At 67.7% G+C, this 46,365-nt stretch carries 44 protein-coding genes; 23 read left to right on the forward strand and 21 right to left on the reverse strand.

The window, feature by feature from the left end; genetic code table 11:
* Both ASE28_RS29220 and ppa read right to left on the reverse strand, forming a co-directional pair.
* Nucleotides 1-825: MCP four helix bundle domain-containing protein (locus ASE28_RS29220; protein WP_200964007.1), on the reverse strand; the 825-nt coding region annotated here is incomplete at its 3' end.
* A gap of 185 nt (nucleotides 826-1,010) precedes the next feature.
* On the reverse strand, nucleotides 1,011-1,553 hold the full coding sequence (gene ppa, locus ASE28_RS29225) for an inorganic diphosphatase (RefSeq protein WP_057205776.1): 543 nt from the start codon (nucleotides 1,551-1,553) through the stop codon (nucleotides 1,011-1,013).
* Between the two features lie 276 nt (nucleotides 1,554-1,829).
* Between ppa and ASE28_RS29230 the strand changes: the two genes are divergently transcribed.
* Together ASE28_RS29230 and ASE28_RS29235 are read left to right on the forward strand one after the other, a co-directional pair.
* Nucleotides 1,830-3,905, forward strand: coding sequence for a sodium-translocating pyrophosphatase (locus ASE28_RS29230; protein ID WP_057269561.1), 2,076 nt, complete (start codon nucleotides 1,830-1,832; stop codon nucleotides 3,903-3,905).
* Between the two features lie 58 nt (nucleotides 3,906-3,963).
* On the forward strand, nucleotides 3,964-4,371 hold the full coding sequence (locus tag ASE28_RS29235; protein ID WP_369818316.1) for a VOC family protein: 408 nt from the start codon (nucleotides 3,964-3,966) through the stop codon (nucleotides 4,369-4,371).
* Between the two features lie 7 nt (nucleotides 4,372-4,378).
* On the opposite strand, the gene ASE28_RS29240 is transcribed toward ASE28_RS29235, so the two are convergent.
* Complete coding sequence (locus ASE28_RS29240; protein WP_057269563.1) at nucleotides 4,379-4,990, reverse strand: TetR/AcrR family transcriptional regulator; 612 nt, start codon at nucleotides 4,988-4,990, stop codon at nucleotides 4,379-4,381.
* Between the two features lie 106 nt (nucleotides 4,991-5,096).
* Between ASE28_RS29240 and ASE28_RS29245 the strand changes: the two genes are divergently transcribed.
* From ASE28_RS29245 to ASE28_RS29270, 6 genes are all read left to right on the forward strand, one after another.
* Entirely contained in the window at nucleotides 5,097-5,918 is an 822-nt protein-coding gene (locus ASE28_RS29245; protein WP_057269564.1) for a metal-dependent hydrolase, read from the forward strand.
* A 20-nt stretch (nucleotides 5,919-5,938) separates the two neighbouring features.
* Nucleotides 5,939-7,390, forward strand: coding sequence for a TolC family protein (locus ASE28_RS29250; protein WP_157422175.1), 1,452 nt, complete (start codon nucleotides 5,939-5,941; stop codon nucleotides 7,388-7,390).
* 2 nt (nucleotides 7,391-7,392) lie between these two features.
* Nucleotides 7,393-8,403 carry an HlyD family secretion protein gene (locus ASE28_RS29255; RefSeq protein WP_057269565.1) on the forward strand — a complete coding sequence of 337 codons (1,011 nt, stop codon included), beginning with the start codon at nucleotides 7,393-7,395 and terminating at the stop codon, nucleotides 8,401-8,403.
* Between the two features lie 46 nt (nucleotides 8,404-8,449).
* Nucleotides 8,450-9,625 (forward strand): ABC transporter permease, encoded by a 1,176-nt coding sequence (locus ASE28_RS29260; RefSeq protein WP_057269566.1) that lies wholly within the window; start codon nucleotides 8,450-8,452, stop codon nucleotides 9,623-9,625.
* 20 nt (nucleotides 9,626-9,645) lie between these two features.
* Nucleotides 9,646-10,803, forward strand: a complete 1,158-nt coding sequence (locus ASE28_RS29265) for an ABC transporter permease (RefSeq protein ID WP_057269567.1) — start codon at nucleotides 9,646-9,648, stop codon at nucleotides 10,801-10,803.
* A gap of 65 nt (nucleotides 10,804-10,868) precedes the next feature.
* The gene (locus ASE28_RS29270) at nucleotides 10,869-13,175 is read left to right on the forward strand and encodes a DUF1631 family protein (protein ID WP_057269568.1); all 2,307 of its coding nucleotides are present in this window, start codon (nucleotides 10,869-10,871) and stop codon (nucleotides 13,173-13,175) included.
* On the opposite strand, the gene ASE28_RS29275 is transcribed toward ASE28_RS29270, so the two are convergent.
* A complete protein-coding gene (locus tag ASE28_RS29275) occupies nucleotides 13,170-14,045 on the reverse strand; it encodes a bile acid:sodium symporter family protein (RefSeq protein ID WP_057269569.1) in 876 nt (291 codons plus the stop codon). The two genes, ASE28_RS29270 and ASE28_RS29275, sit on opposite strands and share 6 nt — an antisense overlap.
* 115 nt (nucleotides 14,046-14,160) lie before the next feature.
* A complete protein-coding gene (locus ASE28_RS29280) occupies nucleotides 14,161-14,688 on the reverse strand; it encodes a DUF962 domain-containing protein (protein ID WP_057205755.1) in 528 nt (175 codons plus the stop codon).
* Between the two features lie 100 nt (nucleotides 14,689-14,788).
* Between ASE28_RS29280 and ASE28_RS29285 the strand changes: the two genes are divergently transcribed.
* From ASE28_RS29285 to ASE28_RS29320, 8 genes are all read left to right on the forward strand, one after another.
* Nucleotides 14,789-15,493 carry a Crp/Fnr family transcriptional regulator gene (locus ASE28_RS29285; protein ID WP_057205752.1) on the forward strand — a complete coding sequence of 235 codons (705 nt, stop codon included), beginning with the start codon at nucleotides 14,789-14,791 and terminating at the stop codon, nucleotides 15,491-15,493.
* Nucleotides 15,494-15,585: 92 nt separating this feature from the next.
* Entirely contained in the window at nucleotides 15,586-17,019 is a 1,434-nt protein-coding gene (locus ASE28_RS29290; protein WP_057205750.1) for an aldehyde dehydrogenase family protein, read from the forward strand.
* Nucleotides 17,020-17,070: 51 nt separating this feature from the next.
* The gene (locus ASE28_RS29295) at nucleotides 17,071-17,658 is read left to right on the forward strand and encodes a DUF2889 domain-containing protein (RefSeq protein ID WP_057205747.1); all 588 of its coding nucleotides are present in this window, start codon (nucleotides 17,071-17,073) and stop codon (nucleotides 17,656-17,658) included.
* A gap of 61 nt (nucleotides 17,659-17,719) precedes the next feature.
* Nucleotides 17,720-18,481: an SDR family oxidoreductase gene (locus ASE28_RS29300; protein WP_057269570.1), complete on the forward strand. Its 762-nt coding sequence runs from the start codon at nucleotides 17,720-17,722 to the stop codon at nucleotides 18,479-18,481.
* A 63-nt stretch (nucleotides 18,482-18,544) separates the two neighbouring features.
* On the forward strand, nucleotides 18,545-19,681 hold the full coding sequence (gene moaA / locus ASE28_RS29305) for a GTP 3',8-cyclase MoaA (protein ID WP_057269672.1): 1,137 nt from the start codon (nucleotides 18,545-18,547) through the stop codon (nucleotides 19,679-19,681).
* A 55-nt stretch (nucleotides 19,682-19,736) separates the two neighbouring features.
* Nucleotides 19,737-20,378, forward strand: coding sequence for a molybdenum cofactor guanylyltransferase MobA (mobA, locus tag ASE28_RS29310; protein WP_057269571.1), 642 nt, complete (start codon nucleotides 19,737-19,739; stop codon nucleotides 20,376-20,378).
* A complete protein-coding gene (gene glp, locus ASE28_RS29315; RefSeq protein ID WP_057269572.1) occupies nucleotides 20,375-21,664 on the forward strand; it encodes a gephyrin-like molybdotransferase Glp in 1,290 nt (429 codons plus the stop codon). Before mobA ends, glp begins: the two co-directional genes overlap by 4 nt.
* Before the next feature lie 89 nt (nucleotides 21,665-21,753).
* On the forward strand, nucleotides 21,754-22,080 hold the full coding sequence (locus tag ASE28_RS29320; protein ID WP_057269573.1) for a thioredoxin family protein: 327 nt from the start codon (nucleotides 21,754-21,756) through the stop codon (nucleotides 22,078-22,080).
* 6 nt (nucleotides 22,081-22,086) lie between these two features.
* Here the strand turns inward: ASE28_RS29320 and ubiG are convergent, their stop codons facing one another.
* Both ubiG and ASE28_RS29330 read right to left on the reverse strand, forming a co-directional pair.
* On the reverse strand, nucleotides 22,087-22,794 hold the full coding sequence (gene ubiG, locus ASE28_RS29325) for a bifunctional 2-polyprenyl-6-hydroxyphenol methylase/3-demethylubiquinol 3-O-methyltransferase UbiG (protein ID WP_057269574.1): 708 nt from the start codon (nucleotides 22,792-22,794) through the stop codon (nucleotides 22,087-22,089).
* Nucleotides 22,795-22,841: 47 nt separating this feature from the next.
* Nucleotides 22,842-23,222, reverse strand: a complete 381-nt coding sequence (locus ASE28_RS29330) for a thiol-disulfide oxidoreductase DCC family protein (RefSeq protein WP_057269575.1) — start codon at nucleotides 23,220-23,222, stop codon at nucleotides 22,842-22,844.
* Nucleotides 23,223-23,316: 94 nt separating this feature from the next.
* On the opposite strand from ASE28_RS29330, the gene ASE28_RS29335 reads away from it, so the two are divergent.
* Nucleotides 23,317-23,661 (forward strand): metalloregulator ArsR/SmtB family transcription factor, encoded by a 345-nt coding sequence (locus tag ASE28_RS29335; protein ID WP_057269576.1) that lies wholly within the window; start codon nucleotides 23,317-23,319, stop codon nucleotides 23,659-23,661.
* A 4-nt stretch (nucleotides 23,662-23,665) separates the two neighbouring features.
* Here the strand turns inward: ASE28_RS29335 and ASE28_RS29340 are convergent, their stop codons facing one another.
* From ASE28_RS29340 to ASE28_RS29360, 5 genes are all read right to left on the reverse strand, one after another.
* A complete protein-coding gene (locus tag ASE28_RS29340; protein WP_057269577.1) occupies nucleotides 23,666-24,436 on the reverse strand; it encodes an SDR family oxidoreductase in 771 nt (256 codons plus the stop codon).
* A gap of 44 nt (nucleotides 24,437-24,480) precedes the next feature.
* On the reverse strand, nucleotides 24,481-25,596 hold the full coding sequence (locus ASE28_RS29345; protein WP_200964008.1) for an SMP-30/gluconolactonase/LRE family protein: 1,116 nt from the start codon (nucleotides 25,594-25,596) through the stop codon (nucleotides 24,481-24,483).
* A 67-nt stretch (nucleotides 25,597-25,663) separates the two neighbouring features.
* Complete coding sequence (gene garD, locus ASE28_RS29350) at nucleotides 25,664-27,271, reverse strand: galactarate dehydratase (RefSeq protein ID WP_057269579.1); 1,608 nt, start codon at nucleotides 27,269-27,271, stop codon at nucleotides 25,664-25,666.
* Nucleotides 27,272-27,313: 42 nt separating this feature from the next.
* Nucleotides 27,314-28,465, reverse strand: a complete 1,152-nt coding sequence (locus ASE28_RS29355) for a mandelate racemase/muconate lactonizing enzyme family protein (RefSeq protein ID WP_057269580.1) — start codon at nucleotides 28,463-28,465, stop codon at nucleotides 27,314-27,316.
* Nucleotides 28,466-28,530: 65 nt separating this feature from the next.
* Nucleotides 28,531-29,490, reverse strand: a complete 960-nt coding sequence (locus tag ASE28_RS29360; RefSeq protein WP_057269581.1) for a tripartite tricarboxylate transporter substrate binding protein — start codon at nucleotides 29,488-29,490, stop codon at nucleotides 28,531-28,533.
* A 421-nt stretch (nucleotides 29,491-29,911) separates the two neighbouring features.
* Here ASE28_RS29360 and ASE28_RS29365 point away from each other — a divergent pair, with 421 nt between their 5' ends.
* Nucleotides 29,912-30,925 (forward strand): LacI family DNA-binding transcriptional regulator, encoded by a 1,014-nt coding sequence (locus ASE28_RS29365; protein ID WP_057269582.1) that lies wholly within the window; start codon nucleotides 29,912-29,914, stop codon nucleotides 30,923-30,925.
* On the opposite strand, the gene ASE28_RS29370 is transcribed toward ASE28_RS29365, so the two are convergent.
* Both ASE28_RS29370 and ASE28_RS29375 read right to left on the reverse strand, forming a co-directional pair.
* Entirely contained in the window at nucleotides 30,922-32,172 is a 1,251-nt protein-coding gene (locus ASE28_RS29370; protein ID WP_235516245.1) for an MFS transporter, read from the reverse strand. The two genes, ASE28_RS29365 and ASE28_RS29370, sit on opposite strands and share 4 nt — an antisense overlap.
* Before the next feature lie 197 nt (nucleotides 32,173-32,369).
* Nucleotides 32,370-32,852 (reverse strand): VOC family protein, encoded by a 483-nt coding sequence (locus ASE28_RS29375; RefSeq protein ID WP_200961171.1) that lies wholly within the window; start codon nucleotides 32,850-32,852, stop codon nucleotides 32,370-32,372.
* Nucleotides 32,853-33,095: 243 nt separating this feature from the next.
* On the opposite strand from ASE28_RS29375, the gene ASE28_RS29380 reads away from it, so the two are divergent.
* Genes ASE28_RS29380 through ASE28_RS29390 form a run of 3 tightly spaced genes read left to right on the forward strand, consistent with a single transcriptional unit; the run spans nucleotide 33,096 to nucleotide 35,180 of the window.
* On the forward strand, nucleotides 33,096-33,599 hold the full coding sequence (locus ASE28_RS29380; RefSeq protein ID WP_057205714.1) for a YbhB/YbcL family Raf kinase inhibitor-like protein: 504 nt from the start codon (nucleotides 33,096-33,098) through the stop codon (nucleotides 33,597-33,599).
* Between the two features lie 26 nt (nucleotides 33,600-33,625).
* Nucleotides 33,626-34,504, forward strand: coding sequence for an AraC family transcriptional regulator (locus ASE28_RS29385; RefSeq protein ID WP_057269584.1), 879 nt, complete (start codon nucleotides 33,626-33,628; stop codon nucleotides 34,502-34,504).
* Between the two features lie 34 nt (nucleotides 34,505-34,538).
* A complete protein-coding gene (locus ASE28_RS29390) occupies nucleotides 34,539-35,180 on the forward strand; it encodes a glutathione S-transferase family protein (RefSeq protein ID WP_057269585.1) in 642 nt (213 codons plus the stop codon).
* Nucleotides 35,181-35,239: 59 nt separating this feature from the next.
* On the opposite strand, the gene ASE28_RS32400 is transcribed toward ASE28_RS29390, so the two are convergent.
* From ASE28_RS32400 to ASE28_RS29415, 6 genes are all read right to left on the reverse strand, one after another.
* Entirely contained in the window at nucleotides 35,240-36,364 is a 1,125-nt protein-coding gene (locus ASE28_RS32400; RefSeq protein WP_235516246.1) for a hypothetical protein, read from the reverse strand.
* Nucleotides 36,365-36,558: 194 nt separating this feature from the next.
* Nucleotides 36,559-37,320: an enoyl-CoA hydratase/isomerase family protein gene (locus ASE28_RS29395; protein WP_057269586.1), complete on the reverse strand. Its 762-nt coding sequence runs from the start codon at nucleotides 37,318-37,320 to the stop codon at nucleotides 36,559-36,561.
* A 154-nt stretch (nucleotides 37,321-37,474) separates the two neighbouring features.
* Nucleotides 37,475-40,624 carry an efflux RND transporter permease subunit gene (locus tag ASE28_RS29400; protein WP_057269587.1) on the reverse strand — a complete coding sequence of 1,050 codons (3,150 nt, stop codon included), beginning with the start codon at nucleotides 40,622-40,624 and terminating at the stop codon, nucleotides 37,475-37,477.
* 43 nt (nucleotides 40,625-40,667) lie between these two features.
* Nucleotides 40,668-42,077 carry an efflux RND transporter periplasmic adaptor subunit gene (locus ASE28_RS29405; RefSeq protein ID WP_057269588.1) on the reverse strand — a complete coding sequence of 470 codons (1,410 nt, stop codon included), beginning with the start codon at nucleotides 42,075-42,077 and terminating at the stop codon, nucleotides 40,668-40,670.
* 143 nt (nucleotides 42,078-42,220) lie between these two features.
* A complete protein-coding gene (gene rnhA / locus ASE28_RS29410) occupies nucleotides 42,221-42,670 on the reverse strand; it encodes a ribonuclease HI (protein ID WP_057269589.1) in 450 nt (149 codons plus the stop codon).
* Between the two features lie 34 nt (nucleotides 42,671-42,704).
* Nucleotides 42,705-43,532: a class I SAM-dependent methyltransferase gene (locus tag ASE28_RS29415; RefSeq protein ID WP_057269590.1), complete on the reverse strand. Its 828-nt coding sequence runs from the start codon at nucleotides 43,530-43,532 to the stop codon at nucleotides 42,705-42,707.
* Between ASE28_RS29415 and gloB the strand changes: the two genes are divergently transcribed.
* Nucleotides 43,531-44,307 (forward strand): hydroxyacylglutathione hydrolase, encoded by a 777-nt coding sequence (gene gloB, locus ASE28_RS29420; RefSeq protein ID WP_057269591.1) that lies wholly within the window; start codon nucleotides 43,531-43,533, stop codon nucleotides 44,305-44,307. The two genes, ASE28_RS29415 and gloB, sit on opposite strands and share 2 nt — an antisense overlap.
* Nucleotides 44,304-45,875, forward strand: a complete 1,572-nt coding sequence (locus ASE28_RS29425; RefSeq protein WP_057269592.1) for a transglycosylase SLT domain-containing protein — start codon at nucleotides 44,304-44,306, stop codon at nucleotides 45,873-45,875. Before gloB ends, ASE28_RS29425 begins: the two co-directional genes overlap by 4 nt.
* Nucleotides 45,876-46,031: 156 nt before the next feature.
* Here the strand turns inward: ASE28_RS29425 and ASE28_RS31725 are convergent, their stop codons facing one another.
* Nucleotides 46,032-46,184, reverse strand: coding sequence for a DUF3096 domain-containing protein (locus ASE28_RS31725; protein ID WP_082604393.1), 153 nt, complete (start codon nucleotides 46,182-46,184; stop codon nucleotides 46,032-46,034).
* Between the last annotated feature and the right edge of the window lie 181 nt (nucleotides 46,185-46,365).

Here is a 46,365-nt window from a genome sequence, read left to right on the forward strand (position 1 = left end):
GCCGGTAACCACGCGGGCCAGGTTGGCGCGCATGTCCTCCAACGCCGACAGCAACTGGCCCATTTCATCCTTGCCATGGGCCGGCATGGCCGCCGTGAGATCACCTTCGGCAATGGCGCGCGCAGCGCCCACGGCCTGGCCCGCGGGGCGCGTGACCGAGCGCGTGATGGACACGCCCAGCACGACCGCAAGCGCCACGCAGGCGGCCAGCGTGCCCAGCACCCAGACCCGGGCAGCCTGGAAGACCGATTGCACCTCCTCCTGCTCCTTGTCGGCCATGGCGGAGTTGATCTTCTGCAACTGGCCCAGGGTTTCAGCGGCGGCCACGAAGGCGGTTTCGGATTCACCGGCAAACAGCCCGGACAGGGCGTCGGAGCTCAGTTCCATGGTTTCACTGGAGCTGAAGTCCACCCCCTTGGCGACCTCCACCAGGTTGGCCTGGAGCTTGTAGTAAGCGACCTTGCGCGTGCGAAAGGTCTGGAAGGCCTCACGCTCCTCGCCCGCACTGACCAACGGTTCGTACTGCGCCTCCACACGCTCCAGGTCCTTGGCGCGCGCGTTCATCTGCTCGGCGAAGGCCTGGACTTCAGCCTTGCTGCGTGCGGTGGTCAGGCCGGCCTCGGAGCGCCGCATGCGGTTCATCAACACCCTGAGCTCGCCCGTGTAGCCCACGCTGGGCAGCAGGTTGCTGGCGATCTCCTGCGCGTTGTGGTGGATGCGTGAGAGCTGGAACAGCGAGACCGCGCCCAGCAGGGCCGTGAGCAGCACCAGCGCAAAGAACCCGATCCCCAGCTTGAGCCCGATACGCACGTCGGAAATCTTCATAGCACCCCTTGGCCACGGCCATTCGTGCCAGGGCGGGCGCAGGATTGCGCACCGACACCCTGGCTTTGCGCAGTCTAGCAACGGCCGGGGCACTGCACAGTGCGGGGTTTCCATGAAAAAAGCATGCAGCCCGCGAGGGCATGCATGCTCTTTGGTCAGCGGGGCGCCGGCAAGGCAGCCGGTGCTCAGGCCTGGCTGTTCTTGGCCTTGAAGCTGGCGATGCCGTCCATGATTTCCTTCTTGGCGGCGTCCAGGCCTTCCCAGCCCAGCACCTTGACCCACTTGCCGGCTTCCAGGTCCTTGTAGTGCTCAAAGAAATGGCTGATGGCCTTCAGGCGCATCGGGTTCACGTCTTCCACCTTCTGCCAGTGGGTGTAGATGGGCAGCACCTTGTCGGTGGGCACGGCCAGCACCTTGCCGTCCACGCCGGCTTCGTCTTCCATCATCAGGATGCCGATGGGGCGGCAAGGCACGACCACGCCGGGGAACAGCGGGTAGGGGGTGATCACCAGCACGTCCACCGGGTCGCCGTCGCCCGACAGCGTCTGCGGCACATAGCCGTAGTTGGTGGGGTAGTGCATGGCCGTGGTCATGAAGCGGTCCACGAAGATCGCGCCCGATTCCTTGTCCACTTCGTACTTGATCGGGTCGGCGTTCATCGGGATCTCGATGACGACGTTGAAAGCGTCAGGGGCGTTCTTGCCAGGGGGTACGTGGTTCAGGGACATGTCTGTGGAGTGTGGTTTGAAACGATAACCCGCGAGCCCGGTCAGGACCAAGAGCGTCGGGATTAACCCTGATTTTAGGCGCATGCCCCTTTCTGCCCGCTTGCAAACCGGCGTTTGCCTGTAAATTGGGCCTGTTGGCCAATCGACTCCTTGAGAAGCTGCTCCCGATTTTGAGCAGGTTCTTCCCACAGGAGCACGAGGAAGCAACGCAGCGGAAGCACCACCGACCTGCGTTGTGTTTCCTTCCGTGCAACTGAAAAAACCAAGGAGAAATGCATGGCTGACAACTCAGCGCTGACGTCCCCTCTGATACTGGCAGTGGTTTGCGGATTGATTGCGGTGGCCTACGGCGTGTGGGCCCGTGGGTGGATTCTTGCCAAGGATGCGGGCAACGCGCGCATGCAGGAGATTGCCGCCGCCATACAGGCAGGTGCTGCGGCGTACCTGGCCCGCCAGTACAAGACCATCGCCATCGTCGGCGTGGTGCTGGCGATTCTCATCGGTGCCTTTCTGGACCTGACCTCCGCGCTCGGCTTCGTCCTGGGGGCCTTTCTCTCGGGCGCCTGCGGTTTCATCGGCATGAACGTCTCGGTGCGCGCCAACGTGCGCACGGCGCAGGCGGCCACGCAAGGCATTGGCCCCGCGCTGGACGTCGCGTTTCGCGGCGGCGCCATCACCGGCATGCTGGTGGTGGGCCTGGGCCTCTTGGGCGTCACGGGCTTTTACTGGGCGCTGTCACGGGGCATCACCTCGGGGCCCATGCTGGCCGAGGCCCTCAACCCGCTGATCGGCTTTGCCTTCGGCTCCTCGCTGATCTCGATCTTTGCGCGCCTGGGCGGCGGCATCTTCACCAAGGGCGCCGACGTGGGAGCCGACCTGGTGGGCAAGGTGGAGGCCGGCATCCCTGAAGACGACCCGCGCAACCCCGCCGTGATCGCCGACAACGTGGGCGACAACGTGGGCGACTGCGCCGGCATGGCGGCCGACCTGTTCGAAACCTATGCCGTGACGCTGATCGCTACCATGGTGCTGGGCGCGCTGATGGTGGTGGCCGCGCCGGTCAACGCCGCGGTGTACCCGCTGGCGCTGGGCGCCGTGTCCATCGTGGCGTCCATCATCGGCTGCTTCTTTGTGAAGGCCTCGCCGGGCATGAAGAACGTGATGCCCGCGCTCTACAAGGGCCTGGCGATCGCGGGCATTCTGTCGCTGATCGCGTTCTACTTCGTCACCATGTGGATCATGCCGGACAACGCCATCCGCGCCAGCGGCAGCCAGATGCGCCTGTTCGGCGCCTGCGCCACGGGGCTGGTGCTCACGGCCGCGCTGGTCTGGATCACCGAGTTCTACACCGGCACGCAGTATTCGCCCGTGCAGCACATCGCACAGGCCTCCACCACCGGCCACGGCACCAACATCATCGCCGGCCTCGGGGTCTCGATGCGCTCCACCGCCTGGCCGGTGCTTTTCGTCTGCCTGGCCATTCTCGCGTCCTACCAGCTCGCCGGGCTCTACGGCATTGCCGTGGCGGCCACGTCCATGCTGAGCATGGCGGGCATCGTCGTGGCACTGGACGCCTACGGCCCCATCACTGACAACGCCGGCGGCATTGCCGAGATGGCCGAGCTGCCCAGCAGCGTGCGCGACGTCACCGACCCGCTGGACGCCGTGGGCAACACCACCAAGGCCGTGACCAAGGGCTATGCCATCGGTTCGGCGGGCCTGGCTGCGCTGGTGCTGTTTGCCGACTACACACACAAGCTGGAAAGCTACGGCAAGGCCATCAGTTTCGACCTGTCGGACCCGCTGGTCATCGTTGGCCTGTTCATCGGCGGGCTGATCCCCTACCTGTTCGGCGCCATGGCCATGGAGGCCGTGGGCCGCGCGGCCGGCGCGGTGGTGGTGGAGGTGCGCCGCCAGTTCAGCTCCATCCCCGGCATCATGGACGGCACCGGCAAGCCCGAGTACGGCAAGGCCGTGGACATGCTGACCACCGCCGCCATCAAGGAAATGGTGATCCCCAGCCTGCTGCCCGTGGTGGTGCCCATCGTGGTCGGCCTGCTCCTGGGGCCCAAGGCGCTCGGCGGCCTGCTCATGGGCACCATCGTCACCGGGCTGTTCGTCGCCATCTCCATGTGCACGGGCGGCGGCGCCTGGGACAATGCCAAGAAGTACATCGAGGACGGCCACCACGGCGGCAAGGGCAGCGAGGCGCACAAGGCCGCCGTGACCGGCGACACCGTGGGCGACCCCTACAAGGACACGGCCGGCCCGGCCATCAACCCGCTGATCAAGATCATCAACATCGTGGCGCTGCTGATCGTGCCGCTGGTGGTGCGATTCCACGGGAGCTGATACGCTGCGGCATCCGCCTTGCAGCCACGGCCCGCTTCGGCGGGCCTTTTCTTTTTCCATGCCATCCCACCGCACTGCCATGCCCATCACCGTGCAATCGCTGGACCATGTGGTCCTGACCGTCGCCAGCATCCCGGCCACCATCGCCTTCTACGAACGCGTGCTGGGCATGGTGGCGCGCGAGTTCAAGCCCGGGCGCTACGCACTGCATTTCGGCGACCAGAAGATCAACTTGCACGAGGTGGGCACGGTGGTGGACCCGAACGTACGCCACGCCACGGCGGGCTCGGGTGACCTGTGCTTTCTCACGCGCACTCCGCTCGACGAAGTCCTTGTGCATCTGGCCGCAGAAGGCGTGGCCGTGGTGCAGGGGCCCGTGGGCGCCACGGGCGCACAGCACCGCCTGCGCTCGGTCTATATCTACGATCCGGACGAGAACCTGGTCGAGATCGCCAACGAGGTCTGAGAAGCGCTCAGAACTCCGCCGAGATCGCCGCGCGCAACAGCATCGCGGCCGGCTCCACCAGTTCCTGCAGGTCGTTGGCGCGCCCCTGCTCGATGGACTGCAGCACCATCTCGTTGATGCCGCCCACCACAGCCATGGCCATCATGGGCTTGAGCGGGGCCTTGCGCAGGCGCTCGCCCGGGCGGTTGTTCACCACGTCGAGCATCAGGTCGGCCAGTTGCTGGTTGGCGCGGCGGCGTGCGGCCAGGCCAGGGGCACCCAGGCCCAGCATCTCCACGAAGAGCGTGCGCAGCAGCACCGGATTGCGCTCAAGCACGCCGAAATAGGCACCCATGGCCTGCTCCACCTGGGCCTGCCAATCGCTGTGCGGATCGATGGCGTTGCGCAGCACCGTGATGGCGTTGCCGCTGGCGACCTCGTACAGCGCGATCAGGCATTCGGCCTTGTCGGCGAAGTTCTCGTAGAAGGTGCGGCGCGAGACGCTGGCCTCGCGCACGATGTCGGCGATGGTGGTGTCGGCATAGCCGCGCACGGCCACGGCGTGCGCCATCCCCTCCAGCAGGCGGGAGCGGTGCACGGTGGATGTGGATGGGCTGGCGGCGGTCGTGGCTTCGGTCATGGCGCGGTGAGATTCCGAGAAGGTACTTGACAGTACCACACTCACCACGCATGATACGCGACTGGTACCACGCAGTACCAAAACCTTTCATCCCTTGGAGCCCGCCATGACCGAACTTGTCGTCCGCCGCCTGCTCATCGACCTGGAGGCCCCTTTTGCGCGGCACTGGTGCAGTGGTGACGCCTTTCGCACGGCGCTCTTCAATGCGCTGTCCATGAGCTTCCCCGTGGGCGAGCAGTTCTTCATCGACGCGGTGCGCAATGGCCACAAGGCCCTGCCCGCCGACCGGCAGGCGCTGTACGCAGAAGAGGTGCGCGGCTTCATCGGGCAGGAGGCCACGCACCGGCGCATCCACGCGCTGTTCAACGGCCACCTCGACACGCAGGGCCTGGTCAACACCTGGGGCCCGCGCGCGGCCGAGCGCATGAAGCTCTTCGAGGGCGCCGACCCGCGCCACCCGCTGGCCGTGTCCGCCGCCAACGAGCACTTCACCGCCTTGCTGGCCGAGTGGCTGCTGGGCCACCCAGAGGTCCTCGCGGGCGCCGACCCGCGCCTTGCCACGATGTGGCAATGGCACTGCGCTGAAGAGGCCGAGCACAAGAGCACGGCTTTCGACATCTACCAGGCGCTGGACGGCGACCATGCCTGGCGCATCACCTGGTTCCGGCGCATCACCCTGGTGTTCCTGGGCGACGTGCTGCGCCAGACCGTGGGCAACCTGCGCCGCGATGGCACGCTGTGGCGCTGGCGCACCTGGGCCAGCGCGGCGCGCACCCTGTTCGGCCAAGGAGGCCTGGTGCGCGAGACCTGGCGTCCCTGGCGCGACTACCTGCGGCGCGATTTCCACCCCAGCCAGCAGGGCAGCGACCTCTCCGAGCGCTGGCTGGCAGACCACCGCGAGGCCTACATCCCCGTGGGCGCACGCTGAGCACGAACACCCCTTAGACCATGACCCAGAGCCCCTCTCACCGGCCGCATGCGGCGGCCGGCCAGCCCCTCCCTTGCCTGCGTATTTCTTCACTGCGGGCCGCCGCCCTGCTGGCCGCACTCGCCATGCAGCTGCCGGCCCAGGCTGAGCCCATGGCCTTCCAGGCCGCACTGGAGCAGCTCACGGCACGCTCCGACCAGCTCGCCGCATCGCGCAACGCGGTGGAAAGCGCGCAGCTGCGCCGCCAGGCCCTGGCGCGGCTGGGCGGCCCGGTGGTCTCGCTCAGCGGCGCCGCGTACGCCTACAACGCCAACCTGGACCTCGACCTCAACCCCATGAACCAGGCCCTGCCGGGCGTGCTGCAGCAGCTGCCGCCGCAGCTGGCGGGCTCGCTGGCCCAGTTGCCACACCTGCCGGCCAGCTACACCTTGAACCGCCACAAGACGGACACCAGCACCTCGGTCTCGGGTATCTGGCCGATCTACATGGGCGGTGCCGGTGATGCTGCGCGCGGGCTGGTGGAGGCGCAGGCCGCCGAGGTGCAGGCCGATGCCGACAAGACCGGCCACGAGGTCACCACGGTGCTGGTGCAGCGCTATTTCGGGGCCCAGCTCGCCGAGCATGCCGCCCGCCTGCGCGAATCGGCCCTGGCCACCATCGAGCAGCACGACGCCGCCGCGCAGAAGATGCTGGACGCCGGCGTGATCGCCCGCGTGGAGCGCCTGCAGGCCCGTGCCGCGCTGGAGGAAGCGCGCCGCAACGCGCGCAAGGCCCGCGACGACGCCGACCTGGCCGCCACCGCCCTGACCCGCACGGTGAAGGCCAGCGAGCGCGTAGCGCCCACAAGCCCGCTCTTCGTGGTCGGCCAGCCGGTGGAGCCCCTGCCCCATTTCGTCGATGCCGCGCTGCAGCGCCACCCGGGCCTGGCCAAGGTGGCCGCGAAGAAGGGCCAGGCCGAGCAACTGCATGCGGCGCAGGAGGCTTTGCGCAAGCCGCAGGTCTTCGCCTTCGGCCAGCGTCAGCTCAAGAGCGGCAGGGACGCCGACTGGGTGGCCGGCATCGGCGTGCGCTTCACGCTGTGGGACTCCATCGACCGCGATGCGCTGGCCGCGTCGTCCTCGCGCCAGATCGAGCAGGCCGAGCGCAGCGGCGCCCAGGCGCAGAACGACATTGCCCTACTGGTGGAAAAGCGCTGGCAGGCGCTGGAGCAGGCGCGGCGCGCCTATTTCGGCATGCAGCCCGGGCTGGAGGTGGCCGACGAGGTGCTGCGCCTGCGCACCTCGGGCCTGCGCGCCGGCACCAGCACCACGCTGGACCTGATCGACGCCCAGGTCAACCAGGCCAAGGCGCAGACCGAACGGGCCCAGGCCGCCCACGACTACGTGAAGGCCCTGGCCGAGCTGCTCGAAAGCTGCGGCCTGTCCGATGAATTTGGCAAATACATGGCACGCGCCGATGTGAAGGTGGAATGAACATGAGCGACAGCAACAAGAACAACGGCAAGAGCGGCAAGAAGGCTGCGGTGCTGGGCACCGTGGCCCTGGTAGCGGCCGCCGGCTTTGTGGGTTACGGCCTGTGGAAAGCCTCGCAGCCCGCGCCCGAGGTGTTCCAGGGCCAGATGGAGGCCCGCGAGGCCGACATCGCGCCCAAGGTCACTGCGCGCATCGCGCAGATCCTGGTCAAGGAAGGCGACCAGATCGCCTTGGGCGCCCCGCTGATCCGCATGGACAGCCCCGAGGTGCAGGCCAAGCTGGCGCAAGCCACCGCCGCGCAGGAAGCGGCCCAGGCCGTGGCCGACAAGGCCGCGCACGGCGCGCGTCCGCAGGAGGTGGAGATGGCGCGCCTGGCGTGGCAGCGCGCCGTGACGGCGGCCGACCTGGCCGAATCGTCCTATCGCCGGGTGGACGGCCTGGCCCGCGAAGGCCTGGTGGCCGCACAGAAGCGCGACGAGGCCGAGGCCAACCACAAGGCCGCGCGCGACCAGGCCCTGGCCGCCAAGGCCCAGTACGAGCTGGCCCGTGCCGGCGCCCGGCCCGAGGACCGGTCTGCCGCCAGCGCCCAGGCGCGCCAGGTGGCCGGTGTGGTCGCCGAGGTCAAGGCCGCCCAGGCAGAGACCGAGCTCAAGAGCCCCGTGGCCGGCGAAGTGGCCAAGGTGCTGGCCCGCACGGGCGAGCTGTCGCCCCAGGGCGTGGCCGTGGTCACGGTGGTGGACCTGGCCGACCAGTGGGTGGTGCTGAACGTGCGCGAAGACCGCCTGCAGCGCTTTGCCATCGGCCAGGAGTTCGAGGCCACGCTGCCGGCCCTCGGCAGCGCCGGCAAGCCCGTGCGCTTCAAGGTCTACCACACGGCCGCCCTGCCCGACTTCGCCACCTGGCGCGCCACGCGCGCCGGCCAGGGCTTCGACGTGCGCACCTTCGAAGTGCGCGCACGCCCGGCCACCCCCATCGAAGGCGCCCGCCCCGGCATGACGGTGCTGGTGCAATGAGCGGGCGCGCAACGCCCAACCACCGCCCCGTGACCGCCACCGCGCCATGAGCACCCTGGCCCACAGCTTTCGCCGCGAGGCGCGGCGCCTGCTTGCCAGCCCCTGGGACCTGGCCATGGTCACCTGGGTGCCGCTGCTGGCGGTGCTGCTCATGGGCTGGATCTTCTCGGCCGGCCTGCCGCGCCACTTGCCCGTGGGCGTGCTGGACGACGACCACTCGGCCCTGTCGCGCCAGGTGGTGCGCATGCTCGACGCCACGCCCGGCCTGCAGGTGGTGCAGCACTACACCAACACGGCCGAGGCCGAGCGCGCGCTGCGCAGCGTGGACGTCTACGCCGTCGTCACCATTCCGCGCGACTTTTCGCGCACCGTGAAGCAGGGCCGCACAGCCCAGGTCACGCTGCTGCACGACGCGCAACTGGGCACGCATTCGGGCGTGCTGCAGCGCGACGTGCGCGCCGTGGTGGGCACGCTGTCGGCCGGCATCGAGATGGCCGCGCGCAACAAGCGCGGCGAGCCGGCCCAGGCCGTGCGCGTGAACATGGAGCCCATCCACACGCAATTGCTGGCGCTGTTCAACGTGTCCACCAACTACGAGCAGTTTCTGGGCGCGGCGCTGATCCCGGCGCTGCTGCACATCCTGGCCATGACGGCCGGCGCCTGGGCCGTGGGCCGCGAGCTGCGCGACCGCACGCTGGGCGAATGGCTCGGTGCGGGTGGTGGGGTGCTGCGCACGGGTGCGGCCCTGGTGGGCAAGCTTGCCCTGCCCTGGGCCTCGCTGACACTGGTGGCGCTGCTGGCGCTGATAGGCATCACCTGGGGGCGCGGCTGGCACCCGCCGGGCAACCTGGCCTGGGTGGCTGCGGGGCTGGCGCTGTTGATGGCCGTGTCGCTGGCCGCCGGTGCGGCGCTGGCGGGCATCACGCGCTCGCTGCGCACGGCACTGTCGGGCGCCGGCTTCTTCGCGGCACCGGCGTTTGCATTCAGCGGCGTGGCCTTTCCGCTGGCGGGCATGCCGGCCAGCGCGCGCGCCTGGGCCGAGGCCATGCCCTACACCCACTACATCCGCCTGCAAATCGAGCAGTTGCAGATGGGCGCACCGCTGCGCACCAGTGTTTCCACGATGGTGGCGCTGATGGCAGCGACTGCCGTGCTGCTGCTGGCGTGCACGCTGGCCCTGCAGCTGGCACGGCGCAGTCCCGAGAGCTGGGGAGGAAGGTGATGGAACAAACCACCCATGCAATGACCCCACCCAACGATGAACCCGGCAGTCTCTGGAGCGCCTGGCTCCAGGCCCTGGCCACCATCGGCCGCGACAAGGGCGTGCTGCTGCTGCTCGTGGCCGCGCCGGTGCTTTACGGCTTCTTCTACCCCTGGTTCTATGCCGACGAGGTGCTCACGCGCGTGCCCGTGGCCGTGGTGGACATGGACCGCAGCAGCCTGTCGCGCCAGATCACGCGCTTTGCCGAAGCCGACCCGCGCATCGAGGTGCGCCTGGTGACCGCCAGCGAGCGCGAGGCGCAGGAAGCGCTGTGGCGCGGCGAGGTGGAAGGCTATGCGTTGATACCCGCGAACCTCAAGCGCAGCGTGGTGCGCGGCGAGGAGGCCCTGGTCCGCGTCGAAGGCAACGGCGCCTATGCGCTGCTCAACAAGGCCGTGCAGTACGGCTTTGCGGAGGCCGTGGGCACCGTGTCTGCCGGCATCGAGATGCGCAAGCTGCAGGCTGCGGGCCAGAGCGCGCAGCAGGCCGCGGCCAGCCGCAACCCGGTGCAGCTGCAGATGGTGGCGCTGTTCAACCCCACCGAAGGCTACGGCAGCTTCGTCGTGCCCGCCGTGGCCCTGCTGATCCTGCAGCAGACGCTGCTCATGGGTGCGGCCATGCTCACCGGCACCTGGGTGGAGGCCGGCCGGCACCGCGCCCGCGCCCGCACCTGGCTGGGCCGGCTGCTGGCGCTGTGCACGCTGGGCTGGGTCAGCGGCCTGTTCTACTTCGGCTGGATTTTTGTGCTGCACGACTACCCGCGCGGCGGCAACCCGCTGGGTGCCCTGGCGCTGCTGGCCTGCTACGTGCCCGCCATCGCGGCCCTGGGCGCGCTGATCGGCCTGTGGGTGGGCAACCGCGAGCGCGCACTGCAGGTGCTGCTGTTCACCACCCTGCCGATCGCCTTCGTGGCCGGCTTCTCGTGGCCCGTGGAGGCCCTGCCCGAGCCGCTGCAGTGGCTGCGCTGGCTGCTGCCCAGCACCTCGGGCGTGCAGGCCTCGCTGCGCCTGAACCAGCTGGGCGCGCCCCTCGCGGCGGCCTTGCCCCAGCTGTGTGCGCTGGTGGCGCTATCTGCAGGGTGCACGGTGGCGCTGCTGGCTTGGACAAGGCCCCGGCCAGTACCCGGCCCTTCTGCCTGAGGAACTTCATCACCCGGGCTGCAACCCCGCGTACCATCACAGGCATTCCGGTACTCCCAGAGAAGATGGCCTTGAAACACTCCGCACCGCCTGACCATGCTCCCCGCGATGGCAACGCCTCGCACTACCAGCGCATCGTCGATGGCGTGCTGGCGGATTCCAGGCACCTGATGGAGCGCGTCGCCGAGGCCACGCGCATGTCCCTGCAACTGCGCCAGGACCAGGCCCGCACCCCGGGCGAGCACCAGGGCATGCTCGAAGCGCAGCAGCAGTTGATGCGGCTCACCTCCGTGATGGGCGAGCGCTATCCTGGCGCGCTGCGCAAGGCACTCGAACAGCAGACCGCTGCGCCGGGGGAGGAAAAACCCTCGCGCTCCCTGTTCACCATCCATTTCGACCAGCTCGAACTGATGGACGAGTCGCAGATCACCGAAAGCGTCGAGCGCGCCCGCGCCAGGCAGGTGCTGACTTCTGCCGTGGAGGGGCCGCTGGCCGACCTCGACGCCCTGGTGTGCGCAGCCCAGGGCCTGCCCAGGGTGCAGCCCGAGCACAACCCCCTGCGCCCGGAAGTCTTCCTGCAGGCACTGCAGGCCGTGGTGTCGCAGATGCAGGCCACCGCGCAGGTGCGAAACGACTGGATGGCGCACATGGCCAAGGCCCTGGGCACGGAGCTCAAGGGCCTCTACCTCGCGCAGATCGATCTGCTCAAGCAAGGCGGTGTGCGGCCCGTGGGCTACGCCATGCGCCAGGCCGACGGCGAGTATGTGTACGTTGCCCCAAGCAATGGCGAAACCTCTCCCGGCTTCGGCGCCGAAACGGACATGCTGGTACCGGCAGGCTCCGGCGACCCGCTGCTCACGCTCGACCGGCTGCGCCGCCTGCTGCTCGGCGAGTTCAGTGAGCAACCCGCGCCGCAGCAGTCCCCGGCGGCCGCGCCGGACAATGAACCCTTCGCCGAACGTTTTGCACGCGAGTTCGACAGCCCGGTACAGCTTCCCCAGATCGACCCGCCCGCCACGGATTTCGCCATGACCGTGCCCGCCGCCTTCGAAGCGCTGCAGGAGATGAACCAGGTCGGCCAGATGATGGAGCGCCTGGGCAGCCAGCGCGTCCAGCCGGGCGACGGCCCAGGGCAGCGGCGCGCCGCAGGGCTGGGGGACGCCCTGGGCATGGAGGTGGTCGCGCTGATGGTGGACAACATCGCGCGCGACAGCCGGCTGCTGTGGCCTGTGCAGCAGTTCGTGCGCGCCCTGGAACCCGCCCTGATGCAGCTAACGGTGGCCGACCCCCGATTCTTCAGCAACAAGGAGCACCCCGCGCGCCGCCTGCTGCAGGACATCACCGACCACAGCATGGCCTTCAACGGGGCCGAGGCACCCGGCTTCAAGCGATTCATGCGCTCCCTCATGGACATTGCCGGCCCGCTGGCCTCGGCCACCATCGAAGGGGCAGATGACTTCGAGCAGGTCCGTCAGCAGTTGCACGCGCAATGGGCAGACGGCGAGCAGGTGCGCGAAAAGGAGCGCCTGCGCGCCATCGAGGCGCTGGAGCACGCGGAGCAGCGCCACCTACTGGCGGCCAGGTTGTCCGGCGAGATCCGCTTGCTGCCGCAGATCGACAGCATCCCCGGCGAGATTGCCCACTTCCTGCTCGGCCCCTGGGCCCAGGTCATGGCCCAGGCGCGCCTGACCGACAGGACCGGCAGCGCCGACCCGGGCCGCTACCAGGAGCTGGTGGGAGCCCTGGTCTGGAGCGCGCAGCCCGAACTGACCCGCACGAACACCGGTGAGCTCGCGCGCCTGATCCCCCAACTGCTGCCTCGCCTGCGCGAAGGCCTCGCATTGATCGACTACCCCGCTGACAGGACCGAAGCCGTCTTCGCGCAGTTGATGCAATTGCACCAGCAGGCCTTCCAGGGCGGGCCCAAGCCTGCCGCTTCGCCCGCCGAAACGGAGCCTGCGGAACAAGCAACCCCGACCATGGACGAGGAGCCGTGGCTTGCGCCATCGGAAGCCCAGGATTCCGGCTTCATGGACGATTTGCAACCCTCCCAGCCCGGGACCCTGGAGCCCCCGCCCGAACCCACCCCGGTGGATGGACCCACCCGGCCTGCACTGGCCGTCGGCAGTTGGGTGAACCTGCTGGTGGCAGGCCAGTGGGAGCGCACCCAGCTGTCCTGGGTCGGCTCGCAGGGCACCTTCTTCCTCTTTACCAACGCCTCCGGGCGCACCCAATCGATGACGCTGCGGCTGCTCGACCGGTGCATCCAGCAAGGCAGCCTGCAGGTGCTCAGCCAGCAGCCCGTGGTGGATGTCGCTCTGGACGCCGTGGCGCAGGCCGCCATGCGCAACAGCGTGGAAAGCAGGTTATGAGCCCGGGGTGTTCTGCCCCGGCCTGCGCAGCACCAGCATGCCGAACAGCGGCGCCATGATGTACATGCTGACCGAGTAGATGGCGGCTGGCAGCGCGAGCTGGAAGTTGTTGAGCACCGACAGCGCGATGAAGATCGCCAGCGTGGAGTTGTGGATGCCGATCTCGAAGCCGATGGCCGTGGCCATGGACTTGTCTATGCCCACCGCGCGCGGCAGGAAGTAGCCGGCACCCAGGCTCAGCGCATTGAACAGCAGCACGGCCGGGCCGATGTCGGCAAACGATGCCGACAGCGCCGCCCATTCCTTGGCAATGGCAATCAGCGCGAACGACGCGAGCACCACGGCGCTGAAGATCTTCATCGGCTTTTCCATGCGCGCGCTGAAGGCCGGGGCGCGCCGGTGCACCCACATGCCCACGACCACAGGGATGAGCACGATCACGATCACCTCCAGCACCTTGCCGAACTGCAGCGGCACCACCTGGCCCGTTTTGGCAAAGGTGGCGATGGCCCAGTTGGTGATGAGCGGCAGGCTCACGATGGACAGCACCGTGTTGATGGCCGTGAGCGAGATGTTCATCGCCACGTTGCCGCCGAACAGGTGGCTGAACAGATTGGCCGACACGCCGCCCGGCGATGCCGCCAGCAGCATCAGCCCCACGGCATACAGCGGCGGCACGCCCAGCAGCACGATGAGGCCGTAGCAGGCCGCCGGCAGCACCAGCACCTGCAGCACCAGGGCCAGCAGCACAGCGCGCGGGTACTGCAGCAGGCGCTTGAAGTCCGCCACGGTGAGCGACAGGCCCAGGCCGAACATGACGAGGCCCAGCGCAATGAACAGCAGCGTGGGCAGGATGGAAATGAAACTCATGGTGCGCTCACGCGGCCAGGGGCTGGCCGCGCTCCTGTGGCAAAGCCCACGGCACCGCCATGCGGTGCCGTGGGCAAAAGTCGATGAACGAGGAGAGAGGGGGAGATGCGCCGGTTCAGGCCGCTGCAGTCGGGCCCGTGCGCAGGCGCACCGGGCCGCTGCGCTGCTCGATGGCGTGCTGCACTTCCTTGCGCAGGCCCATCAGAAAGCCCAACTCGGCCACCACGAAGAGCGGCCCCACGATCAGGCCTGCCAGGTCGTCCACGAAGGCGGGCTTGCGGCCCTCGTAGTAGTGGCCCACGAACTGGATCACCCAGCCCACGGCGAACAGGCCCAGGCCCGTGGCCAGCCACAGCGTGGTGCCTTGCAGCGCCAGCCATTGGCCGCCGGCCAGCATGGCGGCCTGCAGCGCGGCCATCACCAGGCCAAAGCGCGTATCGAGCCGGAAGTAGAAGACACTGGCCGCGATGGCCGCCACCAGCGCCGGCCCCACGGGCACGCCACCCAGCAGCCAGACGGGGCGCGAGAGCAGGATCACCACGGCAAACATGATCATCGGCACGCCCACGAAATGGGTGTGGATGTTGCGCGGGTCGCGGTGGTAGTCGGCGTACTGGGCCAGGTGGTCGATCAGGGTTTTCATGGGTGTCTCCTGGTTGTTGTTGTAAGCAGCATCCATACTCGTGCGGCGCCCGCCCCCCGTCTGTCGGGGAGCCGACACAAACCCAGCCTTACCCGACTGCATGACCGACCCCGCCGCCTACCTTCCCGTGCTCCAGTCCGGCCGCTGGTTTGCCCACCTGCCGCCCGACTTCGCCCAGCCCCTGCTGGCCATGGCCCACCTGCGCCAGCTGGCGCCGGGCGAGGTGCTCTTTCTGCGCGGCGATGCGCCCTGCGGGCTGTATGCCGTGGTGCGCGGCGCGATCAGCATTTCGGGCACGGGCGGGCGGGCCGACGAAGCGCGCGCCGCCATGCTCACGCGGCTGGAGCCCCCGCACTGGTTCGGCGAGATCTCGGTGTTCGACAATTCGGCCCGCACGCACGATGCCCACGCGGCCGAAGCCAGCACCCTGCTGCAGATACCGCACGACCCTCTGCAGGCCTGGCTCACCGCCCACCCTCAGCACTGGCATGCGCTGGCCCTCTTGCTCACCGACAAGCTGCGCACCGCCTTCGTGGCCATCGAAGAACTGGCCCTGCTGCCTGCCGGCCAGCGCCTGGCGCGCCGCCTGGTGATGATGGCCGAGGGCTACGGCCAGTGGACGGCCGAGGGCCAGTCGCGCCGGGTGATCGGCATATCCCAGGAGCAGCTGTCGCTGATGCTGGCCATTTCGCGCCAGACCACCAATCAGATCCTCAAGGACCTGGAGGGCCGCGCCCTGGTGCGCGTGCACCGCGGCGAGGTGGAGATCCTGGACCTGGCGGCCCTGCGCGCCACTTGCTACTGAATCAATAGCGCCCAGCACACACGGGTTATCACCCAAGTGCATTTGGGAGCAAAATACTAAGAACACTTTGCATTTCCGGGCAAAATGGCGGCATGCAACTGAACTACATCGCCAACGCCTCTGTTCCGTCCTCGTCGGGCCGCACGCTTGCCGTGATCGACCCGTCCGACGGCCAGCCCTTCGACGAGATCCAGCGCAGCAACGCCGATGACATCGACGCGGCGGTGCATGCGGCGCGCCAGTGCTACAACGCAGTGTGGCAGCGCATGGCACCGGCCGACCGGGGCCGCCTGCTGCAGCGCCTGTCGGCCAAGGTGCTCGAGCATGCCGACGAGCTCACGGCGCTGGAGCAGCGCGACTGCGGCAAGCCCACCAAGCAGGCCCGCGCCGACACGCTGGCGCTGGCGCGCTACTTCGAGTTCTATGCCGGTGCCTGCGACAAGCTGCATGGCGAGACCCTGCCCTACCTGGACGGCTACAGCGTGCTCACCTGGCGCGAGCCGCATGGGGTGACGGGCCATGTGATCCCCTGGAACTACCCGATGCAGATCTTTGGCCGCAGCGTGGGCGGTGCCCTGGCGGCCGGCAACGTCTGCGTGGTCAAGCCGGCCGAGGACGCCTGCCTGTCGCTGATCCGCGTGGCGCAGCTGGCGGCCGAGGTGGGCTTTCCGTCCGGCGCGCTGAACATCGTCACGGGCTACGGCCACGAGGTGGGCGACGCGCTGGCGCGCCACCCGGGCATCGACCACATTAGCTTCACCGGCAGCCCCAAGATCGGCACGCTGATCCAGCAGGTGGCGGCCGAGCGCCACTGCCCGGTGACGCTGGAGCTCGGCGGCAAGAGCCCGCAGATCATCTTTGCCGATGCCGACCTGGATGCCGCCGTGCCCGTGGTGATCAACGCCATCGTGCAGAACGCGGGCCAGACCTGCAGCGCCGGCTCGCGCGTGCTGATCGACTCGCTGATCTACGAACCGCTGCTCGAACGCCTGGGCAAGGCCTTTGAACAGCTGCGCGTGGGCCCCGCGGCCATGGACCTCGATGTGGGCCCGCTGATCCGCCAGACCCAGCAGCAGCGCGTGTGGGACTTTCTGTCTGACGCGCAAGTCGCTGGCATCCCCATGGTGGCCCAGGGCGTGGTGGTGGACGAGTCGCCCGAAGGCGGCTTCTACCAGGCCCCCACGCTGCTGCGGGATGTGCCGGTGCAGCACCGCCTGGCGCAGGAGGAAGTCTTCGGCCCCGTGCTCTCGGCCATGGCCTTCCAGGACGAGGACCATGCGGTGGAGCTGGCCAATGCCACCCAGTTCGGCCTGGTGGCCGGCATCTGGACACGCGACGGCTCGCGCCAGTTCCGCATGGCCAAGCGCGTGCACAGCGGCCAGGTGTTCATCAACAACTACGGCGCCGGCGGCGGCGTGGAGCTGCCCTTCGGCGGCGTGAAGTCCAGCGGCTACGGGCGCGAAAAGGGCTTCGAGGCGCTGTACGGCTTCACCACCCTCAAGACCGTGGCGATCAAGCACGGTTGATTGCGGCGCTCGCCGACCTGGCGGGCACCGATTTGCGCAAGACCTCTTTCCATGCCCCTGAGCCCCCCCGCCCCCCGCACCGCCCGGCATGTCCGGCGCGTGACCTACCAGGGCTATGAACGCGACGATGGCCTGTGGGACATCGAAGGCGAGCTGCACGACAGCAAGGCCTACGATGCCCCCGTGCACCGTGGCGAGGGCGTGCGGCGCGCGGGCGAGCCCATCCACCACATGCTGCTGCGCGTCACGGTGGACCGCCAGCTCGTGGTGCAGGCCATCGACGTGGCGATGGATGCCCACCCGCTCAAGGACTGCCCGCTGGCCCAGGCCGCGCTGCAGCAGATGGTGGGCTGCAGCATGACCCGCGGCTGGCGCCAGGCCATCCAGAAGCACCTGGGTGGCGTGGCCAGCTGCACCCACCTGCGCGAGCTGCTGTTCAACCTGGCCACCGCCGCCTTCCAGTCCGTCACCGCCGTGTTCGCACCGCCTGCCAATGGCGACCCGCCGCGCCACTTGAACCAGTGCACGGGCTGGGCCTTCGACGGCAACGGCGTGAAGGAGCACTTTCCGCAGTTCTACGGCCGCGTGCCCGCTGCAATCAGCAAACCCGACACGGCGGCACCGCCCGCCGAACGCTGACCACAGCAGTTCCACACCTTTTTTTTTACCGCCCCATTTTCCAAAGACAGGGAGACACTCCATGCGTGCACAGAACAAGTCCGTCATCGTCACCGGCGCCGGCAACGGCATTGGCGAGGGCATCGCCAAGCGCCTGGCGGCCGAGGGCGCCAAGCTCATCGTCAACGACATCAACGAAGCCGGCGGCCAGCGCGTGGTGGCCGAGATCACCGCGGCCGGCGGCACGGCCGCCTTCTTCAAGGCCGACGTGACCAATTCGGCCCAGGTCAAGGCCCTGGTGGATGAGGCCGTGCGCCTGTATGGCCAGCTCGACGTGATGGTCAACAACGCCGGCTGGACGCACCGCAACCGCCCCATGCTGGAGGTGAGCGAGGACGAGTTCGACAAGGTCTATGCCATCAACATGAAGAGCATCTACCTCTCGGCCATCCACGCCGTGCCGGTGCTGCGCAAGGTGGGCGGCGGCAGCATCATCAACATTGCCTCCACGGCCGGCCTGCGCCCACGCCCAGGCCTGACCTGGTACAACGGATCCAAGGGCGCCGTGATCATCACCAGCAAGTCCATGGCGGCCGAGCTCGGCCCCGACAACATCCGCGTGAACTGCATCAACCCCGTGTTCAACCCCGACACCGGCCTGGCCGCCGAGTTCGCGGGCGGCCCGGTGGACGATGCGCGCCGCGCCAAGTTCCTGGCCACCATCCCGCTGGGGCGCTTTTCCACCGCGCTCGACGTGGCCAACGCCGCGCTCTACCTTGCCAGTGATGAAGCGTCCTTCATCAATGGCGTGTGCATTGAGGTAGACGGCGGCCGCTGCGTCTAAGCCCCCACAAGGGCAAGTTGGGAGGCCGCATCCCCAATGCAGCAACTGCGGCAAAATGCCCCCATGGCCGAACGTGTGATCCCCCTGGTGGACCAGCGCAGCGCCGCCCTCCGGGCGGTGGTGCCGCTGCATGCACAAGCTCCAACGGGGCATCTGGTGGACACACGCGGGCGTCCCTTGCGCGACCTGCGCATCAGCGTGACGGACCGCTGCAACTTCCGCTGCAGCTACTGCATGCCCAAGGAGGTGTTCGACAAGGACTACCCCTACCTGCCCCACAGCGCGTTGCTCAGCTTCGAGGAGATCACGCGCCTGGCCCGGCTGTTCCTGGCCCACGGCGTGCGCAAGATACGCCTCACGGGGGGCGAGCCCCTGCTGCGCAAGAACCTCGAAGCCCTGGTGGCGCAACTGGCCGCGCTGCGCACGGTGGATGGCACGCCCCCCGACCTCACGCTCACCACCAACGGGTCGCTGCTGGTGCGCAAGGCCCGAGCGCTCAAGGACGCTGGCCTGAACCGCGTGACCGTGAGCCTCGACGGCCTGGACGACACGGTGTTCCGGCGCATGAACGACGTGGACTTTCCGGTGGCCGACGTGCTCGCAGGCATCGAGGCGGCCCATGCGGCGGGCCTGTCGCACATCAAGGTCAACATGGTCGTCAAGCGCGGCACCAACGACCACGAGATCCTGCCCATGGCGCGGCACTTTCGCGGCACGGGCACCACGCTGCGCTTCATCGAGTACATGGATGTGGGGGCCACCAACGGCTGGCGCATGGACGAAGTGCTGCCTTCGGCCGAACTCATCGAGCGCCTGCGCGCCCACCTGCCGCTGGTGCCGCTCGATCCCGCCAGCCCCGGCGAGACCGCCGAGCGCTGGGGCTATGCCGATGCCAGCGGCCGGCACGACCCAGCGCTGGGCGAGATCGGCGTCATCAGCAGCGTGACCCAGGCCTTTTGCCACGACTGCAACCGCGCACGCCTGTCCACCGAAGGCCAGCTGTACCTGTGCCTGTTCGCCACCCAGGGCCATGACCTGCGCAGCTTGCTGCGCGGCGGCGCGAGCGACGAGGCCATCGCCTCGGCCATCGCCCCCATCTGGCAAAACCGCAGCGACCGCTACTCGGAGCTGCGCAGCAGCCTGCCTGCGGATGCCACGCCCGGGCCGCGCCGGGTGGAGATGAGCTATATCGGCGGGTGATGCAGGCGCTGCTGCCCTTTCTTTTTCTTCAACGCACACCGGGCCACCCCTCTCCATGATCGACATCCAGGACATCACCGGCCTCGTGCTGGCCGGGGGCCGCGGCTCCCGCATGGGCGGGGTCGACAAGGGCCTGCAGGGCTTTCGCGGCATGCCGCTGGCGCTGCACACGCTGATGCGGCTGCAGATGCAGACCGGCGCCACCATGGTCAACGCCAACCGCAACCTGGCAGCCTACGAATCATTCGGCGCGCCGGTGTGGCCCGACGTGCTGGCTGACTATGCCGGCCCACTGGCCGGCTTCATGACCGGGCTGGAGCGCTGCGAAACCCCGTGGATGCTGACCGTGCCCTGCGACACCCCCCTGTTCCCGCTGGACCTGGCGGCGCGCCTGGCCGCAGCGGCCGACGAAGCGGGTGCCGACATCGCCATGGCCGCCGCCCCCGAGGACGATGGCAGCGGCCAGCTGGCCGTGCGCCCCCAGCCCGTGTTCTGCCTGCTGCGCGTGGACCTGCTCGAAAGCCTGGTGGCCTTCACCCAGGCCGGCGGCCGCAAGATCGATGCGTGGACCGGCCAGCATGCCTGCGCCATCGTGCCTTTCAACGCGCCGGGCGACGACCCGCAGGCCTTCTTCAACGCCAACACCCTGGCCGAGCTGCACGCGCTGGAGGCCGGCACACCATCCGACCGCCCATGAAGACCCTTGCCCAGATTGCCGCCGAACTGCAGGGCTACGATCCCAAGGCCCTGAGCGTTGCCGATGCCAATGCCTTCCTCGCGCGCCTGGTGCAGCCGGTGCAGGGCACCGAAACCATTGGCATCTTCGATGCGCTGGGGCGCGTGCTGGCCAGCGACGTCGTCTCGCCTGTGAGCGTGCCGCCGCACGACAACTCGGCCATGGATGGCTATGCGCTGGCCGGCACCCAACTCGTGCCGGGCCAGCCGCTCACGCTGCGCCCCGTGGGCACGGCCCTGGCCGGCAAGGCCTGGGCAGGCACGGTGGCCACGGGCGAGTGCGTGAAGATCATGACCGGGGCCATCATGCCGCCGGGCCTCGATACGGTGGTGCCGCAGGAGTTCACCACCACCGGCGCGGACGGCTCCATAACCATCGCCGCCGATGTGCTGCGCCTGGGCGACAACCGCCGCTTCAAAGGTGAGGACCTGATGCAGGGCAGCGTGGCATTGGCGCAGGGCGAGCTGCTCACGCCGGCCGCACTGGGCCTGGTGGCCAGCCTGGGCCTGCCCACCGTCACGGTGCACCGCCGCCTGCGCGTAGCCTACTTTTCCACCGGCGACGAGATCCTGAGCCTGGGCGAGCCCCCGCGCGAAGGGGCGGTGTACGACAGCAACCGCTACACCGTGTTCGGCCTGCTCACGCGCCTGGGCGTGGAGGTGATCGACCTCGGTGTGGTGCGCGACGAGCCCGCCCTGCTGGAGGCGGCCTTTCGCCAGGCGGCGCAGCAGGCCGATGCCATCGTCACCAGCGGCGGCGTGAGCGTGGGCGAGGCCGACCACACGCGCACCATGATGAAACAACTGGGCGACGTGGCCTTCTGGCGCATCGCCATGCGCCCCGGCCGCCCCATGGCCGTGGGGCGTTTGGCCAGTGGTACGCCCGATGGCCGCGGCGCCGTGCTGTTCGGCCTGCCCGGCAACCCGGTGGCGGTGATGGTCACCTTCCTGGCCTTCGTGCGCCCGGCCCTGCTGCGCATGATGGGCAGCACCCATGCGCCCGCCCCCCTCATGCGCGCCACCAGCACCGAGGCCCTGCGCAAGAAACCCGGCCGCACCGAGTACCAGCGCGGCACCGTGAGCACGGCCCCCGATGGCAGCCTGCAGGTCTGCACCACCGGCAACCAGGGCTCGGGCGTGCTCAGCTCCATGGTGCAGGCCAACGGCCTCATCGTGCTGCACCACGGCCAGGGCGACGTGGCCGTGGGCGAACCCGTGGACGTCATGGTCTTTGACGGCGTGATCTGACACGCAGGTGCGGCATGGACTTCCCAACGCCTGCGGCAACGCGGACTACGCTGCACTGAACACCCCCCTCTCATGGAAACGAGATCGCCATGCCTTACGCAGCCCAACACCTTGCACAGCCCCCTTCGCGCGATGAAGTGGACCAATTGGCCGGCGCCACCGTCGTCGAGTTCGGCACGCCCTGGTGCGGCCACTGCCAGCGCGCCCAGCCCCTGATCGAAGGGGCCTTGAAGGACCGTGCCGATGTGGCCCACGTCAAGGTCGAGGACGGCCCCGGCCAGCGCCTGGGCCGCACCTTCGGCGTGAAGCTCTGGCCCACCCTGGTCTTCCTCAAGGACGGCAAGGAAGTGGACCGCCTGGTGCGTCCGCAGCAGGCCGCCGATGTGCAACAGGCGCTGCAGGCCGTTGCAGGTTGACTCCCTTCAACCCTGCTTCTTCGTTGCCAGCAGGTAGCCCACGCGCAGCGCGCGGTGCAGCCTGAACGCCCGGGTGAAGGGGTTGTAGCCCAGCCCGCGCGAGTCCTTGAGCGTGAGGCCCGCCGCCTTCGCATCGGCCACCAGCTCGTGCGGGCGGATGAACTTGCGCCAGTCGTGCGTGCCCACGGGCAACAGCCGCAGCACGCGCTCCGCACCGAACACCGCGATCAGCCACGCAAAGGGCGTGCGGTTGATCGTGGAGAAGAACACCCAGCCACCGGGCTTGACCAGCCGCGCACAGGCCTCGATCACCAGGCGCGGGTCGGGCACGTGCTCCAGCATCTCCATGCAGGTCACCACGTCGTAGCTGCCGGGCTGCTCTGCCGCCAGTTCCTCGGCCGACACGGCGCGGTAGGCCACACTCGCCCCGGTCTTGCGGGCATGCAGCGTGGCCACCTTGAGCGGCTTGTCCGCCAGGTCGATGCCCAGCACATCGGCACCGCGCCGGGCCATGGACTCGGCCAGGATGCCACCGCCGCAGCCCACATCGAGCACACGCTTGCCCTGGAGTGATGACACCGCATCGTCGATCCACTGCAAACGCAGTGGGTTGATCTCGTGCAGCGGGCGGAATTCCGACTCGGGATCCCACCAGCGGTCGGCCAGTTGCTGGAATTTGGCGAGTTCAGCGGCGTCGAAATTGGTGTGGACCATGGTGTTGCTCCTTTGAAAATGGGGAAGATCGATCGGCTCAGCGCCTGTTACCAGTGGCCCTTGGCTCGGTTCCAGCGGTAGAGCCGGCGCGCAAAGGCGTTGTAGAAGAGGTCGGTGATACGGCGCAGGCCCCACCAGCGCAGCGGCGCGGCCAACCAGCCCCAGCGCGGCAAACGCCGCAGGGCGGCGGCCAGGGCATCGGCACCCACCTGCATGCGCCCCTGCCCGTCGGCCAGGTGCAGGCGCTCGCGCACGGCTTCGAGGTCCAGGCCCAGCGCATCGAGCACCTCGGGGTGCTGGTGCACGTCCACCAATTGCACACCCCCATCGGCGGCCAGCCGCTCCCGCATGGCACAGATGCCGGCATCGCACACGGGGCAGGCGCTGTTGTAGTACACGGTGGCAGTGGGGTTCGGGGTGTTGCTCATGGCCGTTTCCTTTGAAGCCATCATAGCAATATTTAGTTAAATACCTAAATATTTAATTAAATAAGTCACGACACGGCTTCGCTAGAATGTGCGCATGGAAAAGATCTTCGAAGCACTTGCGTCCACCCCCCGGCGCAAGATCCTGGCCTACCTGTCCGAGACCGAGTTGTCTGCGGGCGAGATCGCTGCGCGCTTCGAGATGAGCAAGCCCTCGCTCTCGCAGCACTTCAAGGTGCTGGAAAACGCCGGCCTCGTCACCTCGGAAAAGCGCGGCCAGTTCGTCTTCTACAGCCTGCAGCGCGACAACCTGGCACACACCCTCACGGGCTTCATGCAGAGCGTATGCCCCGTGTCCACGGGGCTCAAGAAGGAAAGCCGCGCCCTGGCCCAGAGCAAGGCCAAGGCAGCGGGCGCCAAGCCCAAGCCGGCGGCCGAATAAGGCCTCAACCGCGCCCTGCGAAAGGCATGTTCGATGCCATCACGGTCATGTTGAGCACGTTGGCGGAGAGCGGCAGGCCGGCCATGTAGCTCACAGCCTCGGCCACGTGCTTGACGTCCATCATGGGCTCGGTGGCCATGGTGCCGTTGGCCTGGCGCACGCCCTCGCCCTTGGTCATGCGGGCCGACAGGTCGGTCAGCGCATTGCCGATGTCGATCTGGCAACCCACGATGTTGAAGGGACGCCCGTCGAGTGCCAGGCACTTGGTGAGGCCCAGCACGGCGTGCTTGCTGGCCGTGTAGGGGCTGCTGAAGGGCCGCGGCGTGTGCGCCGAGATCGAGCCGTTGTTGATGATGCGCCCGCCCTGGGGCGACTGGCGGCGCATGAGGCCGAAGGCCGCCCGCGCGCACAGGAACACGCCGGTGATGTTGGTGTCCACCACGTCCAGCCACTTCTCCACGGGCAGCTCGTCCATGGGCACGGCGGGCGCGCCGATGCCGGCATTGTTGAACAGCACATCGAGCCGGCCGCCCTCCTTCTCGACCGCCTGGAACAGCGCATCGACGCTGGCGGGGTCGCGCACGTCGGACGTGACGGCCAGGGCCTTGCCGCCCTGGGCATGCACCTCCGAGACGAGCGAATCGAGCAGCTCGGCACGGCGACCGGTGGCCACGACGAAGAAACCGTCGTGCGCGAGCGCCTTGGCAACGGCACGGCCGATGCCGCTGCCGGCGCCGGTGACGAGAGCGACTTTCTGGGCGGGAAGAGAGGACACGCAAATACTCCTGGTGAGATAGAAACGATGGCGACAGTACGACCTTACACCGCGCCGTGCGACTCCACGTACAAGGCGTACAGCGAATGGCTGCTGGTCATGTACAGCCGGTTGCGCTTGGGCCCGCCGAAGGCCAGGTTGGCGCAGCGCTCGGGCAGGCGGATGAAGCCGATGGGCTTGCCGTCAGGGTTGAAGACCTTCACACCGTCCATCTCGTCGGAGCGACCCGTGGGCAGGTGCGCCTTCATGCCGCCGCCGATGTCGGCAGGCTCGGCCGCCAGCGCGCCGGTATAGCCCCAGCCGCACCACAGGTTGCCGTCGCGGTCCACCTTGAAGCCGTCGAAGGCACCAGGGCCGGCGGCATCGATCAGCTTGGTCTTGTTGGAGACGCTGGCGCCATCGGCCGACACGTCGTAGGCCCAGATGCTGCGGTTGGGCGTGCCGTTCCACTCCACCACGTAGAGCTTCTTCTCGTCGGGTGAGAACGCCAGGCCGTTGGGGTTCACCAGGTCGGTGATCACGGCCGTGAGCTTGCCGTCGGGCGCTATGCGGTAGACGTTGGTCGTGGCCTGCTCAGGCGTGGCGCGCGAGCCCTCCCATTCGCCGCCGATGCCGAAGGTGGGGTCGGTGAACCAGACGCTGTCGTCCGACTTGACGACGATGTCGTTGGGCGCATTCAGGCGCTTGCCCTCGAAGCGGTCGGCCAGCACGGTGATGCGGCCATCCTTCTCGGTGCGGGTCACCCGGCGAGTCACGGAATGCTCGCAGCTGATGAGCCGGCCCTGGCGGTCGCACACATTGCCGTTGGCGTAGTTGACGTTGGTCTTGTGCACCGAGAACTGCCCGGACTTCTCGTCGTACTTCATCAGCCGGTTGTTCGGGATGTCGCTGAGCAGCAGGTAGCCGCCCTCGGGGAAGTAGGCCGGCCCCTCGGCCCAGCGCATGCCCGTGCCCAGCTGCTCCACGGTGCTGCTGTAGATGCGGTACTTGGCAAAGCTCGGGTCCAGGATGAACACCGAGGGATCGGGGTAGCGCTGGTTGGGTTTGAAGTCGAAGGCCTGCGCGCCGGCCAGGCCGCTCAGGGCGGCTACGCCAGTGCCGGCCGCCGTTTTCAGAAATTTGCGGCGAGCGGGCAGCATGCCTTGTGGATGGGTCGTCATCTCTCTTGTCTCCTGTTGTGGTTTTGAATGAAAGAAAGCGGAACGCGGCCGATCCTCGGCCGCGGAATCAGGTGACCGGTGCGGGGTTGAAGAGCACCAGCGCGTTGTGCAGCTTCCACTGCTCGGCCCAGGTCTTCTTGCGGCCGCTGGCCACGTCCAGCATCAGTTGGAACATCTCCCAGCCCACGTCGGCAATCGTCTTCTCGCCGGTGGCAATCGTTCCGGCGTTGATGTCCATCAGGTCGTGCCAGCGCCGCGCCAGGTCGTCGCGCGTGGCCACCTTGATGACGGGCACCTGGGCCAGGCCATAGGGCGTTCCACGGCCGGTGGTGAACACGTGCAGGTTCATGCCCGCAGCCAGTTGCAGGGTGCCGCAAATGAAGTCGCTGGCGGGCGTGGCCGCGTAGATCAGGCCGCGCTGCCGGAGCTTCTCGCCCGGCGCGATCACGCCCGAGATCGGCGAGCTGCCCGACTTGACGATGGAGCCCATGGCCTTTTCCACGATGTTGGACAGGCCGCCCTTCTTGTTGCCTGGCGTGGTGTTGGCGCTGCGGTCCACGCGCCCGCGCTGCAGGTAGGCGTCGTACCAGGCCATCTCGCGGATCATGGCCTCGGCCACCTCGGGTGTAGAGGCACGGGAGGTGAGCTGGTCGATGCCGTCGCGCACCTCGGTCGTTTCGGAGAACATCACCGTGGCGCCCGCGCGCACCAGCAGGTCGGTGCAAAAGCCCACGGCCGGGTTGGCGGTGACGCCCGAGAACGCATCGCTGCCGCCACACTGCACGCCCACCACCAGTTCGCTGGCGGGAACGGTCTCGCGCCGGCGTGCGTTCAGGCGTTCCAGGTGCAGCTCGGCCTGGCGCAGGATGGAATCGACCATGGACATGAAGCCCACGTGCGCATCGTCCTGCAGGCACACCACGTCAAGTGGTGTTTCGGCGCTCGTACCCGTATCGGCCACGTTGCGCTCGTCCACCAGGGGAATGCTGCCGGGCGGCAGCAGGCGCTCGGGCTGCAGCTTCTCGCAGCCCAGGCTGACCACCATCACCTCGCCGCCGAAGTTGGGGTTGAGCGAGATGTTGCGCAGCGTGCGGATGGGGATGATGGCGTCGGGCGCGTCGATGGCCACGCCGCAGCCGTAGCTGTGCTCCAGCGCTACCACGTCGTCCACGTTCGGAAAGCGCGGCAGCAGTTCGGCCTTGATGCGCTGCACGGCAAAGTCGGTCACGCCGGCCACGCACTGCACGGTCTGCGTGATGGCCAGGATGTTGCGCGTGCCCACCGAGCCATCGACATTGCGGTAGCCCTCGAAGGTATAGCCTTCCAGGGGTGGCTGCGGATCGGGCTTGACCGTGGCGATGGGCAGGCCTTCGAGCTCGCGCGCCTCGGGCATGCGCAGCAGGCGCTCGTGTACCCAGCTGCCTGCGGGGATGGGTTTCAGGGCATAGCCGATGGGCACGTTGTAGCGGCGCACCTCGCCGCCTTCGGCAATGTCCACCAGCGCCACCTTGTGCGCCTGCGGCACCTTGTCCACCAGGGTCAGGCCCGAGGGGAATACGGTGCCCGCGGGCAGCCCCCCGTCGTTGGCGACGATGGCGACGTTGTCGCGCTCGTCCATCTTGATGTGCAGGGGTGGCCGCGCCGGGGTCGTGGTGGATGCGGTGCTATTGGTCATGGGTGTTCTCGGTGCTGTTTTTCTCAATCTACCGCAGGCGCATCAGGGGCGCTGTCCGACTTCTGCGGTCTCGCGCGTCCAGGCGCGCGCCTGCTCGCTCAGGCTCAGGCCCAGGCCGGGGCGCGTGGGCACGAGCATGCGGCCTTCCTTGATCTCCAGGCGCTCGTTGAACAGCGGCTCCAGCCAGTCGAAATGCTCCACCCAGGGCTCGGTGGCATACACGGCTGCCAGGTGTACGTGCAACTCCATCGCGAAGTGCGGGCCCAGGCTCAGGCCCGCGTGCTCGGCCTGCGATGCGATCTTGAGGAAGGGCGTGATGCCGCCCACGCGCGGGGCATCGGGCATCAGGTAGTCGGCCGCGCGGTGGCGGATCAGCTCGCCATGCTCGGCGGCACTGGTCAGCATCTCACCCGTGGCAATCGGCGTGTCGAAGGTGGCGGCCAGTGCGGCGTGGCCTTCGAAGTCGTAGGCGTCGAGTGGCTCCTCGATCCATACCAGGTTGAATTCTTCGAAGATGCGGCACATGCGCTGGGCCGTGGGGCGGTCCCACTGCTGGTTGGCGTCCACCATCAGCGGCACCTGCTCGCCCAGGTGCTTGCGCACGGTCTCCACGCGCGTGATGTCCAGCGCCCGGTCGGGCTGGCCGACCTTGAGCTTGATGCCGCCGATGCCGCGCTCGATGGAGGCGCCCGCGTTCACCACCAGTTGGTCGATGGGTGTGTGCAGAAAGCCGCCGGAGGTGTTGTAGCACTGCACCGAGTCGCGCTGCGAACCCAGGAGCTTGGACAGTGACAGCCCCGCACGCCGCGCCTTCAGGTCGTACAGCGCCACGTCGAAGGCACCGATGGCCTGGGTGGACATGCCGCTGCGCCCCACCGAGGCACCGGCCCAGCACAGCTTGGTCCACAGGCGCGAGATGTCGCTCGGGTCCTCCCCTATCAGCGCGGGCGCGATCTCCTTGGCGTGGGCGAACTGCCCCGGCCCGCCCGCGCGCTTGGAATAGCTCAGCCCCAGGCCCTTGTGGCCGTCCCTGGTTTCGATCTCGGCAAACAGCATCGCGATCTCGGTCATCGGCTTCTGGCGGCCGGTCAGCACCTTGGCGTCGCTGATCGGGTTGGCCAGCGGCAGGTAGCACGAGGAAACGCGGACCCAGGCGATGGAGTCGTTGGCGGCGGAGGGGGTGGAGGCAGTCATGGGCAGGAACTGAGGGATAACAGGAAAACAGGAGCCCCAAGGCTGCGCCTTGGGGCGTGGGGACATCAATCAATAGAAATTTTTCCGGTCTCGATCACCGTCTTCCAGCGCGCGTACTCCTTCTTCTGGAAGTCCGCGAACTGGGCCGGGGTGCTAACCACCATCTCAAAGCCGATGCCGACGAACTGGTCCTTCACCTTCGGGTCGTTCAGCGCCTCGGCAAACGCGGCATGGGCCTTTTCGCGCACGGCGGGCGGCAGGCCCTTGGGCGCGACGATGGCCTGCCAGGAGGTGACCTCGACGTTCTTCACGCCGGCTTCGGTCAGGGTGGGCACATCGGGCAGCACGGGCGAGCGCGCGGCGCTGGTGACGGCCAGGGCGCGCATCTTGCCGCCTTTGATGTACTGCACCACCGAGTTGACGTTCTGGAACGAGGCATCCACTTGCCCGCCCATGATGTCGGTGTGCGCCGGGGCGCCACCCTTGTAGGGCACATGGATGGCGGTGGTACCCGTCTGCTGCCAGAACAGCTCGGCCGTCAGGTGGTCGCTGGAGCCGTTGCCCGCCGAGGCAAAGGTCAGCTTGCCGGGGTTGGCCTTGAGGCTGGCGATCACGTCGGCCACCGTCTTGAACGGCGAATTGGTGGGCACGACGAGCACGTTGGGCGACTGCACGGCCACGGTGATCAGGTCGAAATCCTTGAGCGCGTCGTATTGCATGCCCTTGAGCAGGTGTGGCGTGATGACCAGCGGACCGAGCGACGTGACCAGGAAGGTGTAGCCATCAGCCGGAGCACGCTTGACGAAGGTGGCGCCGATGGTGCCCGTGGCCCCGGCCTTGTTCTCCACCAGGAAGGACTGCTTGAACTTGTTGGTGAGCAGCGGGCCCACGGCGCGCGCCACTTGGTCGGTGGAGCCACCGGGCGGGAACGGCACGACCAGCGTCACCGACTTGTCGGGCCAGGTCTGCGCGTGTGATGCCAGGGCCGCCAGGCCGATGCACAGGGCGGTGAGTGTCTTTTTCATGCGTTGTCTCCTTCTTTATGAAAATGGTCCCGATGGCCTGCCCGCGCAGTTGCTGCGGCCTTGGGTGGAACGGTCTGACGGCGCAGTCCAAAATGACAACGTTGTCATTTCACTGCCAGAGCAGCATGGTCAGCGATTTTTGTATGTTGGTTTGTCGCACCCACCAGCTGCTGATTGCCGCAGTCCGGCGCAAATGATATCGTTGTCATTTTGAGCCGTCAACCCGATTCAGACCAGGGTTTGCCCGAAGAAGACAAGCCTGCCAGGGCCACAAACCACCGCCCGCACGCCCCATCGGCTCGGCCAGCGAGAGCCCCTACCCGTCGTCATCGCACTACGCGCCACCTTGCCAGTGCCGGGCATCCCCGGATTTTTGGTAGGGTATGGCCCCACTCACCGCTCCCTTGTCATCGCCCGCCCCATGAACATCCCCTCCCCTCACAAGCCCGTCACCCTGCACGACGTGGCCAAGGTCGCGGGCGTGTCGCTCATCACTGCGTCGCGCGCGCTGGGCAACCCGGGCGTGGTGTCGGACAAGACCATCGCCAAGGTGCGCGAAGCCGTGGAGGCCACGGGCTACATCCCCAACCTGCTGGCGGGGGGACTCAAGTCCAAGCGCAGCCGCATGGTGGCGGCCATCGTGCCGGCGCTGTCGGTATCGCAGTTCTTGCCCACCGTGCAGACCCTCACCTCGGCGCTGGCTGCGGGCGGCTACCAGGTCATCGTGGGGCAGACCAACTACGACGCCGAGCGCGAAGAGGCCGTGCTCAACACCATGATCAGCCGCCAGCCCGACGGCATCGTGATGACCGGCCTGGTGCAGTCGCAAAAGGCACGCGACCGGCTCAGGCGATCCGGCATACCCGTGGTGGAAACCTGGGACCTGAGCGACCGGCCGGTGGACATGGTGATCGGTTTTTCGCACCTCAAGGTGGGTGGTGCCGTGGCCGGCTACTTCCTCTCGCGCGGATGGCACAAGGTGGGCATCGCCACCGGCAGCGACCACCGCGCCATGCTGCGGCGCGAAGGCTTTCTGGCCACCCTGGGACGTGACGACGTACCCACCGCCGTGGTGCCCGCCCCCAGCAGCCTGGCCCTGGGCCGCCGCGCGCTGGCAGAGTTGCTGGACAAGGAACCGGGCCTGCAAGCCGTGTGCTGCAGCTCAGACACCCTGGCCCACGGCGTGCTGGTGGAGGCCCAGGCACGCGGCCTGCGCGTGCCCGAGGATCTGGCCGTGGTGGGCTTCGGCAACGCCGAGTTCGGCGCGCACATGCTGCCGTCGATCAGCACCGTGCATGTGGATGGCCCCGAGATCGGCCGCCTGGCCGCGCAGCTCATCATGGCCCGCTGCAATGGCGAGGCGGTGGCGCAGCCCATCGTGGACCTGGGGTTTCGGCTGATCGAGCGGCGCTCCACGTCGGTGGACGCGGCTTAGCCGCCCGCGCTGCGCCCCAGGCGCACGCCAGCCAGCAAGGCCAGCGCCACGCAGGTGGCTCCCGCCCCCACAAGAAAGGCCGTGCCGATGCCGAACCAGTGCGTCGCCATGCCCACCACCGGCCCCGTCACGCCCAGCGCAATGTCGGCAAAGGCGATGAAGTTGCCCACCGCACGGCCGCGCTGCTCAGGCGGCACCGAGCGCGTGGCCAGCACGCCCATGGCCGGGAACACGAGCGAGAAGCCCAGGCCGGTGAGCGTGGCGCCCAGCACGGCCATGGCAGGGCTGACCGCCTGCCAGATCAACACCTGGCCCACGGCCTCGAAGGCCAGCGAACACACGGCGACAGCCGTGGCACCCAGGCGGTCCGGCAGACCCGAGCCCACCAGGCGCACGAGGATGTAGGCCGCGCTGAAACCCAGCAGCGCCGTGCCCGCATGGGCCCAGCCGTGGGCCGCGTAGTTGAGGGTGAGGAACGCAGCCATGGCTGCATACGGCACGGTGGCCAGCGCCAGCACCAGGCCCGGCCGCCAGATGAGGCCCAGCACGCGGTGGAACGGCACGCGCTGCTGCCCGCCCGAGGCGGGCACGGCCGGCAGCCGCAGCGCAATGGCCCAGGCCAGCAGCGGTGTGATCAGCGCGAGCACGCCCACGCCGGCAAAGCCGAAGGATGGCTGCACCGCCAGCCCCAGCGGTGCGCCCAGGCCGAGCGCGGCATAGATGGCAATGCCCACCCAGGACATGACGGAGCCCGTGCGCGCCGACCCCACGCGCGCAATGCCCCAGCTCATGAGGCCGGTGAGGAACAGGCTTTCACCGAGGCCCGCCACCAGCCGGCCGAGGATCAGCACGGCCAGGCTGGTTGCAGCGCCCAAAGGCAGCACACTGGCCAGCACATACGCCAGCCCCGAGCAGGCCGTGAGCGGCAGGCCCAGCAACACGGCAAAACGCGGCCCGCGCTGGTCGCACAGCGTGCCCGCCTGGTGGCGCGTGAGCAAGGTGGCCAGCGACTGCAGGCCGATGGCCCAGCCCACGGTGGCCGCGCCAAAGCCCAAGTGGTCGCGCACCTCCAGCGCCAGGGCGCCGAGCGGAATGCTGATGGACAGAAAACCGAGGAAGACCGCCAGCACCACCGGTGCCAGCGCCGCGAACAAGGCAGGCGCAGGTGCAGAAACGGACCCGAGCGGGCGAACTACGGAAGAAGCGGAGGGGGATGGAGAAGAAGAATGCGAAATGCGTGACGTCATGGAGAGCGCGCCTTTAAAACGCCGAGACACGCCCTTACTGGGCTCCTCTCGACAAAGGACGCGTTGGATGACGGTAACGCTTACGACAGGCTGGCTGGCAGCTGCGGGGCGGATTATGGCGTGGTGTTTCGCTGCCCGTCAACCGCACCGGAGAAAAATATTTCCCGATGCTCCGGCGGACCTGCACGCGGCCAGGCTCAGCCGCGAACGGCCTTTTCTATCGCTGCGACATCGATCTTTCTCATGGGCATCATGGCCTGGAAGGCACGCTTGGCCACCTCCCCACCCTGGGCCATGGCATCGGTCAGCACACGCGGGGTGATCTGCCAGTTGATGCCCCAGCGGTCCTTGCACCAGCCGCACTGGCTCTCCTGCCCGCCGTTGCCGACGATGGCGTTCCACAGGCGGTCGGTCTCGGCCTGGTCGTCGGTGGCGATCTGGAACGAGAAGGCCTCGCTGTGCTTGAACTGTGGGCCGCCGTTCAGGCCGATGCAGGGGATGCCGGCGACGGTGAATTCCACCGTCAGCACATTGCCCTTCTTGCCGCCGCCCGGGAAATCCGATGGTGCCTGGTGCACAGCGGTCACCTTGCTGTCCGGGAAGGTCTGGGCGTAGAAGTTGGCAGCGGCCTCGGCTTCGCTGTCGTACCAGATGCAGACGGTGTTCTTGGGCATGGGCATGCGGTGTCTCCTGAGATGGATGGGTGTAAGCAGGAACACGAAGCAAAGCAGCCCCTGCGCGGATCGAACGCCGGCCAGTGTGTCGCGTTCGGTGCCAACCCGCAAGGCAGTGCCTGTAGGACGCCACCGCGACACTGCGCGTCTTTGCATTTGATCGGATTGGCACAGAATGCGATTGGCGCCGCACCCTTTGAAAGTACCCCGGAACCTAGACTTTGCGCACACCAACCACCGGGAATCGACATGCCTTTCAACACCGCCACCCCATTCACCGTGCACAGCCCCGACATGGCCGATGGCCGCGTGGCCCGCGCGCAGTTCGCCAGCGCCATGGGCGGCCCGGGAGACAACCTGTCGCCGCAGATCGAATGGCAGGGCGCGCCGGCCAGCGCGCAGAGCTTCATCGTCACCCTGTACGACCCCGACGCACCCACCGGCTCGGGCTGGTGGCACTGGGCCGTGGCCAACCTGCCGGCCAGCACCCGCGCCTTGCCGCGCGGCGCCGGGGTGGCAGGCACCGGCGCCCTGCCCCCAGGCGCCGTGGAAATCAACACCGATATGGGCGTGCCCGGCTATGTGGGGCCCCTGCCCCCGCCCGGCGAAGCGCACCGCTACGTGATCACCGTGACCGCGCTCGACGTGCCGCAGCTGGACCTGCCGCCCACGGCAACCCCGGCGCTGCTGGCCTTCATGGCCGGCGCCCACACGGTGGGCAAGGCCAGCTTCACCGCCATGGGCGCACGCTGATCGCGGTATCGATGAACCACAGCCCCATGCGCACACGCCCCGCTGCACCCGACGGCGCAGCCCCGGCCCGCAGCATCCACGCCTTGCCCGGCGTGGGCATGGCGGCCCACGTGCTGCAGGGGCGCGGGCTGGAGATACTGCGCATGCGCATGGACCAACCCGCGCTGATCCTGGTCGACCAAGGCACCAAGACCGTGCGCGCCGAGCGCGGCGCCACGGCACGCGCCACGCCCGGGCAGGCCATCGTCATCGACGGCCAGCAGACGGTGGACTTCACCAACGCCGTGCCCCGCGGGGTGGACCACTACGAGGCCCGCTGGCTGGTGTTCGACACCGCCTTGCTCGAAGACCCCTACTACCTGGCCCGTGCTGCGCAGGCCGAGCGCTCCGGCACAGCGAGCGCATCGGTGCGCCGGGTGCCCCAGGTGGCACCAACGCTGGCCAACGCGTTCGAACGCGCCGCCCAATCCTTGGCGCCGGACCAAGCCCTGCCCGCCTACGTCGCGCGCCAGCGGGTGCTGGAGGTGCTGCACTGGCTGCTGGAGCAGCACGGCATCGCCGTGCACGCCCCACCAGCGAATCCCGGCGTATCGGTCAGGGTGCGCGCGCTGATCGCGAGCCGGCTCAACGCCGACTGGACCGCCGGCCGCATCGCCAGCGAACTGGCCGTGTCCGAAGCCACGCTGCGCCGCCGCCTGGTCGCCGAAGGCGCATCGCTCACCCAATTGCTCGTGGACGCGCGGATGGCTACCGCGCTCACGCTGCTGCAGGCCACGGCGCAACCGGTATCGTCCATCGCGCTGTCGGTGGGCTATGAATCACCCTCGCGCTTTGCCGTGCGGTTTCGCCAGCGCTTTGGCTTTGCACCCACGGCCGTGCGCGGCCATGAGCGCGGGGCCCACTGATCCCTTTTCCAAACTACCAACCAACCACTACCCCATGCTCAAGATCCACCACCTCGGCCACTCTCAATCCGAACGCATCGTCTGGCTCTGCGAAGAACTGGGCCTGCCCTACGAACTGGTGCACTACACGCGCGACGCCGTCACGCGCCTCTCGCCGCCCGAACTCAAGGCCCTGCACCCGCTGGGCGCCGCGCCGGTCATCGAAGACGGTGGCCTGCTGCTGGCGGAGTCGGCCGCCATCGTCGAATACATCATCGCCAGGCACGGCGGCGGGCGCCTCAAGCTCTCGCCGGAGCATGCCGACTACGCGGCGTTCCTGTACTGGTTCCACTTCTCCAACGGCAACCTGATGCCCGTGCTGGGCCGCATGATGGTGGTCAACCGCGCCCAGTTGCCGGTGGACCACCCGGTGCAGCAGAACGCGCAGGTGCGCCTCGACCGGGTGCTGGCGCTGGTGGAGGCACGCCTGGGCGAAGTGCCCTACCTTGCGGGCCAGGAGTTCACGGCCGCCGATGTAATGAGCGTGTTCTCGCTCACCACCATGCGGCTGTTCCAGCCACTGGACCTTGCGCCGTACCCGAACATCCGCGCCTACCTGCAACGCATCGGTGCGCGGCCTGCGTACCAGCGCGCGATGACGAAGGGGGATCCGGATCTGGTGCCGATGCTGGAGTGAGTTGCCACAAAGACGAGATCGATAGCAGGGTTCGGGGACCCACGCTCTTGCAATCCTGTCTATTGCTTTGTTGGCCTTACATACACAATCGCGTCCAACATAGCGGCGCGCGCCCTCCAGGCTTTTGCATCTGTAGGATCTGCCGGACATTCCTCGTTCCACCACGGTGTTAGCAAGATGGTCTTAACCACCGTGTCCCAATAATCTTCTGGAGAGTCGAGTGCATTTTTCTGCACGCCAAGCTGCCTAGCTAATTTTTCCCGATTGGCACTTGTCACTGGTACGAAGTAGTCCGGCCTTTTCAAACAGGCAAGCCTCGTAGCTCCTCCGATACTGATACCGCCTTTTTCGCCGGCCGCCGCCAAAAGAGCTTTCCAATAGGCAAGCCAATTCTCTCGATTGGGAGGGATATCGCTTGGAATGAAGTCCAAAGCGGCTACTAACTCTTCGGGCGCCTCCTCAACCAGACGCGCATAAGAGTGTCCAAATCGTCTTGCGGCGGTCATCTCGCCGAAGAAGTGCCAGTCGATATCACTCCCTCCCTTTGATCTTTCCATGCTAATGCCCGCGATTCGCTGGCGGTCCTTGAGAAGCAACTTCAAAAAGCCTCCTGGTTGCCGCATTAATTCCTGTACCCGCTCCAACATAGCAAGCCGACGACCACGGCCATGCTCGTCCTCTTCATCAACTTTTTTAAGCCACTGCTCCCATTCCATGTGGATAGGCGCTTCCCTACGATGCTTCTCATCAATTCGGACCGGTTCGTCCATATATAGATCATCGACATTTTTCCGCTGACTCAGAGCCGCCCGATGACTCGCACGGTAGCGACTGATAAACGTATCAGTCGGCACAATGCAAGGGCCCTTGGCCTCTTGAGCAATGAACTCTTGCAATATGCGAATCGCAGGATCTCCCTTGTCAAAGTCTGACGCAGTACTCAACTCAACGTTGCTATTAAAAGCTCCGCGAGTCATGTTATGGCTGCCGATGATGGCCGTGTATCGGTCGTCATGCTCAAACAAGTACAGCTTAGGATGGAACAGCGGACCCTTGGCACTACGAAAAAAAGCCCAGTTCTTGTTGGCCAATTGCTCGATGCAACCAGGAGCCGTGAGCGAGCCATGCGTTCCAATGACAACGCGTTGGAGCTTTTCCTCTTGGCGTAGAAGCTCAGTGAACACTGTATTCTCTGTAGCCCAAGCCACAGCGATCCACACACGCCGGGAGGTTTGAAGCTGATGAACAACGGTTCTGGCCATCGCCCCTGCTTCGCTCAAAACTCTAACTGATTTCACGGTTGCCCCCCTCTCTTCAATATGTCAAGAGAGTGTATCGAGTACCGGTCAAGAGCCGCACAGTCCCGCAGCTCACGAGATCACAACCGCCCCTTCGCAAACACCTCGATCCGCTGTGCCGTATCCGGATCCGCAAAGCACGCATTCGCCGCCTTGCTCTCTGCAAGCAGTGCCTCTTCAATGCGCGGCCCCAGGCCCGATGTGAGCACGCGCTTGAGCCGCGCGGTAGCACCAGCCGACCGCGTCGCCACCTCGGCCGCCAATGCCATCGCAGTGGGCAGCATCTCAGCCGCCGGTACCACGCGGTTGACGAGCCCCAGGGCCTTCAGATCCGCAGCGCTCTGGCGCTCGCCCAGCACGATGAGTTCCATGGTGCGCTGATGGCCCAGGATCTGGGGCAGCAGGTGGGTGACGCCACCGGTGACGAAGTGGCCCAGCGCCATTTCGGGGAAGAAGCAGACCAGCGTGTCGGCCGCCACCACCAGGTCGCAGTTAAGCACCCATTCGAAGCCGCCCCCCACGGCATAGCCGTGCACGGCACCGATGACGAGCTTGGGGCCGAACATGATGTCGCGCGTGATCTGCTGGATGCGCTCGCTGTGCTCGGCGATGGTGGCGGGGCTTTCGGACTGCTCGGCAAACTCCTTGAGGTCGTCGCCTGCGCAGAAGGCGCGGCCGGCGCCCGTGAAGACGATGGCGCGCGTGGCGGGCTCGTTCTGAGCGGCCTGCAGGGCGGTGTGCAAATCGACCAGCAAAGTACCGCTGATGGCGTTGAGGCGCTCGGGGCGCTGCAGGGTGACGATGCTGACGGCGCCTTCAACGGTGTGGGTAGCAAAGCTCATGAGAAGGGGTCTTTCTACGGCAATAGGACTTGGCTGGGGTGCACCGCAGCATGGCATGCGCTTGAATTGAACGCACGCGGTGCCAAGGCGCATACAACATGCGCCAATATGCCAGACGGTGCGCGCCAGCGGCCGTCGCCTCTCCCCCCGGCTACTACTTCGCCACGTAGTCGTGCGCGGTGTGCAACGGCTCGGCGGGTTCTTCGGCCGCCACGGCGGTGTTGGCGCCGGGCACCGCCTTGCGGGCGAACAGGGTGTACATGGTGGGCACGACGAAGATGGTGAGCAGCGTGCCCAGCGACATGCCGCCCACGATCACCCAGCCGATCTGCGAGCGCGTTTCGGCACCGGCGCCCGAGGCCAGGGCCAGCGGGATGGCGCCGAGCACCATGGCGCCCGTGGTCATGAGGATGGGGCGCAGGCGCTGGGCCGAGGCCTTGACGAGCGCGTCCACCATCTCCAGGCCCTGCTCGCGCAGCTGGTTGGTGAACTCCACGATCAGGATGCCGTGCTTGGTGATCAGCCCCACCAGCGTGATCAGGCCGATCTGCGAATACACGTTGAGCGAGCCCCCGCTCCACTTGAGCGCCAGCAGCGCACCGATCATGGACAGCGGCACCGAGACCATGATCACCAGCGGGTCGATGAAGCTCTCGAACTGCGCGGCCAGCACCAGGAAGATGAACACCAGCGCCAGCAGGAAGACGATGCCCAGCGCGCCCTGCGAGCTGCGGAACTCGCGCGAGGTGCCGTTGAGGTCAGTGGTGTAGCCGGCCTTGAGCACCTTGGCGGCCGTGCTGTCCATGAAGGTCAGGGCCTCGCCCAGCGAATACTCGGGCGACAGGTTGGCCGTGATGGTGGCCGAGCGGCGCTGGCCGAAGTGGTTGAGTTCGCGCGGGCTCACGCTTTCCTTGACGTTGACCAGGCTGGAGAGCGGGATCATTGCGTCGTTGCGGCCGCGCACGTAGATGCTGTCGATGTTCTCGGGAGTGGTGCGGCCGCTGGCCTGGGTCTGCACGATCACGTCGTACTGCTCGGAGTCGCGCTTGTAGCGCGTGACGGTGCGCCCGCCCAGCATGGTCTCGATGGCCTTGGCCACCACGTCCACGCTCACGCCCAGGTCGGCGGCGCGGTCGCGGTTGACGGCGATGCGCAGCTCGGGCTTGTTCAGTCGCAGGTCGGCCTCGGGGGAGACGATGCCTGGGTTCTTGGCGATCTCGGCCATCATGGCGTTGGCCACGGCGTTGAGGTTCTCGTAGCTGTCCGAGGTCTGGATCACGTAGGTGAGCGGGCGCGCACGGAACGGCTGGCCCAGCGAGGGCGGCGTGATCAAAAAGGCATTGACGCCCGGCAGGCCGACCACCTTGGGCTGCAGCTCGCGCACCAGGTTGAGCGTGCTGCGCGAGCGGTTCTCCCAGTCCACCGTGCGGTAGATCACGCTGCCCTGCGCCACCGTGGGGTTGCCGATGTTGGCGAAGATGCGGTCGAACTCGGGGTAGTCACGGCCCACCTTTTCGAGCTCCAGCGCATAGCGGTTGGTGTAGTCCAGCGTGGCGCCGTCGGGTGCGGTGACGTTGACCAGGATGGTGCCGCGGTCTTCCAGCGGCGAGAGCTCCTGGCGCATGCCGGGGTAGACCAGCACCAGCGCGGCGCCGCTGACCGCCATGGCCAGGATCACCAGCCAGCGCGCCTGGAACAGCACGCCGCGCACGCCGCCACCCTTGCCGCCCCAGCGTGCGGTGACGATCCAGCGCAGCAGGCGACCATAGGCGTCCGACAGGGCCGTGAGCCAGCGCTCCATGGAGCGGTCGAACCAGTTGGGCTTGGGGTTGTGCTTGAGCAGCAGCGAGCACATCATGGGCGAGAGCGTGAGCGCCACGAAGCCCGAGACCACCACGGCGCCGGCCAGCGCCAGCGCGAACTCGACGAACAGGCGGCCCGTGCGGCCGGGCGTGAAGGCCAGCGGCGCATACACGGCCACCAGGGTCAGCGTCATGGCGACGATGGCAAAGCCGATTTCGCGTGCGCCCTTGATCGCGGCCGAGAACGGATCGAGCCCCTCCTCGATGTGCCGGTAGATGTTCTCCAGCATCACGATGGCGTCGTCCACCACCAGGCCGATGGCCAGCACCAGGGCCAGCAGGGTGAGGGTGTTGATCGAGAAGCCCGCCAGCGACATCAGCGCAAAGCTGCCCACCAGGCTCACCGGGATGGTGACGATGGGGATGATGGAGGCGCGCGCCGTGCGCAGGAAGACGAAGATCACCAGCGCCACCAGCACCACGGCCTCGGCGATGGTGGTGTAGACGCTCTTCACCGAGCGGTCGATGAACAGAGAGTTGTCGTTGGCGATGTCGATAGCGATGTCGGGCGGCAGGTCGGCCTTGAGCGTGGGCAGCATGGCGCGCACGCCGGCCGACAGCTCCAGCGGGTTGGCCGTGGCCTGGCGGATGACGCCCAGGGAGATGGCCTCGCGCCCGTTCAGGCGCACGCGGCTGCGGTCGCTGGCGGCGCCCTCCTCCACCCGCGCCACGTCGCGGATGCGCACCGGAAAGCCGTTGACGGTGCGAATCACCACGTTCGCGAACTGCGCCGGGCTGGCCAGGTCGGTCTGCGAGGTGACGCTGAATTCGCGCTGCTGCGACTCGATGCGGCCGGCGGGCAGCTCCAGGTTGTTGCGGCGGATGGCGTCTTCCACGTCCTGCGTGGTCAGGCGGTAGCCGGCCATGCGCTCGGGGTCCAGCCACACGCGCATGGCGTAGCGGCGCTCGCCGTATATGGGCACGTCGGCCACGCCGGTCACGGTCTGCAGGCGCGGCTTGACGATGCGGTTGAGCAGGTCGTTGATCTCCAGCGGGGTGCGGGTGTCGCTGCTGAAGGCCAGCCACATCACGGGCGAGGCGTCGGCCTCGACCTTGGCGATCACGGGCTCGTCCACCGCGTCGGGCAGGCGGTTGCGCACGCGGGCCGTGCGGTCGCGCACCTCGGCAGCGGCATTGTCGGCGTCTTTCTCCAGGCGAAAGCGCACGCTGATCTGGCTTTGCTCGGCGCGGCTGATGGAGGTGATCACGTCCACCGCGTCGATGCCGGCGATCGAGTCTTCGAGCGGCTTGGTGACTTGCGACTCGATCACCTCGGCCGAGGCCCCCGCGTAGCGCACGCTGACGGTGACCACGGGCTCGTCGATCTTGGGGTATTCACGCACCGACAAGCGTGTGAAGCTCACCGCCCCGACCAGCAGCACCAGGAGCGACAGCACGGTGGCCAGCACCGGCCGGCGGATCGAGAGTTCAGCGAGTTGCATGGCAGTACGTCAGCAGGGAGCGGTGAAGAGGGCTGCAGGCGGCTCAGGCGGGCTTGCCCGGCAGCACGGGTGCCGAGCGGCCCGAAGAGGTGCCCGCCACCTGGCAGGGGTTGGGGCCGGGCAGTGGCTCCACCAGGGCGGCGACCGGCGCCGCAGCGGGTGCCGATGCGGTGACGGGGGCCGCAGTTGCGGCCTTGCCCACGGAAAGTGCGGCGGACGCCGGCGCATCGGCCATGGGGGCAGCCCCCGAAGCCGCACTCGACGTTGCGCGTGCCGGCCCGGCGGCAGCGCCTCTGCCAGCCTCCGGCTGGCCCAGCACCACCACGCGCACGGCGGTGCCGTCGCGCTGGATGCGCTGCTGCCCTGCGGTGACGACCAGGTCGTCGGCGGCCAGGCCGTCCACCACCTCCACCAGGCCAGGGGCGCGCGCCCCCAGCGTCACGGCGGTGCGCTGGGCCACGCGGGTGCCGGGCTCCTTGCCTTCGATCACCTTGTAGACGAAGGCGTTGCTGCCCTCGGGCACGATGGCCTCCTCAGGGACCACCCGGGCGTTCGCGCGTTCGGAGAACACGGTAGTGACACGCGCGAACATGCCGGGGCGCAACTGCAGGCGGCGGTTGTCGATGCAGCCACGCACGGCCACGGCACGGCCGTCGGCGTCGATCTGCGGGTTGATGGCCTGGACCACGGCGGCGTAACGCACGCCGGGCAGCGCATCGAACACCACGCGCGCCGTCTGGCCGGTGCGCACCTTCCCCTGCAGGCGCTCGGGCAGGCGAAAGTCCACGTACACCGCGTCCAGGTCTTCCACGTTGACGATGTCGGCGCCGTCCTTGAGGTAGTCGCCCACGTTCACGCCGCGGATGCCGGCAATGCCGTCGAACGGCGCCAGGATGCGCAGCCGCGAGGCCGTGGCCTGCGACAACGAGAGCTTGGCCTGGGCGACTTCGAGGTTGGCGGCGCTCTCGTCGACCGAGCGCTGGCTGATGAAGCCCTGGGCCACCAGCTCCTGGTTGCGCTTGTGGTTGGCCTGGGCGATGGACAGCTCGGCCTGGCTTTGCTGCACCTGGGCGCGGGGCAGCTGGTCGTCGAACTGCACCAGCACCTGGCCCTGGCGCACGCGCTGGCCGTCGGTGAAATTGAGCTGGGTGATGCGCCCGCTGACCTCGGGGCGCAGCACCACGCTGCGGCGCGAGCGCAGGCTGCCCACGGCCTCGGCATCGTCGCGCAGCGCCATCTGGCGCACGGACGTGGCCTCCACCGCCACAACCCGGCCCGCTCCGCCCTGCCCGCCCGGCCCCCGCGCGCCAGCCGAGGGGCCATTGCCCCCTGCAGGTGTGACTGCGCCGTCCGCCTTGGGCGGCGCCGCAGGGCGCTGAAGCCACCATGCGCCCCCCGATGCGGCAGCGATGCCGGCGACAGCAACAACGATGTAACGGGTTTTGGACGCCATGGATCAGCAGCAGTGAGATCGGTAAAGCCCGGGCGCGGGCAATCCGCCAATGTATCAGTGTGTATCCAAACCTGCAGCCCCCGGCTACTTAAGGGGTGGGGGATTGGAGACATTCAACCGCCGCCCCAGTCTCCCGCGTGGTCTCAGCCGCGGCCCAGCGCCTTGTCCACGCCCTTGTTGGCCAGTTGGTCGGCGCGCTCGTTGCCCGGATCGCCCGAGTGGCCCTTGACCCAGCGCCAGTCGATGCGGTGGCCGCCGTTGGCGACCAGGGCGTCCAGGCGCTGCCACAGCTCCACGTTCTTCACCGGGGCGTTGCTGGCGGTGCGCCAGCCGCGGGCCTTCCAGCCGTGGATCCACTCGGTGATGCCCTTGCGCACGTACTCGCTGTCCAGGTACAGGGTGACGGCGCAGGGGCGCTTCAAGGCGGCAAGCGCCTCGATCACGGCCAGCAGCTCCATGCGGTTGTTGGTGGTGCCCAACTCGCCGCCGAACAGCTCCTTCTCCGATGTGCCTGCGCGCAGCAGCACGCCCCAGCCACCAGGGCCGGGGTTGCCCTTGCAGGCACCGTCGGTGTAAATCACGACCTCGTTCAAAATGGATTCCTGTTCTTCTTCATGTTCATGGTCATCAGCGCCGGTGCGTAGCGCCCGGTGGCGAGGGGGTGCGGTGCGCCACGGGCACGGTGGCTGCGTTGCGCTGGCGCGCGGTGCGCCACGCGGGCTCCAGCAGGCGCATGCCGTGCACGCGCTTGACGGCCACCAGGAAGTACCCGGCGCCGAAAATCGGCCACCACTTCTCGCCCAGCGGGTCCAGCCAGCCAAAGCGCTCGATCCACTGGCTGCTGCGCACCGCAGGACAATAACAGCCAAACCGGGCCGATTCGACCTCGAAGCTCAACAACCGCAACCAGTCGCGCAGGCGGCGGTAGCCGATGAACTCGCCCACGTCGGGCAGGTAGAGCGAGCCGCGGCCGAAGCGGCCGTACAGCCGCGCACGCCGCTGGCGCAGGCCCCACAGGCTCATGGGGTTCAGGCCGCTGATGACCACGCGCCCTTCGGGTACGAGCACGCGCGCCACTTCGCGCAGGGCGGCGTGGGGGTCGATGCTCAGCTCCAGCGTATGGGGCAGCACCACCAGGTCGAGGCTGGCTTCGGCAAATGGCAGGGCCACCGGCTCGGCCAGCAGCGCGATGGCCTGGCGCGGCGTACCATCCTCGCGCAGGCCGGGCTCGGCGGCCAGGCCCCCCTCGCCCACGGCCTCCTGCCCCAGCGCCAGCCATTGGTAGGGCATGCGGTTGGCACGCAGGCCGTCCAGCAGGGGCATGCCCAGCTGCACGGCGTGGTAGCCAAAGAGGTCCGCCACCGCCTCATCCAGGCGGGCTTGCTCCCAGGCCAGCAGGTAACGGCCGGGCGGGGAATCGAACCAGTGGTGCAAACCTATAATTTGATCGCTCATGAACCTGCTACCGCTGCCCGCCTTTGCCGACAACTACATCTGGATGCTGCACGACGCACGCCAGGCCATTGTGGTCGACCCGGGAGATCCCGCACCGGTACAGAAGGCTTTGCACGACCTGGGACTGCGATTGCAGGCCATTCTAGTCACGCACCACCACAACGATCACGTCGGCGGGGTGGACGTGCTGCGCGAGGCCACGGGCGCCACCGTTTACGGCCCGGCCCGCGAGAAAGTCCCCGAGCCGCTGGTGCGCCTGGCCGCTGGCGACAAGGTGGACGTGGCCGGCCTGCACTTCACGGTGCTGGACGTGCCGGGCCACACGGCCGGGCACATCGCCTACTACGGTGCGGACATGGGGGGCACGCCGGTACTGTTCTGCGGCGACACGCTGTTTTCGGGCGGTTGCGGGCGCCTGTTCGAGGGCACACCGGCGCAGATGCTCGACTCGCTCGACCAGCTGGCGGCCCTGCCCGGCAACACCAGGGTGTGTTGTGCGCACGAATACACACTCTCGAACCTTAAATTCGCGCGTGCCGTGGAACCCGGCAACCAGGATCTGGTCCACTACCTCGGCTGGTGCGAAGCACAGCGGGCGCAAGGCCTGCCCACCCTGCCATCGAACATTGCGCAAGAGCGCAGTATCAACCCCTTCCTGCGCGTGCGCGAAGCCGAGGTGCGCGAAGCAGCGCAGCGGTTCGACCTGCAGGCAGATCAACACGACGCAGTGGCCGTACTGGCGGCACTGCGCCAATGGAAAAACGAGTTTCGATGAAAATTGTGCACATCGCGTGCCTGGCCGGCATGCTCTGGCTGACCGGCTGCGCCACCACCGGAACCGACACCACCGTGGCGGGCGGCGCGTCCGACGGCCCTGCCACCCCCACCAACAACAAGGCGCCTGCGCGCCCCGCGCACACGCCGCTCATCCCGAACGGGCCGCTGCAGCCCATCATGGCGGTGAACACCTTCAACGGCGGCGGCGTGGCATCGCTCTCGGCCCCGGCCGACCTGTGGGACCGCATACGGCGCGGCTTTGCCATGCCCGACCTGCAGCACGAGCTGGTGCAGGACCGCGAGCAGTGGTATGCCACGCGGCCAGACTACATCCAGCGCATGACGGAGCGCTCGAGCAAGTACCTGTTCCACATCGTCGAAGAACTGGAACGCCGGGGCATGCCGACCGAGCTGGCGCTGCTGCCCTACATCGAGAGCGCGTTCAACCCCCAGGCGGTGTCGAGCGCCAAGGCGGCGGGCATGTGGCAGTTCATGCCGGCCACGGGCAACTATTTCGACCTCAAGCAGAACGCCTTTCGCGATGACCGGCGCGACGTGCTGGCATCGACCCGCGCAGCGCTCGACTACCTGCAGAAGCTGCACGGCATGTTCGGCGACTGGCACCTGGCCCTGGCCGCCTACAACTGGGGTGAAGGCAGCGTGGGCCGCGCCATTGCGCGCAACCAGAAGGCGGGCCTGGGCACCAGCTACACCGACCTGAACATGCCGGCCGAGACCCGGCTGTATGTGCCCAAGCTGCAGGCGGTGAAGAACATCGTGGCCAACCCCGATGCCTTCAAGGCCGAGCTGCCGCTGATCGAGAACCACCCCTACTTCCAGACGGTGGACATCACCCACGACATTGACGTGGCGCTGGTGGCCACGCTCTCGGGCATCCGCGAGGACGATTTCCGCGCGCTCAACCCCTCGTACAAGCGCCCCGTGATCCTGGCGGCCGGCACACCGCAGATTTTGCTGCCCTGGGACAATGCCAAGGTCTTCCAGCGCAACCTGGAAGCGCGCCGCGAAGGCCAGTACGCCAGCTGGACGGTATGGTCCGTGCCCACCACCATGACGGTGGCCGATGCCGCCCAGCGCACCGGCATGAGCGAGAACGACCTGCGCGCCATGAACAACATCCCGCCGCGCATGCTGATCAAGGCCGGCTCGGCACTGATGGTGCCGCGCTCGGTGACCACGCGCGAGGACGTCTCATCGCACCTGGCGGACAACGGCCAACTGGCATTCGCCCCCGAAATCGTCACCCGCCGCACCACGGTGCGCGCCCGCAAGGGCGAAACCGTGGCCAGCGTGGCCAAGCGCTACAACCTGAGCACCAGCAACGTGGCCGACTGGAACGACGTCAAGGCCAGCGCCGCCTTCAAGCTGGGCCAGCAGATCGTGGTCTACCTGCCGGTGCGCGCCGCGGTGGCAGCTGCCACCCAGGTGCGATCCTCGAACGTGCGCAACGTGGTCCAGGCCCGCGGCAAGCAAAGCGCAGCCAAGGCCCCGGCCTCAGCCCCCGCCAAGCGCGGCGGCACGCCATCGAAGGTCAAGAAGCGCTGAGCTCCAGGGGTTGGGGCTTTTTGCCAGACGGGGCAGCCCCACTCTCACGAGTTGCTGAAAAAGCTTCCTGGCTAGGCGCCTCGTCGCAGACAGTACTGAAAGTACGGCAAGACGAGGCAACGACGCCAGGGAGGTTTTCTCAGCGGCTCACCCCCCTCAGAGCTTGAGGGAATGCATGCCCATCAGTCCTAGTACTCCCATGACGATGAGGTAGATGGCCACAATGGTGCTGAGCAGGCGCGGCATGACGAGGATGAGGATGCCCGCGATCAGGGAGACGAGCGGGCCGATGCTGAGGGAGAATGCCATGGAGAAATCCTTGGTGGGTAGGAAGTTGGTGTGCCGAGCCTACGGCAAACCGGATGCCGGCCAATGTAAGCCATCTTCCCGTCCCGAAAGCGCAGAAGGCGCTTGATGCGCAGGCAGTCTCATACGGATTTGCATTCAATCGTATAACTAGGCGGGAAGCCGCAGACAGTGCTGTAGCACG

It is taken from the genome of Acidovorax sp. Root219 (assembly GCF_001428665.1).
GTDB lineage: Bacteria > Pseudomonadota > Gammaproteobacteria > Burkholderiales > Burkholderiaceae_C > Acidovorax.

Excerpts from the sequence above, each read along its gene's own strand:
- ppa (WP_057205776.1), bottom strand. The coding sequence starts at position 1,553 with ATGTCCCTGAACCACGTACCCCCTGGCAAGAACGCCCCTGACGCTTTC.
- ASE28_RS29230 (WP_057269561.1), top strand. The coding sequence starts at position 1,830 with ATGGCTGACAACTCAGCGCTGACGTCCCCTCTGATACTGGCAGTGGTT.
- ASE28_RS29235 (WP_369818316.1), top strand. The coding sequence starts at position 3,964 with ATGCCATCCCACCGCACTGCCATGCCCATCACCGTGCAATCGCTGGAC.
- ASE28_RS29240 (WP_057269563.1), bottom strand. The coding sequence starts at position 4,990 with ATGACCGAAGCCACGACCGCCGCCAGCCCATCCACATCCACCGTGCAC.
- ASE28_RS29245 (WP_057269564.1), top strand. The coding sequence starts at position 5,097 with ATGACCGAACTTGTCGTCCGCCGCCTGCTCATCGACCTGGAGGCCCCT.
- ASE28_RS29250 (WP_157422175.1), top strand. The coding sequence starts at position 5,939 with ATGACCCAGAGCCCCTCTCACCGGCCGCATGCGGCGGCCGGCCAGCCC.
- ASE28_RS29255 (WP_057269565.1), top strand. The coding sequence starts at position 7,393 with ATGAGCGACAGCAACAAGAACAACGGCAAGAGCGGCAAGAAGGCTGCG.
- ASE28_RS29260 (WP_057269566.1), top strand. The coding sequence starts at position 8,450 with ATGAGCACCCTGGCCCACAGCTTTCGCCGCGAGGCGCGGCGCCTGCTT.
- ASE28_RS29265 (WP_057269567.1), top strand. The coding sequence starts at position 9,646 with ATGACCCCACCCAACGATGAACCCGGCAGTCTCTGGAGCGCCTGGCTC.
- ASE28_RS29270 (WP_057269568.1), top strand. The coding sequence starts at position 10,869 with ATGGCCTTGAAACACTCCGCACCGCCTGACCATGCTCCCCGCGATGGC.
- ASE28_RS29275 (WP_057269569.1), bottom strand. The coding sequence starts at position 14,045 with ATGAGTTTCATTTCCATCCTGCCCACGCTGCTGTTCATTGCGCTGGGC.
- ASE28_RS29280 (WP_057205755.1), bottom strand. The coding sequence starts at position 14,688 with ATGAAAACCCTGATCGACCACCTGGCCCAGTACGCCGACTACCACCGC.
- ASE28_RS29285 (WP_057205752.1), top strand. The coding sequence starts at position 14,789 with ATGACCGACCCCGCCGCCTACCTTCCCGTGCTCCAGTCCGGCCGCTGG.
- ASE28_RS29290 (WP_057205750.1), top strand. The coding sequence starts at position 15,586 with ATGCAACTGAACTACATCGCCAACGCCTCTGTTCCGTCCTCGTCGGGC.
- ASE28_RS29295 (WP_057205747.1), top strand. The coding sequence starts at position 17,071 with ATGCCCCTGAGCCCCCCCGCCCCCCGCACCGCCCGGCATGTCCGGCGC.
- ASE28_RS29300 (WP_057269570.1), top strand. The coding sequence starts at position 17,720 with ATGCGTGCACAGAACAAGTCCGTCATCGTCACCGGCGCCGGCAACGGC.
- moaA (WP_057269672.1), top strand. The coding sequence starts at position 18,545 with ATGGCCGAACGTGTGATCCCCCTGGTGGACCAGCGCAGCGCCGCCCTC.
- mobA (WP_057269571.1), top strand. The coding sequence starts at position 19,737 with ATGATCGACATCCAGGACATCACCGGCCTCGTGCTGGCCGGGGGCCGC.
- glp (WP_057269572.1), top strand. The coding sequence starts at position 20,375 with ATGAAGACCCTTGCCCAGATTGCCGCCGAACTGCAGGGCTACGATCCC.
- ASE28_RS29320 (WP_057269573.1), top strand. The coding sequence starts at position 21,754 with ATGCCTTACGCAGCCCAACACCTTGCACAGCCCCCTTCGCGCGATGAA.
- ubiG (WP_057269574.1), bottom strand. The coding sequence starts at position 22,794 with ATGGTCCACACCAATTTCGACGCCGCTGAACTCGCCAAATTCCAGCAA.
- ASE28_RS29330 (WP_057269575.1), bottom strand. The coding sequence starts at position 23,222 with ATGAGCAACACCCCGAACCCCACTGCCACCGTGTACTACAACAGCGCC.
- ASE28_RS29335 (WP_057269576.1), top strand. The coding sequence starts at position 23,317 with ATGGAAAAGATCTTCGAAGCACTTGCGTCCACCCCCCGGCGCAAGATC.
- ASE28_RS29345 (WP_200964008.1), bottom strand. The coding sequence starts at position 25,596 with ATGACGACCCATCCACAAGGCATGCTGCCCGCTCGCCGCAAATTTCTG.
- garD (WP_057269579.1), bottom strand. The coding sequence starts at position 27,271 with ATGACCAATAGCACCGCATCCACCACGACCCCGGCGCGGCCACCCCTG.
- ASE28_RS29355 (WP_057269580.1), bottom strand. The coding sequence starts at position 28,465 with ATGACTGCCTCCACCCCCTCCGCCGCCAACGACTCCATCGCCTGGGTC.
- ASE28_RS29360 (WP_057269581.1), bottom strand. The coding sequence starts at position 29,490 with ATGAAAAAGACACTCACCGCCCTGTGCATCGGCCTGGCGGCCCTGGCA.
- ASE28_RS29365 (WP_057269582.1), top strand. The coding sequence starts at position 29,912 with ATGAACATCCCCTCCCCTCACAAGCCCGTCACCCTGCACGACGTGGCC.
- ASE28_RS29370 (WP_235516245.1), bottom strand. The coding sequence starts at position 32,172 with ATGACGTCACGCATTTCGCATTCTTCTTCTCCATCCCCCTCCGCTTCT.
- ASE28_RS29375 (WP_200961171.1), bottom strand. The coding sequence starts at position 32,852 with ATGCCCATGCCCAAGAACACCGTCTGCATCTGGTACGACAGCGAAGCC.
- ASE28_RS29380 (WP_057205714.1), top strand. The coding sequence starts at position 33,096 with ATGCCTTTCAACACCGCCACCCCATTCACCGTGCACAGCCCCGACATG.
- ASE28_RS29385 (WP_057269584.1), top strand. The coding sequence starts at position 33,626 with ATGCGCACACGCCCCGCTGCACCCGACGGCGCAGCCCCGGCCCGCAGC.
- ASE28_RS29390 (WP_057269585.1), top strand. The coding sequence starts at position 34,539 with ATGCTCAAGATCCACCACCTCGGCCACTCTCAATCCGAACGCATCGTC.
- ASE28_RS29395 (WP_057269586.1), bottom strand. The coding sequence starts at position 37,320 with ATGAGCTTTGCTACCCACACCGTTGAAGGCGCCGTCAGCATCGTCACC.
- ASE28_RS29400 (WP_057269587.1), bottom strand. The coding sequence starts at position 40,624 with ATGCAACTCGCTGAACTCTCGATCCGCCGGCCGGTGCTGGCCACCGTG.
- ASE28_RS29405 (WP_057269588.1), bottom strand. The coding sequence starts at position 42,077 with ATGGCGTCCAAAACCCGTTACATCGTTGTTGCTGTCGCCGGCATCGCT.
- gloB (WP_057269591.1), top strand. The coding sequence starts at position 43,531 with ATGAACCTGCTACCGCTGCCCGCCTTTGCCGACAACTACATCTGGATG.
- ASE28_RS29415 (WP_057269590.1), bottom strand. The coding sequence starts at position 43,532 with ATGAGCGATCAAATTATAGGTTTGCACCACTGGTTCGATTCCCCGCCC.
- ASE28_RS29425 (WP_057269592.1), top strand. The coding sequence starts at position 44,304 with ATGAAAATTGTGCACATCGCGTGCCTGGCCGGCATGCTCTGGCTGACC.
- ASE28_RS31725 (WP_082604393.1), bottom strand. The coding sequence starts at position 46,184 with ATGGCATTCTCCCTCAGCATCGGCCCGCTCGTCTCCCTGATCGCGGGC.